Raw genomic sequence first — 53,967 nt, forward strand, 5'->3', positions numbered from 1 at the left:
GAAACCTACCTCTCCGCAATCGCGTTGGCCGCAACCGTCCTGTTTTGGCTGTGATCAAGAACGAGTCCTGACCCTAGCCTTTGATTCTGTGAAGTTAGCTACCGAGGTTGCGGATCAGGGCCTTATGCTGCGCCCCTGTATTTACCTAGACAAGATAAAAGCAAGTCGGGCCCGCGAGTTCTTGTGGAATGCTGTCCAAGATAAATCTGAGCCAGATGGATTGACGTTCTGTAGATCGGTTGTGAAGAAGTTCCTCCCGCTAGCGGCCACGTTCAAGCACGGGGGCTTCTCTGAAGAGCGCGAATGGCGGATACTTTCGCCGATATTGGACCTTGATGATCCTCGCATCATGACCAGAACCGGCCGTTCCGGGCCGATCCATTTCCTGACATACTCATTCCCTAAGTCGGGATCGACCAGCCTGGCCTCCCTGACCGCCGGTCCCGGCGAGGATGAAGATCAGGCAAAACGCGATGTCGCACGGATTTCAGGCTCTAGTGGCTGGGGTCATCTGTACATCAACGCGTCGGAAATCCCTTACAGGACGCCGCCGTCGGTATAAACATGGAGGCGCGGGAGCGAGCCTCATCTTCTTTACGAGTGGTACTAGATGACGCGCGAGTAGCCCACTCCAGAACCACTTTGCCAGAATCATGCCGGCCGCTGTAGCACGCACAAGTTTGTTGAAAGAGGCACGCAGTGCTCGAGTTCATTAAAGAGATCTTCCAAAGCGCTCGAGAACGCTACGCAACACCCCTGTTCGGCACTTACGCGTTCTTTCTGGTGGCCTTCAACTGGAAGGCATTTGCCATACTGCTTTTTCGGAGATCAGGAACTGCTTGAGCGATTAGCGTTGTTCGATCGTTTCGCTTTGTCCCTTGGTGTCAGGTACATCTACCCACTCGGAGCAACGATGACAGTGCTAATCTTGGGACCGTTCCTCAAGGCAGCCATTGCCCGCCTGACATCTGGAGCAACACGGAACCTAGAGCATATCGCACAGCGGCATGTCCATCACCGCAGGGAAGATCAGCTGGACTTTAAGATTGAGCTAGCAAAGAAAGAGGCTGATCTAGCGGAACAGGATGCTCGACGTGCGAGAGCTAGCGAAGAAACAACACGCGCCACAGCCTCATCAGACGAAAACATCCGTGCTATTGAGGATCCTGAGCTCAAAAAGGAAGCGCGAGACGCTGTCGTTCAATCTCTGGTAGACTCTGAGCCAGTGTTCAAGAGACCACGCGTGGGGCGCCTTGAAAGAATAATCCTGAAACTCCTAGCATACAGCGCCTACAGTCCAGAGGCGCTGGAAAATCGGATTCGATCTGAACTTCCCGAGTCTGCCGAAGTCCCAGATGCGGTGGTTAAGTCAGACATCAGAAGCGCGATAGATACGCTCACCCATAAGGGGATGATTGAGATGAGATCGCCGGGCATCATCTCCATCACGGAGGACAGTCTACCCTACGCGCCTTGACACGTCAGTCGTCGCTCTACCCTCTCCTCGATCATGGGCGACCACTGTTCGGCGCAGGCAGCGGCCACGCCGGGGAAGGTGGCGCTGCGCAGCTTCCAGCGATCGGGGCCGGGGCTGGCGCGGTGGATCTTCGACCAGGCGGCGTGCCGGACCGAGTCCTCGGCCTTGCGGGGCGGGGTCAGGCGGTTGGTTGGCGCCCGCTGCGGCAGGCCCCGCAGGTAGAAGCCGGTCGCCTTGAAGTAGGGTTCCCCGAACCACCACGGCTGGACGATCTGCGGACGGGGCAGGTCAGCCGGCATGAGGGCCTTGGCATGCTTGTGCATCACCGGGTTCTCGACGGCGATCCGTGGGACCGGCGCCCTCCAGCAGGCGGCGAACAGGTCAGCGGCCTCTGCAAGCTCTGCCCACATCTCCTTCAGAGTCCGTCCGCGAGGCGGGGCGGACAGCCACCGCACACCGGTGTTGCAGAGTCGGGTGCATGGCGGGTGCGCCACAACCAGCATATCCCAGCCGTCATTCAGGTGGTCCCGCACATCACCCATGATGTGGTGGTTGCTGCCGTCGTCGGCCGGCAGTAGGTCGCAGGACCACACTTCGTGCCCCCGCGCCGCAAAGGCCCGCCGCATGGTGCCGCTCGTCTCGCAGCCGATCAGGATCCGCATCGGGGTCATGCTCCACCTCCCGAAATCCCGGCCTCAACCGCCGCCACCCCTTCGCTGAGGGTCGCCAGTGTCCGCGCCGGATCGCTGCCCGTGCGCAGGTCGTGCTGGGCGTTCACTAGGTAGGCGAGGGCGGTGGCCAGCGCTGAGTAAGTCGAGGAACCATGGGGCGGAAGTTGTCTTTCGGGCATGTCTCGCTCCGTAGGATCTAGGGTGGCCCCGAGCCTTGAGCAGCGCGGGGACGAGACAATCGATGTTGAAAACGCTAGCCTAAGTTAAGATTGTGGATCTGGGGGGCCCCCGTTCGAGCCGGGGAGTCGGTACCACTAAAGCACCTCTCAGAGGGTGCCTTGCAAAGTGGCCGCTCCTCGGAGCGGCCTTTTTCTGTTTTAGGAACACGTGCCGACCCTCGTTATCACGATCCCAATCCGGGATGATCATACCGTTGGTGATCGCCATCTTGTGAATGTCGGGGCCCCCGAGGCCCCGAACCTTGCGTTTCGGCCGGAGGCCGTCAGCGCAGGATGGAGGTCGGCTGATCCTTCAGCCAGATGTCCATGTTGTGCCGCGCGATGTTGATGGCGTCCTTCTCCGTGCGGTACTTGTTGAACAGCTCGTTTTCTTCGGCAGTGCGTTGCTTGTTGTTCTTCAGCGTGTGGAACTGGTGGAAGACATGGCCCGCGCGCGCGCTGCGTTCGCGCGGCTTTTCCATCATCGCGTCCACGCCGTCCCAGCGGGTGAAATGGCGCAGGGTGGCATCCACATCCTCGGCGTAACGGGTGCCGTTCAGGTAGTGGGGTTGGTGGAAGTGCAGGATGTGTCCATCCTGACGGTCGGCGCGCCGGATTTCCTGCTCCACCTCTTGCGGCTTGTTGAGGTTGCGGGTCAGGGACAGGTTGAAGATCGGATCCAGAACATCCGCCGCCAGCCCCGAGCGCTGGATGGCCAGGGGCAGGGCGATCTGGTCCTGCCAGGGGCGCCGGTGGGGAATGTCATCATAGGCGTCCAGCGCCAGCGCCACGGCCATCCATTCCGCGGCAAAGGTGGAGTCGCTTGGAAAGCTGACCATGCCGGCATTGAAATAGGGGATGCTGGGCAGGGGCACCCGGCTCAGGCGCACGCGCTTCTCGGGGATGGGCATGTCGAACTTCTCGTACACGCGGTCCCACCAGGTCTGATCCTTGCCCCAGGTGAATTTTCCTTCCGGCACGACGCCCACCTGTCCTGCCTTGGCCAAAAGGTTGATGTCGAACGACCGGGCGATGGCGATGTCGGTGTCAAGGAAGATGGAGTGCTTCGACATGCGCGGCTGGCAGGCGGCCACGATCTTGTTGCCTTGCTTGTAATAGGGCTGGAACTCTCCGGCCGGCATGAAGCGAAGGTCGACGCCGGTGTGCCGGTAGAATTCAGTGATATACGCGGGGACGAGGTGCCGTTTCGTTTCGGGGCAGTAGGCGATCACTTCCGCTTGCGGAAAGTGCATCCGCAAGGTGCAGCTCAGGATAATGCTTTCAAGAAGAAGCGCGGGAGGATCAATGACATAGAAGAACGAAACGTCATGGTCGTTTAACATGGGGGAGGCGCTTCCGGATTGTTGGAACGGGCAGCCCAACTATCGCGAGAGGGTTCCGGCTTGGCAACCATCAAACGTCCATCCTGTGCGAGGGAGCGGGTCGGTCGCACGATCGGCTGAATATGAGCGTTCTTTGATGGTTTGCGTAGGCAGGACGGGCCCTTGGATCAAGCGCAACTGTGAGATGTAGGCTTTGATTCAACCACACGAGCCTACGCTAAAATTGTTGGTCATCTGGTTGGGACAAGAGGATGATTTTTTTCCGCTGCGACGGCAAGCGGGCGTCCTGCAGGACCTTGAAACGCTGCATCTCAACCGGCGTGGACCATGAAAACTTCGCTAACACTGCCGTCGCGGCAGACGACGAAGATGGGAGAGAAACTGCTTGTATCGCGGATTTTGACCGCCCATGAGGTCATTTGGTGACGACGCCAGAAGGGACCAGGGGTCCACATATGGTGTCGCTGCAACCCGACATCTTCGAGCTTTTCCTAAGCTTCGACCCTCATGGGCCATCGATGTCGCTCGGCGGCGGCAACATCCCGTACGATGCTCCGCCGCCTGCGGGCGTACCCCGGATGGACACCATCACGCTTTTGAAAGTCGGCGTCAACCGACTGGGACCGATGGATGCGGCACTAAAATCTGCATCAGGCGCAATAACAAACTATTACCGCTTCCATCAGGCTGAAAACATGCCTTGAACCGTCTGCTCGCCGAGGAGCCGGGAGATATTGCCCATCGGAAGATCGTTGTTGCAGACTTCGGCGTTGAAGCGTGATGTCCCCTTGCCCAGCTGGAACTCATCACGCGTTCGGTCTGGGCGGTGCCGAGGGCGCTGAAACGGTTCATGACTGCCACGCGGAGGTGGACTTCGGCCATTTGCCTGTCCGGATCTCGGGAGGCGATGTGCTCACCGAAGGACTTCAGGCCGCGCATTGTCGCCTTGATCCGGCTCCGGGCGTGATGGGTCGGACCCGTGCTTCCAGTTGGCCCGCCCAGGGCGTTTTCTGGTTCGAAAGATGTCGTTGCGGGTCCGGGCGGGCGGGCAGTTCTCTTTCCAGAAGCGTCCGTTCCTGCGGATCGGGATGATGGCCATGCCGCCCCGCCTTGAAGGCCAGCCACACCATCCAGCCAGATCAGCAGCGATCCGCGCCGCCTCAGGCCCTTGTTGTAGGAGAACCAGTTCGTCGTGCGGTAACGGGCAGCTTCGGCACCGGCTTGATCGACCGCGCCGTCGCTCCCATCGAGAAGAGCGGCGCCCGGCTTGGAGGGGCCATTCGCCCGATGGAAAGTATTGGCCCCCTGATGGACGCGATCGGCAAGGCCGACAGCCTGTTCGGGCTACCGAACTTTAAGAAGCCGCTGGACGATGCTGGCGGCAGCGCGGGCAAGGCGGCCAAGCAGATAGATGAAATGCAGGAGGCGGCTGATCGCTGGCGCGAGCACATCGAGCAGGTCGGTCTGCCGCTGGATAAATACAATACTGACATGGCCGAACTGGCGAAGCTCCAGAAGGCGGGCCTGCTGACCATGAGCGAAGTCGCTCGGGCGCAGCGCTTGGTGAACGACGAGTTTGCGGATGTCCCTAACCTGCCGTGAGGATCCTTAAGGTCGAAGTTCGGCACCAAGCATTCCGGGTGATCGCAGGGAAACACCAGGCATAGAGTTCGCCTCGGCGTACACGGCGAGGCTTCACCTCATGCTCTTGAAACCTTGCGGAACAGCGAAGAACACATTGTCAGGCACTCGTCGAAGCAGCTGGGCGATCACGATAGAAGACATCATCGTGGCAAGGAACATGATCGCAATGAACGCCTCGCCGCCTATACGACCGAGCAGGGGCAGCATGGAGAAGAAGGATATGGCGACAAAGAACTGGTGCAGCAGGAACAGCTCCAACGATCGACGACCGAGATATTCAAAGCCATGGCTCATCGCTGGGAGGTTGGTCAGAGCATACCGCAGGATATAGATTGCGGAGAAGGTGGCGGGAATAGACAAGAGCGGGCGGTAGAACAAGGTTTCTCCATCCACCTGCTTCAGCAGGTAAGCGCAGAACGCCCAGATCGTGAGAGAGATCAACACGCCGAGGGGCTGCCCGCTCGGCATGTTTATAAATGACTTTGCGAACACGAACCCGATCGTGAAGAAGAGGAAACCCCTCATCCCCAAGTTTCGGATGACCTGGTCAAAACCGGAAGGCAGGTTGCTGTAATAGACGAACAGCAATGCGGCGAGCGAGAGCACGGAGGCTATAAGCAGGAATGCTGTCTTGCTAAGGCCCCTGAAGGTCATGCCGAAGGCACCCAAGATTGCGACCGCGTAGATGAACCACATGTTCCCGATCGGCTCGACAAGAGCCACTTGCAAACCACGGACGGTGGGGTCGGAGCCGCCCCAAGGGTAGATCTGAAAGCCGAGGAGGGTGAGTCCGACCGTGATCCAGCCCCAAAGAGCCACCACCCAAACTGTCCACGCGATCCGCTTCGTCAGGAACCATTGCCAGCCTCGCGCTGCGGGTACAGCGAACAGGATACCAGAGCACAGAAAGAACGCCGGCATCCGCACAAGGGCGATGGCGCGGTCGATCGTATAGGCGGGGACAAGGAAGCTTTGGCCCAGTTCAGGCAAGGCGGTTGCTACGGAGAGGTAACAGTGGTGCAGAATGACCAGACAAATAGTGACGCCCCGAAGGCCATCCAGCCACGTTGTGCGATCAGAACTCATACCCACTAACCCATTCACTAGAACAACACACGGGTCATGTAGGATAATCACTTCTACTTGATCAACCACTAGATGCGGTGACGGTGAGGAGGGTTTTCAAGGAAACACCCGTTCACGCGGCAGCTGCGGAAGCGTACGGCCGGTGTCAGGATAGGGACTTGTCCTCGAGCACCCGGACCCGCATGTTGATCCTTCGCGGAGCCTGATAGAGCGGGCCGCGAAGAATCCGGTCACCCTTTCCGGGCGACTAAGAAGATGGAACCGCGCCCAGCTTCTCGATCATCTCGAGTTCCATCTTCTGCTCCCACCCTTCCCGCGGCAAACGCTCCTCTTTTGTCTCGCTGAGGAACGCTGCGACGGCAATGCCGAGAAGCACGCCAAAGGCCGCCACAGTTTCATTTACTTGGGTTGTCATCATGACCAGTCCGTCCGTCTTTTTCGTTGCAATAACGAAAGGCTTTAGCGAACTCACTTGCTAAAATAAGGCTGTGCGTACGCCGCGTATACCGCGCGGTGATGTGAGCAGAAGATGCGGTGACATCAGCGATGGTGAGGACGGATCGCGGGGGGGGGGGCAGTACAACGCCGATACCAACAGCGGCGACATGCTGATCCGCGATCTGGCCTATTACCCGAGAGGCGCGAAGCTGGTCTGAGGCCATCAGGGGCGCGGCTGATCAACGCGCAACTTGTAGAAGATTTTATCTTTACCCGGTCGCCCGGCGCGTGTTTCATTCTCTCGAATAAGGAACAGCATGAGGGGCATAGATGCCGATCTTCAAGGTCGCGGGGAAGCTCTGCTACTTCGCTCACGTCCCGAAATGCGCGGGTACCAGCGTCGAAGACTACCTGAGCGAGCGATTCGGGCAGCTTGCCTTCCTGAACCGGAAGTACAATGCGAACAAGGCTGGCGAGTTCAGAACCTCATCGCCGCAACACATCTTGGCATCGGATCTGGCCGGGTTCTTCCCAATGGGCTTCTTCGACCATTCGTTTGCTGTTGTTCGTCATCCCATCGATCGTGTGGTCAGCGCCTTTCACTACCATCGGGATCGTGAGCACAACATCAAATCGAAGGTCACCTTCAAAGACTGGGTGAAGCGCCTCGAGGACTTTGGCCCAAAGAGCCACCAGCAATTCGACAACCACTTTCGCCCGCAGACAGCCTTCATCCCCAAGAAGTGCCGCGTCTTCAAGATGGAGAACGGCTTGGACAAGGTTGAAGGTTGGTTGGACGAAATCGCCGGCGGCAAGCACATCGCTGGCATTCCGAACCATTTCTCGGGCAACTACAAGCCGCCGCGGATTGGGACAGAAACGCTGGAGCGGCTAGAGCGAATGTACGACAGCGACTTTGATATGCTGCGGTACAAACGCCGCGCCGAAAAGGCAGCGACCGCTGCTGCCTGATAGCCAGTTCACGAACCGCCGGGTGTTACCTATGCGTTCACCATGTCGGATCGTATCTCGTGTTCCGAACTCACCTGCGCCTGCGGGCATGGCGGCTACGTTGCCACTTCCCGCTGGCAAGACGAAATGCTGCGGCGCGCACGCTGCACCGTCTGCGGCAGGCGAGGGGCCAAGGATCTCGACTTCCATCTCCCACTCGGGAAGCAACTGGCCGTCTTCGCTGATGTCGTCGTTCCAGTGACCGGATTGCTGAAGGACGCGGGCTGCCACTCCAAAGCCGGGAGCATTCGCTAGCTCTTTCAGGTCGGGGTATGGGCCTTTCTGTGCCATCAGTTGTCCCTCCGCAGGTCGTTCTGGTGATCCGCCCAGTCCGCCTCGGCGTCTTGAGCGTCCAGCGCGGCTTGCTCGCCAATCTTGGCCTCCACCGCCTCGCAGCAGCGGTCGAACTCGGCATCCCCGACGATCAGCGCGAAGGTGTGGGGCGGGCAGGTCCAGCCACCCATCTGCACGTTGACCAGGTTGCCGGTCGCGGTGTCGAAGGTGGCCTCGAACTCGCTGTCACCGGCGCCGGGGAAATCCGGCTCAATGGTGACGGTGACGGTCGTGGGGGAGAAGCGGCTGCGGGCGGGGCGCACATCCTCGGGCGAGGCGAGGCGCCATGCATCGTAGAAGGCCGGGAGGTTGTGCAGGCCCATGATCAGCACCGCACTTCTTCGAGGGGCGACCACTGGCTGCGGTCGAGGTCGATCACGTCGGACGCGGGGTGCACAGGATACACCGGGTAGAAGGCGGGCGCTGCGGGCGCGTTGCGGAAGGTTGCAACGGCGAGGGCAGCGGTGAAGTTCGGCTGATGTTGCATCGGTTCATCTCCATCTCCACCGGCTCATTTGTCGCGGTGGGTATGAAATGAATATACACGCCAGAGCGTGCATTGCAACATCTAAAACACGCTAAAGCGTGTACACGCTCCGTGTGATCCCTTTTATTCGCATGGCCGAGGCGGGCGCGCCAGCATCGCGCAGGAACATCACGCAAACCGGTTGGTTGGTTTTCATACCGGTTGGTTGGTTTTCATAAAGGAGGAACCACTATGGCACATGCAGACCACAAGAAGTTCGGCGGACACGTTCAGGGCAAGGGTGACGGCACCGGCGCCATGTCCGAGGTCGAGCCGGAGGATATCGAGCAGAACCAGATCCTCTCAAATCGCGACAAGTCGCAGGACACCCGCGATCGCGGCCAGGACGGTCGGAACAACCAGACGGAGCAGATCGAGGATCACGTCGGCAACCGCATCCCTGAGGATGACAAGTGATGGCGAAGTATCCCGAGCAGCGCGATGACGAGGACCGGCGTCCAGATCCGGTTGGGAACGTCATCACTCCGATCACGCCGGAGATCATCCCTCAGGAGCCAGACGAGGTGATGCCGGAGAAAGAGCCCGATCCGCCTAAGGGGGCCTGATCGTTCCTGACCCACAAGAGGCCACGGTTGTCAGAGCGACGCCGTGGCTTCTTCATGCCCGAGTTGAGACTTGTGTGGCTCCGGCGCTGGCGGCATACCCCAACCATGAAGATCACGCACGACGCTAAAACCCGCACCTTCACGATCACCGGCCGCACATGGTCTGGCACATATCCTGTTGAGGAGCTGCCGGGGTGGCTGGTGTTCTAGCGGACGCTTCAGGCGGAGCACCTGAAGGCAAACGGTGCCTACTACGCGACGGTGTTTGGCCTTGAGACTCTGGCGAAGGAGCTGGGCGTCCAAGCATGAAAAAGCCCGCTGGTGAGAGCTATCAACTACAGGGGCACAAACCACATCGATGACGGCTCCTCTTGTCAACAGACCAGTCGCGGCGAATCAAATAAGTAAGGCGCCACCACTAAAGATGACGCCTTACTCTACATATTGATTTTTCTTGGTGGCTAACCACAATATGTTGTATTTACTCAGGGTTGCTCATAAGGAATCCTCTTACTGGACCTTATAGGTCATCACAGAGCATAGTCTCTCCAGCAATGATTTCAATCAGATTAAGCCATGGTTTGATCAACATCGAGTTTGTTTGGGTAGGACGGATGACGCCCCTCGTCTGAGTATCTCGTCCGTGCGAGAGCGCATTCCTGATTGCGCGCAGTCTATCCATCGTATTTCGGACGCCGTTAGTGGAAAAAGTCTCCAACGTGTCCTTCTCGCTGATCAGGGCTTTCACCTCATATCCGCCCTCAAAGCTCGTCGGATTCACAAACTTCGATTTATTCCTGCATATCTCCCGCCATATATCTACTAGATTGACGGTGGAAGTTACAAGGTGTTGAGCCTTTTGGATTTCATCGCTGGCTTTAGCGGTGGTGATTATTTGCACTACAGAAGATAATGTTTCCTCCGGCCTTGCTCTAGAATGGGGGGAGTTTAATATTTTCCTCACTTTGGCCCTGGCATCTATATCTATGTATCCAAATGCCACATATTCTATGATGCGATAGCAAAGTAGGTATCTCATAATCTCATTCTTGGTTTTGGTCATTTCGAGCCAAAACTCTAAGACGTTTAGATCTATGCGTCGCCCGTCTATCCTATCCGGAAACGCCCCATGAAGATACCTATCGCGCGGCTTATGATCATCGCTAGGTGTATCTTCGTGGATAAGAATGAATGGTGTTCTTGTATCATAATAGAGCATGTGAGCGTTCAGATGCTTTATCATATCGTCAATCTCATTGATTCCCAAGTCAGCGCAATCAACGAAAAACGACAGAGGCTTATCCACTCCATGTCCGCCACCAAAGTTATTGGCGTAGGCCACCAAAGAGGTGATGTTGCGGTAATTCGTATGGTTTGCCATGGCAACCGGACTGGTGCTACGGGCAATGGTTATCAAGCATGGTGTTGCTTCACCGAAGCAACACCAGTGAGCCTTACCGTCGAAGTTGAAGGTAAAGCCTCTGGAGCTAACCTCTTCAAGTACAGGGCTCAGCTTGAAAGCTGTCCAAATAACTTCCAGCGTATTATTAGCCCTATGAAAGACAGCGCTATATTTCGTTGGAAGAAGCACACTATTTAGGGATTCGAAAAGTTCTGCTGCTTCGGCGCCATCCTGCGGGACCGAAATTTGCAAGGTTTTGTCATTCCATGGAAGTGTGATAGCTGCTTCTTGGACACTAGATTGTCCTTCGATGTAATGCTCTTTGGATGTAAGCGTACATTCTGGATGGTTAGCAAGAAAATCTTCGAGCTTGGCTCTTACTACTTCTATTTCCATTAAGCCTGCCCTTTCGTAATCCACGTTGGATGCTACCTACTCGCGCATGGGCTGACTAGCGTCTGTTGATCCATCGCGGCTACTGCTCGTCAGCCACCCTCAGCAGCAGGTCGGCCACAGCACGCGATAGCCTCGGGATCGCCCCATCTGTGCCTCCCGCAGCCTCTGCGAAGCCTCGCGCCAGATCCTCCTTCGCCTCGGCCGTTGGAGCGATCGCATCCGCCATTCCCACGATGATCGTAAGCGCAGCTTCCAGCGTCTCGTCCAGCTCGCGCTCAAGCTGCTCGATGCGCTCAGCGTCTGTCATTTCTGCTCCATCATCTCAGCAGCTATCCGGAGTATATCCGCCCGCCGCAACTGCGACTGCTCCGTGGCCGCGCCGCTCATCTTACGCAGCTTTTCGGCCATCTCTGCGCAGTCTTCGGCAGTCTGGCACATAGCCCGCAAGATCGCCGAAATGGTGTCGGCGCCTGCATAAACTGCCGCCCGCACTTCACCCTCTAGCTGCTCGATACGTTCAGCGTCAGTCATCGCTCTGCCCTCAGGTAGGCCGTGCGGGGGGTAGCATTTTCTTCAGGGACAGGTTGTTTTTGGCGACGGAGGAAGTCTCTGAGCGCATCAGCGGTATCGCGCGTCGAGATTGCAGTATCCAGCATTGCGAAGCCCATTTGGGCAGAGGCGATGATAGCGAAACCGTTGACAGCCAGCAACACAGCGATCGGGTAGAGGGTAAATCCGCCCCCGATCGTCAGCTTCCAAGCCGCGACCCCCGCAGCTGCTACAATGGCCAAAATGCCCAAGCCCACCGTTACCCATAGAACTGTTCGCGCGGCGCCGTATCGGGGTGTGGCCATTCTGTGCGTTCCTCTCAGTTATCAAGAACTTTCAAAAGCTGCTCCGCAGGCACCCTCGCAGGTTGACCGACGCGCGCCGTTCCGCTTACAGTTGGAACATAAGGAGAACGGTTCGTGCGGTTGACGGAGGCTGAGATTGTGATGTTCATGATTTGGCAGGCTCTGCCGGATCATCTTCGGGCTGAGGCGCTTGCTGGGCTGCACGAGCTTGCAGGGCGCGGAACAGGGCGAGCGCTTCGTCACGAATATCAGGGGGCAGGGACGCCGAGAGACGCAACATCTCCAGATCTGCCGCGGTAGCTTCCACACCGGTGAGGACGAACAAAGAAGATTGCTCGCCCAGAACCTCAAGTAGGCGCGCAAGCTTATCCGCTCCTGGCTCCTTTCCGTCCCGCAGGAACTGTTGGATGTAGTTGGGGCCGAAGCCAGCGGCCAAGCTTATAGCTCGTGCGCTCCTGCCATCCTTTTGGATGGCAACCTGTAGGCGTGTGATCCACTCTTTGCTCATGCTAATTTTCTAGCACTAGGGCACACGCCACGCACGAACGTTATAGCGTGTATTGACTTACACGCTAAAGCGTGCACATTGGGTGCATGCGCCAGAAACTCATCACCGAAGTCGAAGCCTTCAAGAAGCGGACCGGTCTCTCGGATCATCGCGTGGGGTTTCTCCTTGCTAAGAATGGCCGGCTCCTTGACCGGCTCCGGGCCGAGCGCCCAATCGAGATCGACACGGTAGAGCGCATCCGCGCGAACCTCCGCGCCGAGACCGCCAAACGCTTCCCCAAAGAACAAGGGGCCGCGTGATGCACACGGCCCCCGTCCTTCCCTCTGCTGCTTCTGTTGCGCCTTCACACCCGCAACATAGGAACGGAGCCTCAGGTATGTCCTCCCGAAAGTTTTCCGAGCGCCACGCGGTGCTCAGCTACCGCCAGACCTTCGCGAAGGTATGGCAACGCTTCATCGTCCAGAACTTTGACAGCCGGCCCATGCCGCGCACGTCTTTCAGGTCGACCCGACCACCGCCGAGAACTGGTTTGAGGGCAAGAATGCCCCACAGGGCTGGGTCGTGGGGAAGGCCATCGCCAACCCACAGACACGAGACGCAGCCCTTCACCTTCTGACGGGAGCGCCCGCATGAAGCCAATCCTCTATACCCTTGCGCGCGCCGAATACTGGTGCGCCGTTCACCTCGGCGCTGCCGGGGAATGGTGGGCTGCTCGCGCAGCTCGTCGTTGCGGAAAGTTTTCCCCAGACAATTCCGAGGGCTTGTGAATGAGCCTGGGAGCCACGTCTGTCATTTCTGCGGCAGCGACCGCGCTTCGTTCGGCTATCGCCGCCCCGGTCGCTGGGCTGATCAGGTCCGCAAGGGCTACCTCTTCGTCTGCGCCGATCACCGCCCCGACGCCGAAGCCCGCATGCAAGCCGCTGTCGGAGTTGCTGGCGGAGCGCGCCGCCCTTCACCCGAACGACTCCCGCCGGGGCAAGCTCAACAGCGCGATCTATTCGGCTCGCCATGACATCCTGCGGAGGGGCCGATGACACGCGTCGAGCTTCCGTGGCCGTCGTCGGCGCTCTCGCCCAATGCCCGCGGTCACTGGTCCATCGTGGCCAAGGCCAAGGCCGCCTACCGCAAGGCCGCGTGGGCGATCTGCATCGCCAATGGTCTGGGCAAGCTGGACGTCTCCTCCCTCCACCTCACGCTGACGTTCTGCCCGCCCTGCAAGCGCCGCCGTGACGCCGACAACCTGCTGGCCTCCATGAAGGCCGGGATCGACGGCATCGCGGACGCAACGGGCATCGACGACAGCACCTACACCATCACCCTGGCGCGCGGCCCGGTCCGGAAGGGCGGGGCGGTGCTGGCTGACATCGAGGTAGCCCAATGAACAAAGGCTTCGTCTACATTCTTCAGAATGCCTCCATGCCGGGCATGGTGAAGATCGGAAAGACCACGCGAACAGCCGATCAGCGCTGTCAAGAGCTGTACATGACTGGCGTACCGATGCCGTTCTCTGTGGCTTGCTGCGTTGCCAGTCCTGACTGCCACGCACTTGAGCAGGCGATGCATAACCAGTTTGCCCAAGAGCGCGTAACTGCTGGTCGCGAATTCTTCAGGCTCTCGGTTGATGTCGCGCGGGATGCCTTAGAAAATCACCTCTTGGCTCAGGTGGAGGCTCTCGTCGATGAGTATCTGCCTCATTACCAAGTATCGGTGCGGGATGTGTGCGTCGATGAGGTGGCGATCTGCCGTATCGGTGAAAAGCTCGACGTGCATCCCTTCGATGTTGCCGCGTCTATGTCGAACCTCACGGCTGACGAGCTAGCGCCAGCTGTAGGCCGCTATCTTGAAACCGTGCGACTGCGTCGGGCCGCGATGCAGTCTGGAGAGCCGCTTCCTGAATTCTTCCGCGAGAGCGGGGTCACAATCCAATGACCCGCCACATTCCGTATTTCAGCTTCTACCCTGCTGACTTCATGAACGGGGTGCGAGGCCTGACCCCTCAAGAGGTCGGCGTCTACACCATGATCCTCTGCCGGATCTATGAAGAGAATGGCCCGATCGAAGCCAACACAATGCGTCTCGCGACCTACTGCGGGATGCGGGAGAAGACCTTTGCCGTCGTCATGCAGAAGCTGGTCGATCTGGGGAAGTTCTCGCTGATCGAGGGCATGGTTATCAATCGTCGCGCGCTAGAAGAAATTCAGAAGCGTTCGGACGGTTTGAAAAACAATTCCAAGGCCGGAAAAGCAAGTGCCGAAAAAAGGCAGCAAAAACAAGCGAAGCAGTCAACGCCTGTTCAACAACCGTTCAACCATACAGACACAGATACAGACACAGAGAAGTTAGGAGATACTGACGTATCTCCATGCTCGGTGGATCGAGGCCCGACCTTCGATCAATTCTGGTCATCCTGGCCCCTTCAAAAGCAAGGCAAGGAAAACGCCCGCAAGGCGTTCGCCAAGCTCTCAGCATCGCAGAAGACCGCTGCCACTGAGCAATGCGCCGCATGGTGCGGATCGTGGCGCATGGCCCATCCGCAGGCCAGCGACATCCACCCCGCGACGTACCTCAACAACAAACGCTGGGAGGACGAAGCGCCGACCCAGCCCCCTTTCAAAGTCATCCATGGACGCGCAAATGAACGCTCTCAGTTCGATACCGCCCACCGCGGATACACCCGTCGTCTCCGTGCGGGAGAAATCCACCGAGGCCCTGACCCAAGCGATCCATTCGCCGGGTGATGAGGCCTACGTCCTCGACCGCACCCGCGTCTGCCTCAAGGCTTTCTACGAGCCGGACATGAGCCACGAGGACCGCGCCGCCGTGATGGACGAGTTTGCTCGGGCGCTTCGTGGCTAACCCCGCTGGGCTGTCGCTCGCGGCTTCGACGCCTGGATGAAACAGGGCACCCGCCGCCCGTCGCCGGCCGAGATCGTGATCCACGCCGGCCGCGCGATGCAGGAAATCACGGACGAGTTGAAACGCCGAGACCGCATCCGGGAGCAGCAAGCCGAGGCCACCGCGCCGGAGCGGTGCAGCGCGGATATGTCGACGAAGCTGATGATGGACGCGGGCTTCACCGAACCATGACATTTAAAGCACGCGAATCAATGAGCCTCATTAACGATAACATGATTCCTCACTCTTCCTCGAACTGATTCGTTGGACATAAGAAAGTATGATGTTCTGGCTTATGTAGGTTCTCGGCATCGTGGCAGCGTAAAGACATCGCCCGGCCTGATCATTCAGGGCGGACAACCAGAGGTCAGTGATAGAGGGTACAACACAGACCCTTGGACGGGTCTAAGGTTTGGGGGCAGATTGGTAGGGGGCGGCCCCTACCGGGGGGCTGCTTTCTTGCCCGCCGCTTCGATCCGCTTGGTAGCGGCGACTATATCCATGCTCATGTATACCCCCCCATCCTTCACTGTTGGCGGACCTCGATCTGATCCAGGTCTGAACCACAACGCCGCGGAGGTCTGGCCTGTTTTGGAACCTTGCTTGAACACCGTTTGGAAACCCGAATGGAAACCGGTGGAAAACTAACCATAAATTAGCACGTTACGCAGATAATGGCGACCCCGGAAGGACTTGAACCCTCAACCCAGGACTTAGAAGGTCCTTGCTCTATCCAGTTGAGCTACGGGGCCACGCCGCTTTTTGCGTCACGTTGGCCTTGGACGCAAGGGATTACAGGGCCAAGGTCATAAATGTGCTGTAAGGATCAGGCTTGTAGGGCGGGAAGGCCTCGCATTCGACGAAGCCGCTTTGCAGATACAGGGCGCGGGCGGGGGCGAAGCTGTCCTGCGAGCCCGTCTCGAGGCTGAGCCGCTTGAACCCCGCAGACCGGGCGTGATCGACCAAGTGATCCAGAAGACGGCGTGCGTGGCCGCGGCCACGTTCCTCCGCCAGGATGTGCATCGATTTGATCTCGGCGTGGTCGGGCGTCAGGGCCTTCCACGCCCCCATGCCCACGGCGCGTGCGTCGTCCCGAAGAACGAAGAACCGTATGCCCGGCTCGGCCAGGCTTTCGGCGCTGAGCATGTGGATCGATTCGGGTGGGCTGTCTGCATGCATGGCCTGGTGGTGGCGTTCCATCAGCAGGGACAGATCAGGGTGAAGCGGGGATTCGGGAAGGATCGTCAGCATGACATCACGTTGTCGTGGCGCCCGCCCGCGATCAAGCCCCTTCAGCGGCGCGCGATGATCCAGACGGCGTGGACGATGCCCGGGATGTATCCCAGCAATGTCAGCAGGATGTTCAGCCAGAAGGCGCCCCGCAAGCCGACTTGCAGGAACACGCCCAGCGGCGGGAGGAGGATCGCGATGATGATACGAAAAATGTCAGCCATGGCAGGAAAATAGTCCGCGGCCGGCTCCCGTCAATGTCCGATTCGTGCCAGAAATGCCGTGATCGCCTCCGACAGCGCCTCCGGGGCGTCCAGCGCGGGAAGATGCCCCGATCGGCGAAGCAGCCGGAAGTCCGCCCCCGCGATCAGCTCCGCCGTTTCCCGCACAAGGTCGGGTGGCGTTATCGCGTCATCCGTGCCGGCCAGCACAAGGGTGGGCAGGGCAAGGGTCGCTGTCGTGGTGTAGAAGTCCGTCCCCTCGATCGCAGCCGCGCCCGCTGCATAGGCCGCCGGATCACAGGTAGAAAGCATCGCCCGCGCCTGATCCGCCGCCTCGGACCGGCGGGCAGCCGGGGCGAAGCTGCGGGCGATGATCGGCTCTACCAGCGGGGCCATCTCGGTGGCGCCGGTCTGCAGGGCCCGCCATGTCGCGGTTGCGGGGATCTTGGCGGCGGTGTTCATCAGGACCATGCCGCGCACCAGGTCCAGCCGCTTCACGGCAAGGCCTTGTGCGACCAAGCCGCCTAGCCCCGCGCCGATGAACACCGCGTCGCGCAGGCCCAGCGCATCCATCAGCGCCTCGGCGTCGCGGACAAGCGCGCCCATGGCCGCACCCCGCAAATCATAGGCCACGACCTGCACATGCTCGGGGAAGGTGACACGCTCCCAGATCCTCGACGAAAAACCCAGCGGGTGCGCCAGCACGACCGGCGCCCCCGCGCCACGGGTTTCATATCGGATCGCGCGGTCGGACAGCGGCAGCAGCGGCATCAGAGAGTCGCCAGCGCGCGGGCGAACATGCCGTGATCCACGTTTCCGCCCGACGCGGTGGCGATCACCGTCTCCGCCTTGATGTCGCGGAACAGGGCGGCGGCCAGCGCGACGGCGCCGCCCGGCTCGATCACGATCTTCAGGCGCTGGAAGGCCAATGCCATGGCGCGCAGAACCTCGTCATCGCTGACAACAAGGCCGGGGCCGCACAGGCGCTGGACGATGGGGAAGGTGATCTCGCCCGGGGCGGGGGTGACGATGGCATCGCAGATGGACGTCGCATCGCCGTTCCCCAGCCGCGTCCCCGCAACAAGGGACCGGGCGGTGTCGTCGAAATCCTCCGGCTCCACCGGATGAACGCGCAGCTTTGACCCTTCCAGCGCCAGTGCCACGCCGGCAGTGAAGCCGCCACCGCCGCAGCAGACCAGCAGGTCGGCCTCTGTCACACCCAGTTCGGCCGCCTGTTCGGCGATCTCCAGCCCGCAAGTGCCCTGGCCGGCGATCACCAAAGGCTCGTCATAGGGGCGGATCAGGGTCAGGTTGCGGTCGCGCGCCAGTTCTTCGCCGATGGCCTCTCGGCTTTCGGAATAGCGGTCGTAGAGGACCACCTCGGCGCCATAGGCCCGGGTGTTGGCGATCTTCAGGGCGGGCGCGTCCGCCGGCATCACGATGACCGAAGGCAGGCCGTGCATCCGCGCGGCCAGCGCCACCCCCTGCGCGTGGTTGCCCGACGAAAACGCGATGACGCCGGACGCGTCCTTCAGCGCCGAAAGGGCCGACCACGCCCCGCGGAACTTGAACGATCCCGTATGCTGCAGGCACTCTGCCTTGACCAGGATGCGGCGTCCGGCCAGTTCGTCCAGGAAGGAGGATCCCAGCAGCGGCGTCCGGCGCACATGGCCCTTCGCGCGGGCGGCGGCGGCTTCGATCATGTCGATGTTCATGGCGATCCCTTCGCGTTTCGGCCTTTGTTGGCATGGATGGGGCGGGGGTGGGAAGCCCCGATCACGCCCACGCGATGCGCCTTGCCCGTGGAAGGCGATGCGCCTAAACCCGCCCCGGACCAAGACAGGGGACGCAGATGGCCATACGGAACGACACGGACCGCGCTTCGTCGCGCAAGGTTGGCACGTTGCGGGCGCTGGTGCCCTTCCTGTGGCCCTATCGCGCCATGGTTGCGGGCACCTTGATCGCGCTGACGTTGACGGCGGGGGCCAGCCTGTCGCTGCCCATCGCGGTGCGCCGCGTCGTCGACGGCTTTGGCACTTCGACCGAGGCGCTGCTGGACGAATACTTCTTGGCCTTTCTGGGCATCGCCGGCCTCCTGGCCGTGGGGACGGGCACGCGCTACTACCTCGTGACCCGGCTGGGCGAGCGGGTGATCGCCGACATCCGCCGTGCGCTGTTCGACCGCGTCACCGCCATGAGCCCGGCCTTCTTCGAAAACATCATCACGGGCGAGGTCATCTCGCGCCTGACGGTGGACACCACGGTGATCCTGTCGGTGATCGGGTCGTCGGTGTCGGTTGCGCTGCGCAATCTCATGATGCTGGCGGGGGGGATGGTGTTGATGCTCTTCACTTCGGCCAAGCTGACGGGGCTGGTGCTGCTGCTGGTGCCGCTGGTGGTGATCCCGATCATCGTCATGGGCCGCCGCCTGCGCCACCACAGCCGGGAGAACCAGGACCTGATCGCCCGCACCTCGGGCAACGCGGCAGAGATATTGACCGCCACCCCCACCGTGCAGGCCTTCACCCAAGGGGCCGCCGTTCGCACCCGCTTTGCCGACCTGACCGAGGAGGCCTTCGCCTCGGCCCGCCGTCGCATACGCACGCGGGCGGTGATGACGATGATCGTCATCTTCCTCGTCTTCTCGGGCGTGGTGGGCATCCTTTGGGTCGGCGCGCGCGACGTGCGGGCCGACGGGATGACCACGGGCCAGCTGGTCCAGTTCGTGATCTACGCCGTTCTGGTGGCTGGCGCCGTCGGCGCCTTGTCCGAGATCTGGAGCGAGCTGCAACGCGCCGCCGGCGCGACCGAGCGGCTGGTGGAGCTGCTGGAAGCCGAGGACACCGTACAGGACCCCGAAGCGCCGATGCCGCTGGCCCGCCCGGTGCGCGGGGAGATCGTGTTCGACAACGTCCTGTTCCATTATCCCCAGCGCCCCGGCCAGTCGGCGCTGTCCGGCATCACGCTGCGCGTGGCGCCCGGCGAAACGGTGGCCCTGGTCGGCCCGTCCGGTGCAGGCAAGACGACGGTGCTGCAACTGCTGCTGCGCTTTTACGATCCTCAGTCGGGCGTCATCAGCATCGACGGGGTGGAACTGCCCACCATGGCCCGCGACGACTTCCGGCGCGAGGTGGCGCTGGTCCCGCAGGATCCGGTGATCTTCGCCGCCAGCGCCCGCGACAACATCCGCTTCGGCCGGCCCGAGGCGACGGATGCCGAGGTGGAGGCCGCCGCCCGCGCCGCCGCCGCGCATGACTTCCTGACCGCGCTGCCCGACGGGTACGAAACCTGGGTCGGCGAACGCGGCGTCATGCTGTCGGGCGGCCAGAAGCAGCGCATCGCCATCGCCAGGGCCATCCTGCGCGACGCGCGCATCCTGCTGCTGGACGAAGCGACCTCCGCCCTGGACGCGGAATCCGAAGCCGCGGTCCAGCAGGCAATGGAACGGCTGTCCGAAGGCCGTACCGTCATCGTCATCGCGCACCGTCTGGCGACGGTGAAGAAGGCGGACCGGATCGTGGTTCTGGATCACGGGCAAATCGTCGCGGAAGGCACGCATGAAAGCCTGATCGCCGACGGGGGGCTTTACGCGCGCCTTGCAAAGCTGCAATTCACGGATCAGTGAATTCAGACGGAGGGTCCTATGCCCTTTGCCACCCAAGCCGACCGGGACGTGATCGAGGCCGAGGGCCCTTGGTCGTCCCGGAACGTGCCGGCGACCATCCACCGGGCGCTGGCGGCGCGGGACCCTGCGGGGGCCGCGCTGTCCTTCCAGCTTCTGTCGGGTCCACGTTCCCGCTCCGTGACGTGGAGCTGGGAGGATCTGCATCGGCACGCCGTGCGGGCGGCGAACTTGTTCCGCTCTCTTGGCGTCGGTCCTGCGGACACGGTGGCCATCGTCCTGCCGAACGCGCCGGAAATGGCTGCGGCCATGCTGGGCGGGATGATCGCGGGCGTCGCGGCCCCCATCAACCCGCTGCTGGGGGCGGGGCAGATGGCCAGCCTGCTGCGCGATACCGGCGCGAAGGTGGTCGTGACGCTGAAGGCCTTCCCCTCCACCGACATCGCCGCGCGGGTGGCGGAGGCGCTGGTGCACGCCCCCGATGTGCGCGCGGTGCTGGAGGTGGATCTGCTGCCCTATCTTGCGCCGCCGAAACGTTGGGCCGTTCCGCTGATGCGGCCGCGCCACAAGATCCGCCACCGCGCGCGGGTGATGGATTTCGCGAAGGCCGCCGCCGAACAGCCTGACACCCTGACCTTCCCCGACCCGCCCGAGGATCGCGTCGCCGCCTGCTTCCACACCGGCGGCACGACCGGCATGCCGAAGCTGGCGCGTCACCGGGTGGGCGGGATGCTTTACAACGGTTGGGTCGGGCGGCGGCTTTTGTTCACGGACAGGGACGTGATCCTGTGCCCCTTGCCGCTGTTCCATGTCTTTTCGGCCTATCCGGTGATGATGTCGGCGTTGATGACGGGGGCGCATGTGGTGCTGCCCACGCCCGCAGGTTATCGCGGCGACGGCGTGTTCGATAACCTGTGGAAGCTGATCGAACGCTGGGGCGCCACCTATCTGGTGGCGGTGCCGACCGCACTGTCGGTGCTGATGCAGCGCAAGGTGGACGCGGATCTGAGCCGACTGCGCGTGGTCTTTTCCGGCTCCGCCCCCTTGCCGCGCGAGTTGTTCACCCGCTTTCGTGACGCGGCGGGGGTGCAGGTCATCGAAGGCTACGGCCTGACCGAAGCCACATGCCTGATCGCCGCCAATCCCCCGGACGGAGAGAAGAAGGTGGGGTCGGTCGGACTGGCGATGCCCTACGCCAAGGTCAGGATCGAGGGGGGCGAGATCGTGGTGAACAGCCCCGGCACCGACGGCTGGCTGCACACGGGCGATCTGGGGCGGATCGACGAGGAGGGCTACATCTTCATCACCGGCCGCGCGAAGGACCTGATTATCCGCGGCGGCCACAACATCGACCCCGCGGACATCGAGGAGGCGCTGATGGCGCATCCCGCCGTGGCGATGGTGGGCGCCATCGGCCAGCCCGACGACCACGCGGGCGAGGTGCCCTGCGCCTATGTCGAACTGGTGGCCGGCGCGCACGCCACCCCGGAGGAGTTGCGCGAGTTCGCCCGCGCCCGCATCAGCGAACGCGCCGCCGTGCCCCGCTACATCGAGATCCTGCCCGAGATGCCGAAGACGGCCGTGGGCAAGGTCTTCAAGCCGGAGTTGCGGCGGCGGGCGATCATCCGGGTGCTGGACGCGGCGCTGGAGGGAAGAGGCCGGGTCGTGGAAGTGATCGAGAACCGGGAGCGCGGGCTGGTCGCGCGTATCGAAGGCGACGCCTCGGCCCTTGGCCGGTTCCCGGTGGAGTGGGAGGCGGCAGGCTCCGCGTCCCCCTGATGGGGACACTCGCTGGCCGCCGCTGCCGCGGGTGGTGGTTCAGGGGGTAAGGAAACCGGGAAGGGGGCCGGCGTAGAGTTCCTCCGGCACGGCCTTGGCGAGACCCATGCCGTGCTCAGAGTAGAACGGGTTCCATGTGCAGTGATGCTCCGCACTCTCGCCAAAAAGCGAATTCAGCCCCCGTCCTCCCGTTCGGTCTTCTCCGGTTCACTCACCACGCGAACGGGCCGTCCCGTGACGGAGCTGACCTTCCGCCAATTCACATCACGTGGCCGATCCGCCGATCGTCAACCCGCCGATCATCAACGTGGGCTGGCCCACACCGACGGGCACCCATTGTCCAGCCTTGCCGCAATTGCCAATGCCGGCATCCAGCGCCATGTCGTTGCCTATGGCGCGGATGTTCTGAAGCGCGGTTGCGCCGTCGCCGATCAGGGTCGCGCCCTTGATCGGCTCCTGCACCTGACCGTTCCGGACACGGTAGGCTTCGGTGCAGGAAAACACGAACTTGCCGTTGGTGATGTCCACCTGACCGCCGCCGAAGCCCACGGCGTAGATGCCGTCCTTCAGGTCCGCGAGGATCGCCTTGGGGTCCGCATCACCGCCCAGCATGTAGGTGTTGGTCATGCGCGGCATGGGGATGTGCGCGTAGCTTTCGCGCCGGCCGTTGCCGGTGGGGGCCACGCCCATCAGGCGGGCGTTCTGGCGGTCCTGCATGTAGCCGATCAGGATGCCATCCTCGATCAACACGTTGCGCGCCGAAGGGGTGCCTTCGTCGTCGATGGTCAGCGATCCGCGGCGGTCGGGCAGGGTGCCGTCGTCCAGCACCGTGACGCCGGGGGCCGCGACGCGCTGGCCCAGAAGGCCCGCAAAGGCAGAGGTCTTCTTGCGGTTGAAGTCCCCTTCCAACCCGTGGCCCACGGCCTCGTGCAGCAGGATGCCGGGCCAGCCTGCGCCAAGGACGATGTCCATCACCCCCGCCGGGGCGGGCACGGCGTCCAGGTTCAGGGTGGCGATCCGCACAGCCTCGCGCACGACGGGCTGCCAGTGGGCAGGGTCCATCAGCTGCGCCAGCCCGTGACGGCCGCCGCCGCCCATGCCACCGGATTCGCGCCGCCCGTGCCGTTCCACGATGACCGAGATGTTGATGCGGGCCATGGGACGGATGTCGGTCAGGCGCAGACCCTCGGGGCGAAGGATCTCCACCTCCTGCACGCTGGCCGACAGGGTGGCCGATACCTGCACAACGCCGGGATGGAGGCTGCGGGCATAGGCGTCGATCTCGCGCAGCGTGTCGATCTTCAGGCCGAAGGCCGCGTCGGCGATGGGGTCGATGGCCGCGTAAAGATGGCGGTTCGTGCCGTGCGGGGGCGGGGCCAGCGTGCCGCCGCCGTCGCCCACGGCCAGACGCGCCGTTTCCGCCGCGCGCCGCAAGGACTGTTCCGAGATCTTGGTGGAATGGGCATAGCCCGCCACCTCTCCGCGCACGGCGCGCAGGCCGAAGCCTTCGGAGGCGTCGTAGCTGGCCGTCTTGATGCGCCCGTCGTCCAGCACGATCGCCTCGGACCGGCGGCGTTCCAGGAACAGTTCGCCGTCATCCGCGCCGGCCACAGCCTCGCGCAGGATGTTCAGGGCGGTGGCTTCGTCCAGAAGACTCTCGAAAGGGCGGAAGGGGCTGTCGGTCATCATGTCCTCTGGTCGCGGCGTTTGCCTGACGTATATGGTGCCGACGGGCAGGGGCACAACAAGCCTTGGGCGATATGTCCAATGGCCCGGCCCCTCGCGCGCAGCTAAGCCACGCCGGACACCCCCGGAGGAGCAGCATGAGCGACATCCGCAGTTTCGAGGAGAACGGACAGGCGGGCGACTGGTTCGCGCTGCTGAAGCCGCGCGTGATGACGCTGGTCGTCTTCACCGCGCTGGTGGGCCTGCTGGTGGCGCCGGTGGGCGTGAACCCGGTGATCGGCTTCGCCTCCATCCTGTTCATCGCCCTGGGCGGTGGCGCGTCGGGCGCGCTGAACATGTGGTGGGACGCCGACATCGACGCGATCATGAAGCGCACGCAGGGGCGGCCGATCCCGGCGGGGCGCATCGCACCGCAGGACGTGCTGTGGTTCGGGCTGGCGCTGTCGGTGCTGTCGGTCGTGATGCTGGGGCTGACGGCGAACTGGTTCGCGGGCGCATTCCTCGCGTTCACGATCTTCTTCTACGTCGTCATCTATTCGATGTGGCTGAAGCGGATCACCCCGCAGAACATCGTGATCGGCGGCGCGGCCGGGGCGTTTCCCCCCATGATCGGATGGGCCGTGGCGACGGGGGGCGTGTCGGTGGAAAGCGTGCTGATGTTCGCGCTGATCTTCATGTGGACGCCGCCGCATTTCTGGGCGCTCGCGCTGTTCATGAAAAGCGACTACCGCGACGCGGGCGTGCCGATGCTGACCGTGACGCATGGGCGCAAGTCGACGCGGGCGCACATCCTTGTCTACACGCTGCTGCTGGCGCCGGTGGCGATCGGGGCGGGCCTCACCTCCATCGGCGGGCCGGTCTACATGGGCGTGGCGGTGCTGGCGAACGCAATCTTCATCCTTGGCGCATGGCGCATCTGGCGGCGGGACGAGGTGGCGGCCGAGGCGGACGGCTACAAGCTGGAAAAGAAGGTCTTCGCCTTCTCCCTCATCTACCTTGCCGTGCACTTCGGCGCCTTCCTGGCCGAGGCGGCGCTGAAACCGTTCGGGATGGGGGGCTGGTGATGCGGCGTGACCGGGCGCTGGCCTGGGTGCTGGCCGGCTTCGCGCTCTTGGTGTTCGCGATCACGCTGGCCAAGCTGGCGTGACCTTGCCGTTTCCCTTGACGATCCCTAATGTGGTTCGACTGGGACGAGGGCGGATGTGACGCAGAACAGACGATGGACATGGGCCCCCGCGGCCCTTGGCGGCCTGGCTTTGGCCTGCCTTTTTGCCGGTGGCTGGCAGATCCGCGAACATCAGGCGGCCGAAGCGCACATCGCCGCGGCGGCGCCTGCAGTGGCCGGCATGCCCGAGGCCCTGCCGGACGCGCCCGACCCCGCGCAGGACCTGTTCCGCGCCGTCCGCATTGATGGAACGCTGGCGGGTGATCCGATCCTTCAGCCGATAGACCATCCGCAGATGGGACCGGGCTTCCGCGTGATCCAACCGATCGAGGTGGCGGGCCGCCGCATCCTGATCGACCGGGGTTTCATCTACGAGGCGTGGCGCAACGATCCGCTGACCGCCACCACGATCGAGGCGAATGGCAATCTGGACTGGCCGGACGACCTTGCCGTTGTCGCGCGGCAGGCCGGGGCCGCGCCGGTTCTGGTCGTGGCCACCACGCCCACCGGCGACGGGATCGTGCCGGTTCCGGTCGATCCCGCTGCCGCTCGCGACCCTCACTGGCGCAATGCGCTGATCGGCTTTGCGCTGGCGGCGCTGTTGACAGGGATGACAGTGCTGTCGCAGTGGCGTATCAAGCGGCGTGACGAAGGAAATGTGACGCAATGAAGTATATCTCGACCCGTGGAACCGCGCCCGTCCTGAGCTTTGGCGAGGCGATGATGACAGGCCTTGCCCGCGATGGCGGCCTGTATCTGCCCGAGACGATTCCGGCCTTCACGCCAGAGGAAATCGCTGCGCTGGCCGGTCTTTCCTATGAGGAGGTCGTGTTCCGCGTCATCCGCCCCTTTACCGGCGACACCTTTGAGGATGCGGAGCTGCGCGGCCTGATCGCCACCGCCTATGCCGGCTTCGCTCATGAGGCGCGGGCCCCGCTGGTGCAGTTGGCGCCGAACCACTTCTTGCTGGAACTGTTCCACGGCCCGACGCTGGCCTTCAAGGACTTCGCCATGCAACTGATCGGCCAGCTGATGCAGGCCGCGCTGGCAAAATCGGGGGAGCGGATCACCATCGTGGGCGCCACCTCGGGCGACACGGGGTCGGCCGCGATCGAAGCGTTCAAGGGCCTGTCGAACGTGGATGTCGTCATCCTGTTCCCGCATGGCCGCGTGTCGGACGTGCAGCGCCGCCAGATGACGACGCCGTCGGACTCCAACGTCCACGCCTTTGCAATGGACGGGGACTTCGACGATTGCCAGGCTCGCGTGAAGGACATGTTCAACGATTTCGCCTTCCGCGACGCGGTGGGGCTGGCGGGCGTGAACTCCATCAACTGGGCGCGGGTGCTGGCGCAGGTCGTGTACTACTTCACGGCCGCCACCTCGCTGGGCGCGCCGCACCGGCCGGTCAGCTTCACCGTGCCGACGGGGAACTTCGGTGATGTCTTCGCCGGTTACATCGCGCGCCGCATGGGCTTGCCGATCGAGAAGCTGGTGGTCGCGACCAACCAGAACGACATCCTGCACCGTGCGCTGAGCACGGGTGAATACAAGCCGGACGGGGTCGTGCCCTCCATCAGCCCGTCCATGGACATCCAGGTGTCCTCGAACTTCGAACGCGCGCTGTTCTATGCCTATGACGGCGACGGGGCGGCCGTGCGCCAGTTGATGGACGAGCTGAAGGCCGGCGGCTTCACGATCAGCCAGGGCGCGCTTCAGGCGCTGTCGGGCACCTTCGCCTCGGGCCGCGTGTCGGAGGAGGAAACGACCGCCACCATCCGCGAGGTTCTTGCGACGACCGGGGAGCTTCTGTGCCCGCATTCGGCCGTGGCCGTCGCGGTGGCGAAGCAGCATCTGGGCGCCACGCCGATGATCACGCTGGCGACCGCGCATCCGGCGAAGTTCCCCGATGCCGTGGAAGCCGCGGGGGCCGCGCGTCCCGAATTGCCGCCGCACATGGCCGATCTGTTCACCCGCGCCGAACGGGTGACGCGGGTGACGAACGATCTTGCGGCGCTACAAGCCCTTATCCTTGAAAGGACCGGCCGTTGAGCGTCCGTCTCACCACCCTTGCCAACGGCTTCCGCATCGTCACGGAACACATGCCGGGGTTGAAATCCGCCTCGGTCGGGATCTGGGTGACGGCCGGGGGGCGGCATGAACGGGTCGAACAGAACGGCATCGCGCACTTCCTGGAACACATGGCCTTCAAGGGCACCAAACGCCGCAGCGCCCTGCAGATCGCGGAGGAGATCGAGGATGTGGGCGGCTACATCAACGCCTATACCAGCCGCGAGATGACGGCCTATTACGCTCGCGTTCTGGAAAACGACGTTCCGCTGGCGCTGGACGTGATCGGCGACATCCTTCTGAACCCCGTCTTCGACACGCGCGAGATCGAGGTGGAGCGGGGCGTGATCCTGCAGGAGATCGGGCAGTCGCTGGACACGCCCGACGACATCATCTTCGATTGGCTGCACGAAGCGTCCTATCCCGACCAGCCCTTTGGCCGCACCATCCTCGGCCCCGAGGAACGTGTGTCCTCCTTCACGAGCGAGGATCTGCGCCGCTTCGTGTCCGAACATTACGGCCCCGACCAGATGATCCTGGCCGCCGCCGGTGCGGTGGATCATGAGGCGATCGTCGCGCAGGCGACGGAACAGTTCGGCGGGATGATCCGGCTGGGCCAGCCGGCCCTTGCGAAAGCCGCCTTCACGGGCGGGGAGCGCCGCGAGGTGAAGACGCTGGAACAGGCGCATTTCGCCTTGTCCTTCGCCGCGCCCGCCTATCGCGATCCCGACGTCTATGCCGCGCAGGTTTATGCGATGGCGATGGGCGGGGGCATGTCCTCACGCCTGTTCCAGAAGATCCGGGAGGAGCGGGGCCTGTGCTACACCATCTTCGCGCAGGCCGGCGCTTATGAGGATACGGGGCAGATGACCATCTACTCCGGCACCTCTGCCGCCGATCTGGGCGATCTGACCGGCCTGACCATCGACGAGCTGAAGCGCGCCGCCGACGACATGACGGAGGCCGAGGTGAACCGCGCCCGCGCCCAGATGAAGGCCGGAATGCTGATGGGGCTGGAAAGCCCGTCCTCTCGCTGCGAACGGATCGCGCGGCTTCTGGCGATCTGGGGCCATGTGCCCGCGGTGGAAGACGCGGTGGAACGGATCGACGCGGTGTCCACCGCCGATGTGCGCGATTACGGCGCACGTTTGTTGACCTCCCCCTCGGCGCTGGCGCTGTACGGGCAGGTGGGCAAGGCGCCGGATCTGGACGCCATCCGCCAAAGGCTGGCCGCCTGATGCTGGGGCTGCGGCGCTCCCCCAGGATCGAGACGGAGCGGCTGACGCTTCGTTTGCCGCAGCACAGCGACTATACCGGATGGGCCAGCCTGCGCGCCCGCAGCGCGGAGTTTCTTCAGCCTTGGGACCCGATCTGGTCACCGGACCACCTGACGCGCCGCGCGTTTTCGAACCGCGTGACATGGTCCGCCCGTTCCATCGCGGACGGATCGGCCATGCCCATGGTGCTCATCCGGCGGGAAGACCAGACGCTGGTGGGGGCCATCACGCTGGACAACATCCGGCGGGGACCGGCGCAGGCCGGAACGCTCGGCTACTGGATGGGGCAGCCGTTTGCACGGCAGGGCTACATGCGCGAGGGCCTTCTGGGGCTGACCCACTACGCCTTCAACAATCTGGATCTGAGCCGTCTTGAAGCGGCCTGCCTGCCGGAAAACGCCGCGTCGCGCGGGGTGCTGGAACGGTGCGGCTTCAAGTATGAGGGCGTGGCGCAAAGTTATCTTCAGATCGCCGGCCGCTGGCGGAACCATGTGCTTTATGCAGCGCTTCGGCATGACCGCCGGGGACGGACGGGGGCAGGGGCGGGATGATGCTGAACGCGGCAGATGCAGGGTTTCTGACACAACTGGAAGCGCAGCTTCCTTCCGACACGCTGCGCCCGGCCGAGCCGCGCCATCTGAGCGAGCCTCGCGGCCGTTATCCCGGCATTGGAACCGCCGTCGCCTTGCCGCGCAACACGGCCGAGGTGTCGACGATTCTGACCGCCTGCCAGGCGGCCCGCGTGGGCGTGGTGCCGATCGGAGGCGGGACGGGGCTGGTCAGCGGCCAGGTTATGACCTCGGGCCCCATGCCCTTGCTGCTGTCGCTGGAGCGGATGTCCACGATCCGCGCCATCTACCCTACGGAAAACGTGATCGTGGCCGAGGCTGGCGCCATTCTGGCCGATGTGCAGGCGGCGGCCGAAGGGGCAGGGCGCCTGTTCCCGCTGGCGCTCGCCTCCGAAGGGACGGCGCGGATCGGTGGGCTGCTGGGGACCAATGCGGGCGGGCTGAACGTGCTGCGCTATGGCACCGCGCGCGATCTGTGCCTGGGGGTGGAGGCGGTGCTAGCGGACGGTTCGATCCTGAACGGGCTGCGGCGGTTGCGCAAGAACAACACCGGTTATGACCTGCGGCATCTGCTGATCGGCTCCGAAGGGACGCTGGGCATCATCACGGCCGCCAGCTTGAAGCTGTTCCCGCGACCTGCGCATCATGCGACCGGCCTCTTCACCGTGTCGGACCCGCAGGCGGCGCTGGACCTTCTTCAGATCGCGCAGGCCCGCGCGCCGGGCATGGTGGACGCGTTCGAGCTGATTGCAGGGGAGGGGCTGCGTTTCCTGCGCGCCACGATGCCGGATGTCCGCCTGCCGGTGGCCGATGCCGAATGGATGGTCCTGATCGAACTGGGCCTGCCGCCCGATCTGGACCCGGAGGCGGCCCTGGAAGCCATCTTCACCGACGGCGCCGACGCCGCGCTGGTGTGGGACGGGCTGATCGCGCAGTCGGGCGCGCAGCGGCAGACGTTCTGGACCATGCGCGAAAGCATTCCCGAAGCGAACCGCCGGATCGGGGCCGTCGCCAGCCACGACGTCGCCCTGCCCATCTCGGCCATTCCCGCCTTCATCGAGGGTGCGAAGATCCTTCTGCATCCCTTCGACATCCGCATCAACTGCTTTGGCCATCTGGGCGACGGCAACCTGCATTTCAATCTTTTCCCCGCGGAAGGCCGCACCCGTCAGGACTATGCCGCGGACGCCGCCGAGATGACGGTGCTGGTGCATGATCTTGTGGCCGAGCATGAGGGCAGCTTCAGCGCCGAACACGGCGTGGGACGTCTGAAGGTGCCGGATCTGGAACGCTACGCCGATCCCGTGGCGCTGAACACCATGCGCGGCATCAAGCGGCAGATGGACCCGGAAGGCATTCTGAATCCCGGTGCCGTATTGCGGAATGCGGCGGTCGGAGGCGGCTGAGCCTGCCGATATACGTCGTTGTCACCAAGTTGAAACGTTTCGGACTGGGAAAAGTAGAAGTGTCGCGGGACGGTGGCCTAAGCGATGAGCCAGCCCCGGCCCGCTCTCTCGATAAGGGGCTATAGGGTTGAGGCCGGCGGCGCATGATAAAGGGTGGGGTTTCATGCCGAACGGCGGCTCCGGTGCCTTCGAGGTCAGGGCAGGGCGACTTCTCCTTCCATCAGCTTCTGCCTGAAGATTTCGGCAGGTGTTCGGTAGCCGAGGCGTGTGCGGGCGTGCTGTTGAGGCGCTGGCAGATGGCGTTGATTTGCCGCGCAATGAGGATTTTCGGGTCGATCTCGGGTGTCAGCCAGCGTCGGACACGTCCGTTGGTGTTCTCGACGGTGCCTTTCTGCCACGGGCTTTGAGGTTCGCAAAACCACGTCGCCACGCCAAGGCCTGCCTGAAGATAGGGCTAGGCGAGGAACTCCAGACCCAGGTCAAAGGTCATCGAGGTGCCTGCATGGGCAGGCAGTGGCGATAGGCTGTCGATCAGACCATCGATCACCGGACGCGGCCGACGGTCAGCGTTTTCATCAGCACGGTGAACCGGCTGACCCGCTCGACCAGTGACGTCAGGTTGGTGTTGCCGAATTCCTTAGGGAACTGGATCATATCACATTCTCACCCACCGAAAACCTCGCGTGCGGCTATTTCCACCGGGCGATGGCCGGATGGCAAGTTCATCAGCAAATCTGTGCAGTTGCGGCTTGCGGCCGCCCCGGCCGAGTCGCTTGCGGCGATGCTCTTGCAAGTGGCGCCAGAGGGAGATGGCATAGCCGTCTCTAGAAAGGGCGTTTGATAGATCGTCTCTTGACTGACCCGTTGCGGAGCGCGATCCAGACGCAACCGTCCAGCGATCTGCTCGGGTGTCCCGCCGGATTTCAGCTTGTCGATCACCGCCGTTCAAAGCGCTGGATGCGCACGAGCTTGCGCAGATTGGCGCGCCGTCCGGTATGTGCAGTCGCTGAATAGTACCCGGACAAATGATGAGGCTCGGCATCGATGAAGCGATTGCAGTTTAACTCGCGCAAGATCGTCAAGCGGTGATGGCCGAGCCTGTGTGCGATCTTCGCGCAGGCACTTTCCCCTCACGCCAGCGCTCGATCTTCTTGCGTTCCTCAATGCTCAACTACGAATATGCGACACCCATTCTGCAATCTTACCTTTGAGCAAGGCATTGTATTAAAACAGAAGTATCGGTTGGAACTAGCGCTTACCCCTTTGCAGACCTGTTGTCACCAAGTTAATATGTCGCGGGTTGGGCAAAGTAGAAGTGTCGCAGGAACAGTAGCCGAAGTGGGGAGCCAGCCCCGGCCCGCTCTTTCCATAAAGGGCCGTAGGGACGGGGTTGGCGGCGGTCGGGAAAGGGCGTGAAGTTCGCTCGTGGGGTAGAGCGGTTCAGATCGACGCTGCCGTTCCTTCTATCGACGCGGCTTTGCGCTTTGCAGTCCTTGCCGCCCCGGAACTCCAGCCATCATTGCGGCGGCCGGTCGGGGTGTAGACGGTCGCTTGCTTGCCAACCCGGAGCGGTTTGGGTGGCGTCTGCTGTAGTTCCATAACATGCGCCACGGCCGCGCTCAGGCGCTTCTTCTCGGTGATGGCGGCGTAGGTCAGTCGCTGCTGGTCCTTGTCGAAGATCCTGTAGGGCAGGGAGATGCCCTTCCAGCGCGGGTCGATCCGGCCGTCCGCAAAGGCGAAGGTCTCCAAGTATCTGCCCGCGGCGGCCCGCGCGAGGTCGCTGTCCTGAAGGATCAGCCGCTTGCACTCGTAGCAGACGACGAGTTGGGCGCTGAAGGCGCGTTCGTCCCGATGGCACAGGATGTCCTTGAGGCGGGAGGCCGGCTCATTGAGGGGGCGATGCAGGTTGTCCGGGCGAGCCGGGGACCGGGCGAAGCGGGCGTTGTGATCCGCCACGAAGCCCACAAGGAAAGCGTCGCCCCCTCCATGTCGCGGATGCCCGCAAGTCGCAACTCCTTGACCAGCCGATCCTGCAGGGTGCGGTTGGCACGTTCGACGCGGCCCTTGGCCTGGCTGGAGTTGGCGCACAGGATCTAGATGTTCAGCTCTGCCAGCGCGCGCCCGAACTGTGTCATGCCGTGGCCGGTCTTTGTGTTCTGCTTCGCCACGCGGAAGACGCTGTGCTTGTCGGAGTAGAAGGCCACCGGGCGGCCGTGATCGCGCAGGTAGCCGTCCAGCCCCCCGAAGTAGCTGAAGGTGCTCTCGGATAGCACGAACCGCATCTGCATCAGTGTGCCCGTGACATCGTCGATGAAGACCAAAAGCGTGCAGGGCGCGGCCCGATCCTCGAACCAGCGGTGGTCGGAGCCGTCGACCTGGATCAGCTAGCCATGAAAGCTGTGCCGGGTCTTGCGGTCGCGCCAAAGCCCATCCGCGATCAGCCATCTGCGCAGCGTCCCCCGCGAGACCTTCAGGCTATGCCGCTCGGCCAGCTTCTCCGCCGCCAGTGTCGGGCCGAAGTCAGCATAATGCTCACGCACCAGGTGCAGCGCCAGATCGCGCCGCCGCGGTTGATCCGGTTGTTGGAGGGCCTTCCGCGCAGCCCGTGCCGCACAGCACCGGCACCATCCTCGCGATAGCGCAGAAGGAGCCGCTGAACCTGACACGGGCTGATCGCCAGCACCGCCGCCGCCGTGATCGACCGCAGGCTGCCGTCCAGAACGCGCGACAGCACCTCGACGCGCTGAAGTTCATGTTCGCTCATCACAACAAGTCCCATCCGAGGCCGCCTCCAAGGAGATCAACGAGAGGCGACAGGTCAACTTTGCCAGATGGCGACACGTCTACTTTGCGCTTACATATGAAATAGGTATAACCTGTATTATGTAACCATCACCTGCTATGCGTATCGAAACGCACACCACAGAAGCAGCCCGCGCCGATGTATTTCGCTCAACCTCAGGCGCTCCTGCGGAACGTATTCGGGATGTTTTCGCGCCAGACGCAGCAAGGCATTCGTTTGCCATGCCGGCAAGATGGCCGGTCCTGTCGCCATGGATCGTCCCACGTTCAGCTTGTTCAGCCCTGTCCGGATCAGGGATGGCAGATCGTCTGTGGGCAGCGGCTGACGCCCCCGCGCGACAAGCCGGGGATATGCCTGAAGCATCGCCACCAGCCCCTGCGCCCAGGCCACGTTGCGAACCGCCGCTTCCGTCTTCGGATCCGCCCCCAAGGCCAGCGCCGACAACCACATGAGGTGACCGGCCGTCTGGTCGATATAGGTGGCGAAGGTCGCCTCGTCCGGGCGGTCGTCATAGATGTCGGCGCGCCGCGCCTCCACCATCTCGGCCAGAAGATGCGTCGGCAGTTTCTTGTCGCGGACCAGCGCGGCCAGCGGTGCCGCAACCTCGTGCGAGGGCGTGGTGCCGGTATCGATCTCCTCCACCACATCGGCCCACCATTGCAGCCGCATTTCCGCAATCATCGCCTCGGCCGAGGCCCAGGGCGCGCGCGCCACCTCCAGGTTGAAGGCGTAAAGCGGCAGAAGGTTGGCGCGTGCCGCCACCGGTGCCGCCATAAGGGCGGCAAACCGATCCGGATCGCCCTTGGCGACCAGCGCCGCGCAGGCGTCCAGGCTCACAGCAGCTCCCTCAGGCGGACGGCATCGAAGTCGGGGGCCAGCGTCCATTCCGCCCCGTCGGCCGTGTCCGTCACCAGCACGCCCGCCGCCACGAACCCGTCCCGCAGCCCGTCGGCGCGCGCGAAGTCGCGGGCCTTGCGGGCCGCGGCGCGGATCTGCAGCAAACGCTCCACCAACTCGGCCACATCCTGACCGGCACCGGCCACATGCGACCAAGCCCCCATATCGGGCAAGAGAAGACCGAGCAGCCGCGCGGATCCGAGCAGTGCCGCCGCCTGCCCCGCATTGGCCAGCCGGTGCAACTCGCCGATGGCCCCGGCGGTGTTCAGGTCGTCCGACAGCGCCGCGACGACGCCCGCATCCGGGGCATCTTCCTCGGCCCCTTCAACGATGTCGTGCCATTTGCGCAAGGTCGCCTCCGCTTGGCGGGCCTTCTCCTCGGTCCAGTCCATCGGGCGGGTGTAATGCGTCGACAGCAGCACGAAGCGGATCACCTCGCCCGGGACGCCCTTGTCCAGCAGGTCGCGCACGGTGAAGAAGTTGCCCAGCGACTTGGACATCTTCCGGCCTTCCACCAGCAGCATCTCGTTGTGCAGCCAGAAGCGGGCGAAGCCGCCTTCGGGATGGGCGCAGCAGCTTTGCGCGATCTCATTCTCATGATGCGGGAACTGCAGATCGATGCCGCCCGCATGGATGTCGAACGTGGCGCCCAAAAGGTCGAAGGCCATGGCGGAGCATTCGATGTGCCAGCCCGGCCGCCCCCTGCCCCACGGGCTGTCCCAGCCCGGCTGCGTGGCGTCGGACGGCTTCCACAGCACGAAGTCCATCGGATCGCGCTTGAACGGTGCCACCTCGACCCGCGCGCCGGCGATCATGTCATCCACAGAACGGCCGGAAAGCGCGCCGTATTCAGGATAGCTGCGCACGTCGAACAGGACATGCCCCTCGGCCGCATAGGCGTGCCCACGCTCCACCAGCGTCCCGATCATCGCGATCATCTGCGCGATGTAGTCGGTGGCCCGCGGCTCCTGCGTCGGGCGCAGGGCACCAAGGGCGTCCATGTCGGCGTGATACCAGCCGATCGTTTCGTCCGTGATGTCGCGGATGTCGCGGCCGGTGGCGGCGGCGCGGTCGTTGATCTTGTCGTCCACGTCCGTGAAGTTGCGGACATAGGTCACGTGGCCAAAGACATGACGCAGCAGCCGAAACAGCGTGTCGAACACCACTACGGGCCGCGCATTGCCCAGATGGGCGCGATCATAGACGGTTGGGCCGCACACGTACATCCGCACGTTCGACGGGTCGATCGGGGTGAAATCCTCTTTCACGCGGGTGCGGGTGTTGTACAGCTTCATGGCATCCCTCCGGCTTCTTCGCGCAGATAGCACGCGGCATCCGAATGAAAAAGGGCGCGGAGGTTTCCCTCCACGCCCCGCACTTCCAGTCCGAAGACCTTAGAAGTTGTAGGCCGCTTTCAGCTGCACAGCCGTCGGGTTGTAGCTGACGCCGGTGTCGTCGAAGTCGTCGAAGACATAGGTCGAGACTTCACCACCCACGGTCCAGTTCTGGTTCAGCTGGTAGTCGACACCCAGACCGGCGGTGTAGCCGTAGTCCGAAGCGCTGTCCTGGCCCAGGAAGTCGCCGTCGCCGTAAGCCACGCCGCCTTTGGCGTAGACCAGCGTGCGGCCCAGGTCATAGCCGACCTGACCGGTCAGCGTGGCCAGGTTGTCCAGCTTGATGGCGTCGTCATCGCTCGACACGTCGGACGAGTTGTAGGCGCCTTCGACGCCGAGGACCGTGCGGCCCAGATCCCAGCGGTAGCCGCCGTGGATGCCGCCGAGGGCGCCGTCGCCGTCAACGTCGCCACCGTCGGCATAGCCCAGTTGCGCACCCAGGTAGCCGCCGTTCCAGTCGCCCGTGACCGGAGCCACAACAACAGGAGCGGGAGCGGCCACGACGGGCTCTTCCACCGGAACGACCGGGCCGCCGGCGAAGGCGGTCGGAGCTGCGAGGATGGCGGCGGTGCCGAGGGCGAGTGCTGCGATACGTTTCATGATATTCTCCGTTTCTTCCGTCCGACGGACTTAGCCGGTCGGGACAGGACGGAAATTGGTCTTTCTGACGCCGAACGCCAGAGCGTCCGACGTCACGAAATTTTTACACGGTCGTGTCAGGAGGATGCCTTGTCTTCGAGCGCGAGCCACTCTTCCTCGGCGGCCGCCAAGGCGGTCTGACGCTCCTTCAGCATGTCGCTGGCCTTGCCGAACTTGACGGGTTCACGGGCGAACATGTCCGGCGTCGCCAGCAGGTCTTCCAGTTTACCAATCTCGCCCTCCAGCTTTGAAATCAAGGCTGGCAAAGCCTCCAGACGCTTGCGTTCGGTGAAGGTCAGACCCGCGGCCGCCGCCTTCGGGGCCGCCTTCGACGGGCCCGCGGACCGGGTCGCCGCAACCGGTTCCACGGCCGTTTCCACCGCCTGTTTCTGCGCCTGATAATCGCTCCAACCACCGGCATAGGCGGTGGCTTCTCCTTCACCTTCCAGTGCGATCGTCGTGTTTGCCACCCGGTCGATGAAGTCCCGATCGTGGCTTACAAGCAACACTGTCCCGTCATATTCGCCCAGAACATCCTGAAGAAGGTCCAGCGTCTCGACGTCCAGATCGTTGGTCGGTTCGTCCAGAACCAGAAGGTTGGACTCACGTGCCATGATCCGCGCCAACAGAAGGCGCGCCTTTTCGCCCCCGGACAGCGACCGCACCGGCGCGCGCATCTGCGCGTCGTCGAACAGGAAGTCCTTCAGGTAGCCCACGACATGACGCGGCGTGCCGCGCACCATCACCTGATCCGCCCGGCCCGACACGCCCAGAAGCGGATCGCCCGTCAGGTTCTCCCACAGGCTGGCATTGCCATCCAGCTGGGCACGCGTCTGGTCGAACACCGCCATTTGCAGGTTCGACCCAAGGGTGACGGTGCCGCTGTCGGGCGCCAGTTCCCCCGTCAGCATCTTCAGCAGCGTCGTCTTGCCGGCGCCGTTCGGACCGACGAAGGCCACCCGGTCGCCGCGCTGCACGCGGATGTCGAAGGGCTGAAGGATGACGCGGTCGCCGAAGGTCTTGCTGATTCCCTTCGCCTCGATCACCCGCTTGCCCGAGGTGGGTCCGCTTTCCAGCTCCATCGCGGCCGTGCCCTGACGGCGGATCTGGCTTGCGCGGTCGGCCTTCATGTCGGCCAGGGCGCGCAGGCGGCCTTGGTTGCGCTTGCGCCGCGCGCTGATGCCTTCGACGGCCCAGCGGGCTTCGGCCTTGATCTTGCGGTCCAGCTTGTGACGGGCCTCGTCCTCCTCGGCCCAGGTGGCTTCACGCCATTCCTCGAACCCGTCAAAGCCCTGCTCGCGCCGGCGCACCGCACCGCGGTCGATCCACAGCGTGGCCTTCGTCAGCGCCTTCAGGAAGGCCCGGTCGTGGCTGATCAGGATGTATCCGGCGCGGGTGGATTTCAGGTGATCCTCCAGCCACTCGATCGCCTGGATGTCCAGATGGTTGGTCGGTTCGTCCAGCAGCATCAGCTCCGGCTCGGCCGCCAGCAGCCGGGCCAGCGCCGCGCGCCGCTTTTCCCCGCCCGAAGCCGCGTCGACGCGCGTCTCCGGGTTCAGCTTCAGCCCCTCGGCCACCATGGCGACGCGATATTCCTCGCCGTCCGGCAGGCCCGAGGCCGCGAAGTCGCCCAGCGTCTCGAAGCCCGACAGGTCGGGGTCCTGCTCCATGTATCCGGTGGTGACGCCGGGCGCGAGCGTGCGGTCCCCCTTGTCGACCTCCACCAGCCCGGCCATCACCTTCATCAGCGTGGACTTGCCGGACCCGTTGCGGCCCACCAGCGCCACGCGGTCGCCCGGCTGCACGACCAGCGACAGCCCGTCGAAGATCGGATCGCCGCCCCAGGTCAGCGAGATTTCGTTCAATTGCAGAAGCGGTGTGCGCGCCATCTTATGCCTCCGGCTCCATGATCGTCACTTGTTCCCCATCCCGGATCGCGGTGTAGAAGCAGGACCGGCGGTTCGTGTGGCAGGCGGGACCCGTCTGGTCCACCAGCGCCAGAAGGCAGTCGCGATCGCAATCCACCCGCATCTCCACCAGCCTCTGCACGTGGCCAGAGCTTTCGCCCTTGGCCCAGAAGCTTTGCCGCGACCGCGACCAATAGGTCATCCGCCCCGTCTCCAGCGTCCGCACAAGCGCGTCCTTGTTCATCCATGCCATCATCAGCACCTCGCCAGAGGCGTGGTCCTGCGCGATCACCGGAATCAGTCCGTTCGCGTCGTAAGTCAGCGTGCTTGGGTCGAAAGACATGGCTTTTCCTAATGGGGGGTGCCGCCTATCTATGGGAAGGCACGCAGGAAGGAAACGATGTCCGCGCTCTATTCCACCGAACTTCTGGCGCTGGCCGCCAATATTCCGCATGCCGGCCGGCTGGAGGAGGCGGACGGCAGCGCCACGCTCCGCTCTCCGGTCTGCGGATCTAAGGTGACGGTGGATGTGCGGACGGATGGTGGCCGCGTCACCGCCTTCGCGCAGGAGGTGAATGCCTGCCTGATGGGCCAGGCCTCCGCCGCGCTGATGGGCCAGCGTTACGCCGAGGATCTGGTCGCGCTGCGGGCCTCGGTGGCGACGATGCTGGCGGGCGGCGCCGTTTGTCCCGGCTACGAACCCCTCGCCCCCGCGCGGGAAGTTCCGGCCCGGCATGCCGCGATCCTCCTCCCCCTCGATGCGGCCATCGCCGCGATTGAAAAAAGCCGCCAGCGCTGAGGGCTGGCGGCAGGTGGCGCGTCAGGCAGGACCGCGCTGTTCAGGAAACGACGTTCAAGCCGACAAAAAGGCCGGCGAACAGGACAACGACGCCAACGGCGTCGCCGATCAAGGTGGCATTCGGATGTTTCAGCATGTGGCGTGTCTGGTTCAGCATCTGGCAACTCCCTTCTGTGTTGCCTGATTGTTCTCATATATTCGAGAACGCGTAAAGAACTTTTTAAGAACCTTTAGCCAACTCTTAACAGCTTGATCGCCTCGTCCCGGCCCAGCAGCCACAAAAGGTCCCGCGCCGCCTGCCCCCGCGCACTGGTCAGGTCCGGGTCGCGCGTCAGAAGCGCCCGCGCGTCCGACTGCGCCAGCGCCATCAGCCCGGCCTGCCGTTCCAGATCCGCGATGCGGAATCGCGGCAGGCCGGATTGTGCCGTCCCGATCAGATCGCCCGCGCCGCGGATGGACAGATCCTCCTCGGCGATGCGGAACCCGTCCTCGGTTTCGCGCAGGATCAGCAGCCGGCGCTTCGCGGTTTCGGACAAGGGCGCCTGATACAGCAGCAGGCAGGTCGACTGTTCCGCCCCCCGCCCCACGCGGCCGCGCAGCTGGTGCAACTGGGCCAGCCCAAAACTCTCCGCCCGCTCGATCACCATGATGGAGGCGTTGGGCACGTTCACCCCCACCTCGATCACCGTGGTCGCCACAAGAACCCGCACCTCGCCCGAAGCGAAGCGGGCCATGACCGCGTCCTTCTCGGCCGGCGGCATCCGCGCGTGCACGAGGCCTACATCGTCCCCCATCACCGCGCGCAACGACGCGAACCGGCTTTCGGCCGAGGCGTAGTCGACGACCTCGCTGTCCTCCACCAAGGGGCAGACCCAGTAGGCCTGCCGCCCTTCGGCCACGCGCGTGGCCAGGGTGGCGATCACCTCCTCCAGCCGTTCGGTGGCCATCAGGGCCGTGGTGATCGGCTTCCGGCCTGGCGGCTTTTCGTCCAACACCGACACGTCCATGTCGCCATAGCTGGCCAGCGACAGGCTGCGCGGGATGGGCGTCGCGGTCATCACCAGAACATCCGCCACGCCCTTCGCCGCCAGCTGCATGCGCTGGGCCACGCCGAAACGGTGCTGTTCGTCCACGATGGCCAAGCGCAGGTCGCGGAACACCACGTCCGGCTGAAACACGGCATGGGTGCCCACAAGGATGTGCAGCGACCCGTCCGCCAGCGCCGCCAGCTTCGCCCGCCGTTCGCCGCCCTTGTCGCGGCCCGTCAGCACCTCAATGCGGACCCCCGCAGCCTCGGCCAACGGAGCAAGGCTTTCCAGATGCTGCCGCGCCAGAATCTCCGTTGGGGCCATCAGCACGCCCTGCCCGCCCGCCTCCACCGCCGTCAGCAGCGCAAGGAACCCCACCAGCGTCTTGCCCGCGCCCACATCACCCTGAAGCAGACGGTTCATCCGGTGCGGTTCGGCCATGTCTGCCGCAATCTCGGCGACGGCGCGGGTCTGCGCCCCCGTCGGACGATAGGGCAAGGAAGCGAGGACCTGTTCCGCCAGCCGCCCCGTACCCACCGTGGCCCGGCCTTCCACCCGGCGCCGGTCGGCCCGTGCCAATGCAAGGGTCAGCTGATGCGCAAACAGCTCGTCATAGGCCAGCCGCTGGCGGGCAGGACTGAACGGAGCGAGCGCCTCGGGCGTGTCGGGGTGGTGCAGGGCGTGCAAGGCGGTGGCCCAGTCCGGCCAACCTTCGCGCTTGACGACCGAAGGCTCGATCCACTCCCCCACCTGCGGGGCGCGGTCCAGGGTGCAGCGGACGGCCTTGGCGATGCCCTTCTGTGTCAGTCCCGCCACCAGCGGATAGACGGGTTCGCACATGGGCAGGTTCGCCGCCTCGCCCGGCAGAAGAACGTAGTCGGGATGCACCATCTGATACAGGCCGTCGAACAGCTCCACCTTGCCCGAGATCAACCGCCGCGACCCCTGAGGCATCAAACGCGTCAGGTAGTCGCCCTTGGCGTGAAACCACACGGCCTGCACGTCCTCCACTCCGTCGAACAGGTCAACGCGATATCGCCCTCCCTTGTTGCGGGGTGGATGGTGCTGGCCCACAGCCACCTCCACCGTGGCGACGGCAGGCGGCGTCACCTCTGCCACACTGTTGCGCCGGGTGCGGTCGATGGCGCTGTACGGCAGCAGGAACAGAAGATCGGCGGGCCGGCGCAGGCCCGCGCTTTCCATGATCTTGGCCGTTTTGGGGCCGACGCCGTCCAGCGTTTCCAGCCCCGCGAACATGGGGTTCAACCGGTCCGAACGGCTCATGCGTCGCCGATCAGGGCAAGCCACTCATCCTCGTCGATCATCTGCACGCCAAGCGCTTCGGCCTGCTTGGCCTTGCTGCCCGCGCCCGGCCCCGCGATCACCAGATCCGTTTTGGCCGAAACACTGCCCGCCACCTTGGCCCCCAGCGATTCCGCCCGCGCCTTCGCTTCGGCCCGCGACATCTTTTCCAGCGTGCCCGTGAAAACGACCGTCTTGCCCGCGACGGGACTGTTCACGGCGGCGCGCTGGCGCACCTCCTGCACGTCCAGATGGGCCACAAGGGCGTCGATGGCCTTCCGCTCCGCCTCGTTCGCGAAGGTGGTCACGACCGAGGCGGCAAGCACATCGCCCACCCCGTCGATGGAGGTCAACTCCGCCCATTCCGCGCCGCTTCCGACCTGCGCCGCCGTCATCGCCGCCTCGAACGCCTTCCACGTGACGTAATGGCGCGCCAGAAGCTGGGCCGAGGTTTCCCCCACATGCCGGATGCCAAGGGCGAAGATCAGGCGGTTCAGCTCGATCTTGCGGCGCGTCTGGATGGCGGCGAACAGCTTTTCGGCCGATTTCGGCCCCCAGCCTTCGCGGTTCTTCACCTGCTGCAGGCCCGACCCGTAGCGCGTCGGCAGCTCGAAGATGTCCGCGGGATTGGCGATCCAGCCGTCGGTGTAGAACGCTTCCACCTGCTTGGCGCCCAGACCTTCGATGTCGAACGCATCGCGGGCGACGAAATGCTTCAGCCGCTCCACCGCCTGCGCGGGGCAGATCAGCCCGCCTGAACAGCGGCGCACGGCGTCCCCTTCCTCACGCAGGGCGGGCGATCCGCATTGCGGGCAGTGATCGGGAAAACGAAAGGGCTGGGCACCTTCGGGCCGCTTCGATAGGTCCACGTCGGCGATCTTCGGGATCACGTCGCCGGCGCGATAGACCTGCACCCAGTCACCCACGCGAATGTCCTTGCCGCCGCGGATGACCTCTCCCTTCGAATCGCGCCCGGCGATGTAGTCCTCGTTGTGCAGGGTCGCGTTCTGCACGACCACGCCGCCCACCGTCACCGGATGAAGCCGCGCGACGGGCGACAGGGCGCCCGTCCGGCCCACCTGGATGTCGATCCCCTCCAGCCGCGTCCAAGCCAGCTGTGCGGGAAACTTGTGCGCGATGGCCCAACGCGGCGTCGCGGCGCGGAAGCCCAAGCGGCGCTGAAGACCCAGATCGTCCACCTTGTAGACGACGCCGTCGATGTCATAGCCCAGTGTGGCGCGTTGCTGTTCGATGGTGCGATACTGGGCCAGCATCTCCTCGACGCTGCGGCACAGCACCGTGAAGGGGTTCACCTCAAAGCCCATGCCGCGGAACCGCTCCATCACCTGGGACTGGGTGTCGGCCAACGGCACCGACACCTCCCCCCAGGCATAGGCAAAGAAGCGAAGGGGGCGGCTGGCGGTGATCGTGGAATCCAACTGGCGCAGGCTGCCTGCGGCCGCGTTGCGAGGGTTGGCGAAGGTCTTGCCGCCCCGTTCGGCCTGCCGGGCGTTTAGCGTCTCGAAATCCGCATGGGACATATAGACCTCGCCCCGCACTTCCAGCACGTCGGGCGCATCGGGCAGCCGGTGGGGAATGTCGCCGATGGTGCGGGCGTTGGCGGTCACGTCCTCGCCCACTTCCCCATCGCCACGCGTGGCGGCGCGCACCAGTTCGCCTTGTTCATACCGCAGTGACAACGACAGCCCGTCGATCTTCGGCTCCGCAGTGAAGGCCAGATCGCCCGCATGCCCCAGATACTTGCGGATTCGCGCCTCGAACTCGGCGATATCCTCATCCGCGAAGGCGTTCTCAAGGCTCAGCATCCGGACGCTGTGGCGCACCTTGCTGAACGCGTCCGACGGGGCCGCGCCCACATTCTCGGTCGGGCTGTCGGCGCGCTTCAGTTCCGGAAAGCGCGCTTCCAGCGCCAGGTTGCGGGCCTTCAGCGCGTCAAAGGCGGCGTCGTCCATCAGGGGCGCGTCGTCGCGGTGATAGGCGGTGTTCGCGGCCGCGATCTCTCCCGCCAGCCGCGACAGCTCGGCCTGCGCCTCTTCCAGTGTCAGATCGTCGACCGCCTTCACGCCATCCTCCGGTTCCGTTTCCCGCGCTGTCTAGAAAGACGCCGGGGAACAGTCCAGCGTCAGGCCGCGCCGACCTTCTGATTTTCCTGCGGGTCGCGCAGCACATAGCCGCGGCCCCAGACGGTTTCGATATAGTTGTCGCCGGCCGTGGCCTGGGCAAGTTTTTTGCGCAGCTTGCAGATGAAGACGTCGATGATCTTCAGTTCCGGTTCGTCCATGCCACCGTAAAGATGGTTCAGGAACATTTCTTTCGTCAGCGTCGTGCCCTTGCGCAGGCTGAGGAGTTCGAAGATCTGGTATTCCTTGGCCGTCAGGTTGACGATGCGGCCCTCGGCTTCCACCGTCTTCGCGTCCAGGTTCACGGTCACGGCACCGGTCTGGATCAGCGACTGCGCGTGGCCCTTGGACCGGCGGATGATCGCATGGATGCGCGCGACCAGCTCGTCCCGGTGGAAGGGCTTCGTCATGTAGTCGTCGGCCCCGAAGCCGAAACCCTTGATCTTGCTGTCCGTGTCGTCCGACCCCGACAGGATCAGGATCGGCGTGTTGATCCGCGCCAGCCGCAACTGGCGAAGCACGTCGTGCCCGCTCATGTCCGGCAGGTTCAGGTCCAGCAGGATCAGGTCATAGTCGTAGACCTTGGCAAGATCGATGCCGTCTTCGCCCATGTCCGTGCAATACACGTTCAGGTTGGCATGGGTCAGCATCAGCTCGATGCTGCGGGATGTGGCGGGATCGTCTTCGACCAATAAGATGCGCATGAGAATGTCCGTGACCAGTTCTTGAGGATACCTTGGAATCAAATGGTTAATGACCAGTTACTTTCATGTCTCTTTGGTTAAAGACATCCCTTCAGCGATATTTCTGCAAGGCTGTGACTTTCAGCGCCTTCTCTCCATGCCGTTCCACGGCACTCCGCCACAGCGCGAACTCCTCCTCGGACAGGTCGTAGCGGCTCAGCGCCTCGCTTTCCGAGATGAGATCGTGCATCACCGCGCGGACGACGATCGCCTTCCGGCTGGCCACCCATCGCCGCGTGTCGTTGGGCGGCAGATCCGCCCTTGTCAGGATCGTGCCGTCCGGCAACGTCACCTGGCGCGGTCCGGAAACTTTCTTCAAATACATGATCTTGCCCTCCTGTCGGGGGACATTGCGCCACGGAGACTTAAGCAAGTGTAAGCATCACCCTTGAGATTGCGTAGGATTTTCCTTATGTTGGCGGCCTTCCTGATCGAGGCTGCCATGCTGGACCATCCGCTCAACTCCCTGGGTTTCGCCAAGCCCCCCGCCGCCACGCGCGTGGTCGTCGCCATGTCCGGCGGCGTGGACAGTTCGGTGGTCGCGGCCCAGCTGAAAGAGGAAGGCTATGACGTCGTGGGCGTCACGCTTCAGCTTTACGATCACGGGGCGGCGCTGGCCAAGAAGGGCGCCTGCTGCGCCGGCCGCGACATCCACGACGCCCGCCGCGTGGCCGAGGCGATGGGCTTTCCCCATTACGTCCTCGATTACGAGAACACCTTCCGCGAGGCTGTGATCGACGAATTTGCCGACGCTTATCTGGCCGGTGCCACGCCCGTGCCCTGCATCCGCTGCAACGAACGGGTGAAGTTCAAGGACCTGCTGCAGACGGCGCGAGATCTGGACGCCGATTGCATGGCCACCGGCCATTACATCCAGCGCAAGATGGGCGACGCGGGCGCGGAACTGCACAGCGCCACCGACGCCAATCGCGATCAAAGCTACTTCCTGTTCTCCACCACGGCGGAGCAGTTGGACTACCTGCGCTTCCCCCTCGGCCATCTTGCCTCCAAGGCGGAAACGCGCGCCCTTGCCGCCCGCTATGGGCTGTCGGTCGCCGACAAGCCGGACAGCCAGGACATCTGCTTCGTGCCGAACGGCGACTACGCTTCCGTGATCGAAAAGCTGCGGCCGGGTGCGGCCGATCCCGGCGACATCGTGGACATGGACGGCAATGTGCTGGGCCAGCACCGCGGCGTCATCCACTACACGGTCGGCCAACGCCGCGGTCTTGGCATCGGCGGCCTTGGCGAACCGCTTTACGTCGTGCGGCTGGACCCGCAGGCCCGCCAGGTGATCGTCGGCCCGAAAGAGGCGCTGTCCACCCGCGTGATCCCCGTGCGCGAGATCAACTGGCTGGGCGACGCGCCCTTCGATTCGCAGCCCGAATGGCATGTGAACGTGAAGGTCCGCTCCACCCGCGCGCCGCGCCCGGCGATCCTGCGTCCCCTGTCGGCCACCACGGCCGAGGTGGAACTGCTGTCGCCCGAGGATGGCGTGTCGGTCGGTCAGGCCTGCGTCTTCTATGCCAATGAGGGTAGCCGCATCTTCGGCGGCGGCTGGATCTGGCGCGGCTACTGAAGGAAGTTCAGAACCGACCGCGCCGCCCGCAAACCGGGCGGTTCGCCGCCTTCGCCCAGACGCTGCATGGTCACTTCCATCGCCTGACGCTGGTGAATGGCGTTGCCTTCCCCCGCCAGCAGAGACAGCAAGGCCGGCGCGATCCGGTCCGCGCGACAGTCGGAGCCGAGATATTCCGGAATATGACGGGTATCCGACACGAGGTTCACCAGCGTCACCGTGTCGATCAGGGCCATCCGGCGCATCATCCACATGCTGACCTTGGCCATGTCATAGGCGATGACCATCGGCACCCGGTTGGCCGCCAGTTCCAGCGATACCGTACCGGAGGCCGCAATGGCCACATCCGCCGCCTTGAAGGCAACCCGCTTCTCCTCTGGATCCAGAATGATCCGGGGGGGCACGGGCCAGTTCGCGGTCAGGTCCCGCACAAGGTTTTCGATCGCGGGGATGGTCGGAAGCAGGACGCCGGCCTTGGGATGGACCTGCCGGATGCGTGCCATGACCTCGCCGATGACGGGGGCCAGACGGGTGACCTCGCTCCTCCGCGACCCGGGCAGCGCGAGGATGACGGGATCATGCCCCAACCCCTCGCGATAGGTCCACGCCTCGGCATCCGAAGCCACCGGCTCCGTCACGACGGGATGGCCCACGAAGTCGCAGGTCATGCCCACAGCGGTCATGTAAGGCGGCTCGAACGGCAGAAGGGCCAGAACATGGTCGATCCACTTCGCCATCTTCTCAGCCCGCTTCGGCCGCCACGCCCAGACCGAAGGCGCGACGTAATGCACCGTCTTCTGCCCCGGGCGGCGCATGCGGATCAACTGCGCGACCCGAAGGTTGAAGTCGGGCGAATCGATGGTGATGACGGCGGCCGGCTCCCCCTCGATCACCGCTTCGGCGCATTCGCGGATGCGGCGCTTCAGGGCGGCATAGCGCGGAAGCACTTCCGTGATGCCCATGACCGACAGTTCCTCCATCGGGAACAGGCTGTTCATCCCCTGCGCCTGCATCAGCGGACCGCCCACGCCGGCAAACTGCACATCGGGTACAAGCGTCTTCAGGCCGGCCATCAGCGCTGCGCCCAAGCGATCGCCCGACGGCTCTCCGGCGATCAGGAACAGCTTCATGATGCGCGGGCCCACAGGGTGATGCCCTGTTCCGCGGCCTCCGCCACAAGCGCGTCGCGGTCCAGCAGGATCACCCCGCCCGCTTCCCACGCCACGCAGGACAGGCCGGCCGCCACGGCGCGCCGGATGGTGGTGACGCCAAGCGTCGGAAGATCGATGCGGCGGTCCTGTTCGGGTTTCGGCGCCTTGAAGAACACGCCCCCCTTGCCCTGCCGCGTCGCCGCAACCCAGTCCAACATCGCATCCGTGCCAGGAAGCGTCTCCACCGCCAGACACAGCCCGTCCGCCACAACGGTGCCCTGCCCCACATCCACCGATCCGAGCGCACCCACGATCTGCGCGGCGCGGTCCGTGTCCAGCCGGTCCCGCTCGGTCAGGGCGCCCGCCAGAACGCCTTCGGGCGGCACCAGACCGGGCGCAAGGTCGGAAACGCCGACCACTTCGAAACCCGCCTCTTCGAACACGTCGACGACGGCCCGCAGAAGTCCGTCATCCCCACCCCGCATCGCGGCAAGGATCCGCGGCACCATGGCGGCCGTCTGCGGGTCGAACAGCGCGGGGTCCAGCGTCGGACGCCGCACGGCGCCCGCGAAGATGACCCGTTCCACATCGCGCGCGGCAAGTTCCCGCAGAAGCGGCGCCAACCGTTCCAGCCGGAACACGAGGTCCGGAACCAGGCCGTCCGGCAGAAAGCCGTCCATGGCCGCCACCACCGGATCGGTGACGGCCGCGGCCACGGCGGCCGGAAGGGCGCCGCTGCCCGCGATGATGGCGATCCGGCTCATTTCGGGGTCAGGAACGACCGGTCGGTCGCGGCCAGGATGAAGGCGGTCATCTCGCGCACATGGACGCTTTCCGTTTCGTCGTGCAGGCGACGGGCACGGTCCAGGAAGGTACCCTCCCCCTGGGCCAGCATCTGGTAACCGGCGCGCAGGGCGGTGATTTCCGACCGTTCCACGCCGCGGCGCTTCAACCCGACAAGGTTCAGCCCATCCAGCTCGCCCCGCGGGCCCTGCACGAGGCCGTGCGGCAGAACGTCGTTCGTCACCATGGTCACGGCGCCGATGATGGCCCCGCGACCCACGCGCACCCATTGGTGGATGCCGGACAGCCCCCCCACGATCACGTCATCGCCCAGAACGCAGTGGCCCGCCACCGCCGCCTGGTTCGCAAGGATCACGCGGTCTCCGATGATCGCGTCGTGGCCCACATGGCTGCCCGTCATGAACAGCCCGTCATCGCCCACGCGCGTTTCGCCGCCGCCGCCTTCGGTGCCCACGTTCATCGTGGCCCCTTCGCGGATGCGGTTGCGCTTGCCGATGACCAGACGCGTCCGCTCGCCACGGAACTTCAGGTCCTGCGGAACCTCACCCACCACGGCGAAGGGGAAGATGACCGTGTCATCGCCAACCTCCGTCCAGCCGGTTATGACCGCGTGGCTTTTCACCACGACGCGATCACCCAGCGTGACTTCCGGCCCGATGACGCAGAACGGCCCGATCTCGCAATCCTGGCCAAGCTTCGCGGCCGGATCGACGATGGCACTGGGATGGATCATGACGGCTCCTTCCGGAAGTCCATCATCGCGCTGAACTCGGCCTCGGCCGCCAGTTCGCCGTCCACCTCGGCCCGGGCATTGAACTTCCAGACCTTTCCGCCGCCGCGTTTGGTCGTCACGGTCATGACCAGCTGGTCGCCCGGAACCACCTTGCGGCGGAACTTGCACCCGTCGATCCCCATGAAATAGACCAGCATGTTCTTGTCGGCGAGGCCCATGGACACGCCCACCATCACCGCCGCCGTCTGCGCCATCGCCTCGACGATCTGCACGCCCGGGAAGATCGGCGCGCCTGGGAAATGGCCCGTGAACTGCGGCTCGTTGAAGGTCACGTTCTTGATGCCGACGGCCGACTGCATCGGAACGATGTCGCGCACCTTGTCCACCAGAAGAAACGGATACCGATGCGGGATGATCCGCTGGATCATCTGGATATCGGCCTCTTGGGGGATGGTCGCGTCGGTCATTCCAGCTCCTGAATGTCTTTGCCGAACCAGTTAACAAGGCAGGCCCGTCACCACAAGGCGTCACGGCGCCGGGTCGTTCCCGAACAGCTCCGCGCCGTCGCCCAAAGCCGTGTCCAGCCGCGCGATCGCCTCGGTCGTGACGTCGATCAGGTCGAAGGAAACAAAGACACTGCCGCGGTCCAGAATGGCCAGCGCGCCTTCGTCCTGCATCAGCTGGGCCAGCACCGGAAGGGCCGCCTTGAAGAAGGCTTGACGGTCCTCTTCCCGCATGCGGGTCAGGCGCCGGGATTTGGCGTCCTGCTCTGTCCGGGTCCGCTCGGCCTTCGCGTCGAACGCGTCGGCCAGCTTGCGGAATTCGGCCGGGGGCATGGTGTCGCGCTTGGCAGTCAGGTCGCGCTCTTCGGCTTCCAGCTCCGCCTCCATGCGGCGATTTTCCACCATCAGCGCGCGGGTCGCATCGTCCAGACGGGTCTGCGCCGCCTTGCCGGCCCGCGCCTCGTCGAAAAGCCTGTCCGGCACGACGGTCAGGATGGGGCTTTCGGCCGCCGCCTCGGGCGTCTGCGCCACGACCGTGGCAGGCCATAACGCAAGAACCAGAAGCAGCGCCCGCAGCATCAGAACTTCGTGTTGATGGTCAGGTCGAAGTTACGCTCCTCGTCGTAATCTTCCTTGGTCAACGCCTTGGTGAAGTTCAGGCGCAGCGGCCCGATTGGCGTTGTCCAGAAGATCGAGAAGCCGACGGAGGAGCGGAGGTTGAAGTCGTCATCCACCGCCACGCCGTTCGTTCCGATGTTGTCGTCCAGACCCCAGACCGACCCCGCATCCGCAAACAGGCCGCCCGTGATGCCGTATTCGGCCGGCAGACCCAGCGGGAACTCGCTTTCCAGACGGGCGACGGCGAAGTAGTTGCCGCCAAGCGCGTCTTCGTTCGACGCCTGAAGGTCGCGCGGGCCGATCCCGTTCGGATCGAAACCACGGATGGAGTTGCCGAAGTAGCGGTTCGGCACGGTGGACACCTGATCGTCCAGCATCGTCAGGGCGCCGCCTTCGAACACGGTCCGCAACGTCACTTCCTCGTTCCAGACACGGCGCTCGGCCAGGGCCGTGACGCTGGTCTTGATGTAGTTCACATCGCCGCCCACGCCCGCGAAGTCCTGCCCGAAGCGCAGCAGCACGCCGCCCAGCGGGTTGATGCCGCTGGTCCGGGTGTCATAGCTGTAGGTGTAGCCCACCGAACTGGTCACCAGCGCGCCAAGCTCTTCCTCGCGCTGCAGGATCTCGGACGAGCCGTTTTCGTCGTCCGTGCCGTCCCCGCGCTCCACGCCCGAAATCTCGTCCTGCGCGATGCGGTAGCGCAGTTCAAGACGGCCGTTCTCGCTGACCGGGAAGGTCAGCGACGGGCCAAGGCCGATGCGCTTGGTGTTGTAATCCGCGTTCTCGTTGTCCGTCTCGGTGTAGTTCGCGCTGAAGCCGAAGCGCAGGTCGCGCCCCAGGAAGGCGGGTTCGGCAAAGGTGAAGGTGGAGTTCACGCTGTCGCTGCCGGTCCCGATGTCGATCCCCAGATACTGGCCACGACCCAGGAAGTTCGATTCCGAGAAGCCGACGTTGAAGCCCACGCCCGACACGGCGCCATAGGCCACACCGAAGGACAGCGAGCCGGTCGGCTGTTCTTCCACGTCCACGTTCACCACGACCTGGTCAGGGCTGGACCCCTGCTGGCTTTCCACCTGCGCGTCCGAGAAGAAGCCGAGCGCGCGGATGCGTTCTGCCGCCTGACGGATTTCGCGCGGGTTGAAGGGGTCGCCTTCGACCGTGCGGAACTGACGGCGGATGACCTGGTCCTGCGTGGTCGTGTTGCCCTCGATGTCGATGCGTTCGACGAAGATCCGGGGCCCGCGCACCAGGGTGAAGGCGACGTTCAGCGTGCCCGCCGCCTCGTTTCGCGTGATCCGCGGTTCCACCCGGACGAAGTTCAGGCCTTCCTGAACGCCCACATTCTCCATCCGCGTGGTCACGTTGTCGATCGACGCAGGCGAATAGTAGCTGCCCGACTTGATCCACAGCTGGTCCTGGAAGGGCTTCAGGTCCACCCCCGGCACTTCGGAGGCAAGCGACACGCTGCCCATGCGGTAGCGCTGGCCTTCACGGATGTTGAAGGTCAGGAAATAGGATTTTCGGTCGCGCGTCAGTTCGGCCGAAGGGGAGGCAATCTGCACGTCGGCAAAGCCACGCGAACGGTAGAAGTCCAGCAGAAGCTGACGGTCCACTTGCACGCGTTCGGGAATGAACGTGTCGGCCGAGATCAGGCGGCGCAGGACGCCCGCCTGACGCGTTTCCAGAACCTGGCGCAGACGGCGGTCCGAGAAGGTGCGGTTGCCGGCGAACGCGATGCGCTCGACCTCGGTGATGCGGCCTTCGGTGATGGCGAAGACCAGGTCCACGCGGTTTTCCGAGCGGCGGATGATCTGCGGCGTCACCGTCACGGCCGTGCGGCCACTTTGCGAATAGGCCCGCGTGATCTCGGCGGCGTCCGCCTCGGCCTGCGAGGGTGAATAGGCGCGCAGCACCTGCGACTTCACCACCGTGGCCAGGTTCTCGTCCTTGAGGATGGAGTTCCCCTCGAACGCGATCTGCGCGATCACGGGATATTCCTGCACCTCGATCACGAGGGTGCTGCCCTGAGGCTGCAACGACACGGTCTGGAACAGGCCGGTGTCGGAAATGCGCTGATAGGCCTGGTTCAACTCGCCGGCCGACAGGGACTGACCCGCAGAGATGCCGGCAAAGGACAGGACGGTCGGAACGTCGACGCGTTCATTGCCACGAACGACCACGTTCGAGAAGCTGTAGCTTTGCGCCAGCGCGGGAATCACGGCCGCGCCGACGACCGCCGAGCCGAGGAAAACCGATACGACCGCAGGTCGCAGCCCGACCTTCGCTGCGCGACCTCTCATGCGTGCCATTTTCACTGCCCCGTTCTTGAACTTTGTTGCGTCCTGACTAGCGGCAATGCCGGGGCTTGTCAAAAGCCTGCGGAGGTCAGGGGCACAGAATATCGTTGCTCAGCGCGAACACCATCAGACCCAGGATCAGCGCAAGGCCCACGGTCATGAAGGCCTGCACCACACGCGGGTTGGGCGGGCGGCGCAGCACGGCCTCGGCGGCATAGAACACAAGGTGGCCGCCATCCAGCACGGGAATGGGAAAGAGGTTCATCAGCCCCACCGCCACCGACAGCACCGCAAGGAACCACACGAAGCTTTGCGCCCCGTCCGACGCCGCCGCACCAGAAGTTTCGGCAATCCCGATCGGACCTTGCAGATTGCAGGTGGAAATGGCGCCCGTCACCATGTGCCACATCCCCGAAAGGCTGGTCGTGACGATGGTCCAGCTTTGCCGCGCGCCCAGATGCAGCGCCTCCAGCGGGCCGGCGCGGCGGGTTTCGGGATCGAAGATCAGGCCGCCGGTGATGCCGATCAGCCACCGCGTCTCAAACCCGCCATCGGGCGTCGGGATGTCCTGACGTTTCGGCGTCAGGGACACCTCCCGCGGGGTGCCGTTCCAGACGGACAATGTGACCGGCTGGCCGTCCGTCGCGCCGATGCGGTCCCGCAACTCGGTGAAGCTGCGCACGGGCTGGCCGTCCACGGCGGTGATAACGTCACCGATCCGCAGCCCCGCCTCCTGCGCCGCCGAGGTGGGCGCGATGGAAGACGCGACGGGCGGGAAGGGGAACGGACCGTTCAGCGTGATCTTCTGGCCATCACGTTCCACCTCGTACCGCGTGGTGTCTGCGGGCGGCAGGTCCGACGCGATGGTGAAGGCGTCGGACAGCGTGGCCACGGGCCGTCCGTCCATCGACAGGATCAGGTCCCCCGTTTGCAGCGGGTCCACCTGCCCCGGCATCGCCCGAACCTCGCCCACCACCGCATCCTCGACCGCAACGCCGGTCGTGAAGGTCACCCCGGCAAAGACGAGGATCGCGAACAGGAAGTTGAAGACCGGACCCGCCGCGACCGTCGCCGCCCGTGCCCAAAGCGGCGCCCCGGTCAGCGTGCTGCGGCGTTCCGCGGGCGAAAGGTCGGCAATGGACGCGTCGGGTTGGGCGGACGCGGCGTCGGCGTCGCCCTTGAACCGCACATAGCCGCCCAAGGGAAGCAGTGCCAGTTGCCAGCGGGTGCCCCGCCGGTCCGTGCGCGCGAAGATCACCGGCCCGAAGCCGAGCGAGAACACCTCGGCATGGATGCCCGACCAGCGGCCGACGATGTAGTGGCCGTATTCGTGGATGGTCACGATGACCGACAAGGCGACCACGAAGGCCAGCAACGTCCAGATCAGGCCGCCGAATTGCGGGATCAGCTGCGCGATGTCCATGTCAGGCCTCTTCGGTGATCGCGGTGGCGATGCGGCGGGCCTCGGCGTCCACCTCCAGCACGTGATCCAAGGATGCAGGGGCGGTGCCCATGTCCGAACGCGTGGATATGCGGGACAGCGTCTCCTCCACCAGCAACGCCATGCGCGGGAATGCGATGCCGCCGGCGATGAAATGATCCAGCGCGATTTCCTTCGCCGCGTTGAAGGCCGCGCCATGCATGCCCCGCGCCTCCATCACCTCGCGCGCAAGGCGAAGGGCAGGAAAACGTGCTTCATCAGGGGCTTGGAAGGAAAGGTTCACGATCTTTGCCAGGTCCAGACGTTCAACGGGAACCGCCCCTCGATCCGGCCAGTGCAGCGCATAGCCGATGGCGTGACGCATGTCGGCCGGCCCCAGATGGGCCATGATGCCGCCATCGCAGAACCCGACCAGCGCGTGAACGATCGATTGCGGATGTACCAGAACCTCGATCCGCACTGGGTCGATATCGAAAAACTCTCGCGTTTCAATAAGTTCCAGGGCCTTATTGAACATGGAGGCACTGTCGATGGAGATGCGCTGACCCATCGCCCAGTTCGGATGCGCCACGGCCTCGGCCAGCGTGGCCTTCGCCATGCGATCCAGGCTCCAGTCACGGAACGGACCGCCGGACGCAGTGATGATGATCCTCTCGACGCAGGAGGGATCCTCCCCCGTCAGCGCCTGAAAGACGGCGGAATGTTCGCTGTCCACCGGCAGGATGGTGGCGCCATGCGCTTGCGCCGTGCGCATCAGCAGCGGCCCGGCCGTGACAAGGCTTTCCTTATTCGCCA

The 53,967-nt window shown here is 64.0% G+C and carries 59 protein-coding genes, 1 tRNA gene and 3 pseudogenes (1 of these 63 only partly in view); 24 read left to right on the forward strand and 39 right to left on the reverse strand.

Annotation, left to right across the window (positions count from 1 at the left end; translation table 11 throughout):
* On the forward strand, window positions 1–562 hold a 562-nt coding region (locus ACSHZY_RS07945; RefSeq protein ID WP_435167882.1), incomplete at its 5' end, for a hypothetical protein.
* 351 nt (window positions 563–913) lie between these two features.
* A complete protein-coding gene (locus tag ACSHZY_RS07950; protein ID WP_435167885.1) occupies window positions 914–1,477 on the forward strand; it encodes a hypothetical protein in 564 nt (187 codons plus the stop codon).
* Here the strand turns inward: ACSHZY_RS07950 and ACSHZY_RS07955 are convergent.
* From ACSHZY_RS07955 to ACSHZY_RS07965, 3 genes are all read right to left on the reverse strand, one after another.
* Window positions 1,465–2,148: a hypothetical protein gene (locus tag ACSHZY_RS07955; RefSeq protein ID WP_435167888.1), complete on the reverse strand. Its 684-nt coding sequence runs from the start codon at window positions 2,146–2,148 to the stop codon at window positions 1,465–1,467. The two genes, ACSHZY_RS07950 and ACSHZY_RS07955, sit on opposite strands and share 13 nt — an antisense overlap.
* Window positions 2,145–2,327 carry a hypothetical protein gene (locus tag ACSHZY_RS07960; protein WP_435167890.1) on the reverse strand — a complete coding sequence of 61 codons (183 nt, stop codon included), beginning with the start codon at window positions 2,325–2,327 and terminating at the stop codon, window positions 2,145–2,147. The genes ACSHZY_RS07955 and ACSHZY_RS07960 overlap by 4 nt, the downstream gene beginning before the upstream one ends.
* A gap of 323 nt (window positions 2,328–2,650) precedes the next feature.
* Window positions 2,651–3,619 carry a hypothetical protein gene (locus ACSHZY_RS07965; protein ID WP_435167893.1) on the reverse strand — a complete coding sequence of 323 codons (969 nt, stop codon included), beginning with the start codon at window positions 3,617–3,619 and terminating at the stop codon, window positions 2,651–2,653.
* 545 nt (window positions 3,620–4,164) lie between these two features.
* Between ACSHZY_RS07965 and ACSHZY_RS07970 the strand changes: the two genes are divergently transcribed.
* The gene (locus tag ACSHZY_RS07970; RefSeq protein ID WP_435167896.1) at window positions 4,165–4,413 is read left to right on the forward strand and encodes a hypothetical protein; all 249 of its coding nucleotides are present in this window, start codon (window positions 4,165–4,167) and stop codon (window positions 4,411–4,413) included.
* Window positions 4,414–4,516: 103 nt separating this feature from the next.
* On the opposite strand, the pseudogene ACSHZY_RS07975 reads toward ACSHZY_RS07970, so the two are convergent.
* Window positions 4,517–4,817 (reverse strand): annotated as a pseudogene (locus ACSHZY_RS07975) (IS5/IS1182 family transposase); the annotation flags it as partial.
* 2 nt (window positions 4,818–4,819) lie between these two features.
* Between ACSHZY_RS07975 and ACSHZY_RS07980 the strand changes: the two are divergent.
* Entirely contained in the window at window positions 4,820–5,311 is a 492-nt protein-coding gene (locus ACSHZY_RS07980) for a hypothetical protein (RefSeq protein ID WP_435167898.1), read from the forward strand.
* Between the two features lie 93 nt (window positions 5,312–5,404).
* Here the strand turns inward: ACSHZY_RS07980 and ACSHZY_RS07985 are convergent, their stop codons facing one another.
* Window positions 5,405–6,439: an acyltransferase family protein gene (locus ACSHZY_RS07985; RefSeq protein WP_435167901.1), complete on the reverse strand. Its 1,035-nt coding sequence runs from the start codon at window positions 6,437–6,439 to the stop codon at window positions 5,405–5,407.
* 247 nt (window positions 6,440–6,686) lie between these two features.
* A complete protein-coding gene (locus ACSHZY_RS07990) occupies window positions 6,687–6,857 on the reverse strand; it encodes a hypothetical protein (RefSeq protein ID WP_435167904.1) in 171 nt (56 codons plus the stop codon).
* A gap of 100 nt (window positions 6,858–6,957) precedes the next feature.
* Here ACSHZY_RS07990 and ACSHZY_RS07995 point away from each other — a divergent pair, with 100 nt between their 5' ends.
* From ACSHZY_RS07995 to ACSHZY_RS08005, 3 genes are all read left to right on the forward strand, one after another.
* Window positions 6,958–7,095 (forward strand): hypothetical protein, encoded by a 138-nt coding sequence (locus ACSHZY_RS07995; RefSeq protein WP_435167907.1) that lies wholly within the window; start codon window positions 6,958–6,960, stop codon window positions 7,093–7,095.
* 112 nt (window positions 7,096–7,207) lie between these two features.
* Complete coding sequence (locus ACSHZY_RS08000) at window positions 7,208–7,849, forward strand: sulfotransferase family 2 domain-containing protein (protein ID WP_435167910.1); 642 nt, start codon at window positions 7,208–7,210, stop codon at window positions 7,847–7,849.
* A 42-nt stretch (window positions 7,850–7,891) separates the two neighbouring features.
* On the forward strand, window positions 7,892–8,143 hold the full coding sequence (locus ACSHZY_RS08005) for a hypothetical protein (RefSeq protein ID WP_435167913.1): 252 nt from the start codon (window positions 7,892–7,894) through the stop codon (window positions 8,141–8,143).
* 35 nt (window positions 8,144–8,178) lie between these two features.
* Here the strand turns inward: ACSHZY_RS08005 and ACSHZY_RS08010 are convergent, their stop codons facing one another.
* Both ACSHZY_RS08010 and ACSHZY_RS08015 read right to left on the reverse strand, forming a co-directional pair.
* Window positions 8,179–8,553 carry a hypothetical protein gene (locus tag ACSHZY_RS08010; RefSeq protein ID WP_435167916.1) on the reverse strand — a complete coding sequence of 125 codons (375 nt, stop codon included), beginning with the start codon at window positions 8,551–8,553 and terminating at the stop codon, window positions 8,179–8,181.
* Window positions 8,547–8,708 carry a hypothetical protein gene (locus ACSHZY_RS08015; RefSeq protein WP_435167919.1) on the reverse strand — a complete coding sequence of 54 codons (162 nt, stop codon included), beginning with the start codon at window positions 8,706–8,708 and terminating at the stop codon, window positions 8,547–8,549. The genes ACSHZY_RS08010 and ACSHZY_RS08015 overlap by 7 nt, the downstream gene beginning before the upstream one ends.
* A gap of 231 nt (window positions 8,709–8,939) precedes the next feature.
* Here ACSHZY_RS08015 and ACSHZY_RS08020 point away from each other — a divergent pair, with 231 nt between their 5' ends.
* Window positions 8,940–9,164 (forward strand): hypothetical protein, encoded by a 225-nt coding sequence (locus tag ACSHZY_RS08020; RefSeq protein WP_435167922.1) that lies wholly within the window; start codon window positions 8,940–8,942, stop codon window positions 9,162–9,164.
* A complete protein-coding gene (locus ACSHZY_RS08025) occupies window positions 9,164–9,313 on the forward strand; it encodes a hypothetical protein (RefSeq protein ID WP_435167925.1) in 150 nt (49 codons plus the stop codon). Before ACSHZY_RS08020 ends, ACSHZY_RS08025 begins: the two co-directional genes overlap by 1 nt.
* Before the next feature lie 520 nt (window positions 9,314–9,833).
* On the opposite strand, the gene ACSHZY_RS08030 is transcribed toward ACSHZY_RS08025, so the two are convergent.
* From ACSHZY_RS08030 to ACSHZY_RS08055, 6 genes are read right to left on the reverse strand one after another with little or no spacing between them, the layout of a single operon-like run.
* Window positions 9,834–11,135, reverse strand: a complete 1,302-nt coding sequence (locus ACSHZY_RS08030; RefSeq protein WP_435167928.1) for a hypothetical protein — start codon at window positions 11,133–11,135, stop codon at window positions 9,834–9,836.
* 55 nt (window positions 11,136–11,190) lie between these two features.
* A complete protein-coding gene (locus tag ACSHZY_RS08035; RefSeq protein ID WP_435167931.1) occupies window positions 11,191–11,418 on the reverse strand; it encodes a hypothetical protein in 228 nt (75 codons plus the stop codon).
* The gene (locus ACSHZY_RS08040; RefSeq protein ID WP_435167934.1) at window positions 11,415–11,642 is read right to left on the reverse strand and encodes a hypothetical protein; all 228 of its coding nucleotides are present in this window, start codon (window positions 11,640–11,642) and stop codon (window positions 11,415–11,417) included. Before ACSHZY_RS08040 ends, ACSHZY_RS08035 begins: the two co-directional genes overlap by 4 nt.
* Window positions 11,639–11,965 carry a hypothetical protein gene (locus ACSHZY_RS08045; protein WP_435167936.1) on the reverse strand — a complete coding sequence of 109 codons (327 nt, stop codon included), beginning with the start codon at window positions 11,963–11,965 and terminating at the stop codon, window positions 11,639–11,641. The genes ACSHZY_RS08040 and ACSHZY_RS08045 overlap by 4 nt, the downstream gene beginning before the upstream one ends.
* Window positions 11,966–11,979: 14 nt before the next feature.
* Window positions 11,980–12,114 (reverse strand): hypothetical protein, encoded by a 135-nt coding sequence (locus ACSHZY_RS08050; RefSeq protein ID WP_435167939.1) that lies wholly within the window; start codon window positions 12,112–12,114, stop codon window positions 11,980–11,982.
* Window positions 12,111–12,401, reverse strand: coding sequence for a hypothetical protein (locus ACSHZY_RS08055; protein WP_435167941.1), 291 nt, complete (start codon window positions 12,399–12,401; stop codon window positions 12,111–12,113). Before ACSHZY_RS08055 ends, ACSHZY_RS08050 begins: the two co-directional genes overlap by 4 nt.
* A 158-nt stretch (window positions 12,402–12,559) precedes the next feature.
* Here ACSHZY_RS08055 and ACSHZY_RS08060 point away from each other — a divergent pair, with 158 nt between their 5' ends.
* From ACSHZY_RS08060 to ACSHZY_RS08080, 5 genes are all read left to right on the forward strand, one after another.
* Window positions 12,560–12,772 carry a hypothetical protein gene (locus tag ACSHZY_RS08060; protein ID WP_435167943.1) on the forward strand — a complete coding sequence of 71 codons (213 nt, stop codon included), beginning with the start codon at window positions 12,560–12,562 and terminating at the stop codon, window positions 12,770–12,772.
* 731 nt (window positions 12,773–13,503) lie between these two features.
* A complete protein-coding gene (locus tag ACSHZY_RS08065) occupies window positions 13,504–13,854 on the forward strand; it encodes a hypothetical protein (protein ID WP_435167946.1) in 351 nt (116 codons plus the stop codon).
* The gene (locus tag ACSHZY_RS08070; RefSeq protein ID WP_435167949.1) at window positions 13,851–14,402 is read left to right on the forward strand and encodes a GIY-YIG nuclease family protein; all 552 of its coding nucleotides are present in this window, start codon (window positions 13,851–13,853) and stop codon (window positions 14,400–14,402) included. Before ACSHZY_RS08065 ends, ACSHZY_RS08070 begins: the two co-directional genes overlap by 4 nt.
* Window positions 14,399–15,211, forward strand: coding sequence for a DUF1376 domain-containing protein (locus ACSHZY_RS08075; RefSeq protein WP_435167952.1), 813 nt, complete (start codon window positions 14,399–14,401; stop codon window positions 15,209–15,211). The genes ACSHZY_RS08070 and ACSHZY_RS08075 overlap by 4 nt, the downstream gene beginning before the upstream one ends.
* Window positions 15,212–15,365: 154 nt before the next feature.
* Window positions 15,366–15,560, forward strand: a complete 195-nt coding sequence (locus tag ACSHZY_RS08080; protein WP_435167955.1) for a hypothetical protein — start codon at window positions 15,366–15,368, stop codon at window positions 15,558–15,560.
* A 483-nt stretch (window positions 15,561–16,043) separates the two neighbouring features.
* On the opposite strand, the gene ACSHZY_RS08085 is transcribed toward ACSHZY_RS08080, so the two are convergent.
* The 5 genes from ACSHZY_RS08085 to ACSHZY_RS08105 all read right to left on the reverse strand — a co-directional run bounded on the left by ACSHZY_RS08085 (window position 16,044) and on the right by ACSHZY_RS08105 (window position 18,534).
* Window positions 16,044–16,120: transfer RNA gene (locus tag ACSHZY_RS08085), tRNA-Arg, on the reverse strand.
* A 40-nt stretch (window positions 16,121–16,160) separates the two neighbouring features.
* A complete protein-coding gene (locus ACSHZY_RS08090; protein WP_435167958.1) occupies window positions 16,161–16,619 on the reverse strand; it encodes a GNAT family N-acetyltransferase in 459 nt (152 codons plus the stop codon).
* Between the two features lie 41 nt (window positions 16,620–16,660).
* Window positions 16,661–16,822: a YqaE/Pmp3 family membrane protein gene (locus tag ACSHZY_RS08095; RefSeq protein ID WP_271973889.1), complete on the reverse strand. Its 162-nt coding sequence runs from the start codon at window positions 16,820–16,822 to the stop codon at window positions 16,661–16,663.
* A gap of 30 nt (window positions 16,823–16,852) precedes the next feature.
* Window positions 16,853–17,590, reverse strand: coding sequence for an alpha/beta fold hydrolase (locus tag ACSHZY_RS08100; RefSeq protein WP_435167962.1), 738 nt, complete (start codon window positions 17,588–17,590; stop codon window positions 16,853–16,855).
* Window positions 17,590–18,534, reverse strand: coding sequence for a threonine ammonia-lyase (locus tag ACSHZY_RS08105; protein WP_435167965.1), 945 nt, complete (start codon window positions 18,532–18,534; stop codon window positions 17,590–17,592). Before ACSHZY_RS08105 ends, ACSHZY_RS08100 begins: the two co-directional genes overlap by 1 nt.
* A 137-nt stretch (window positions 18,535–18,671) precedes the next feature.
* On the opposite strand from ACSHZY_RS08105, the gene ACSHZY_RS08110 reads away from it, so the two are divergent.
* Window positions 18,672–20,444 (forward strand): ABC transporter transmembrane domain-containing protein, encoded by a 1,773-nt coding sequence (locus ACSHZY_RS08110; protein ID WP_435167968.1) that lies wholly within the window; start codon window positions 18,672–18,674, stop codon window positions 20,442–20,444.
* 18 nt (window positions 20,445–20,462) lie between these two features.
* Window positions 20,463–22,220 carry an AMP-binding protein gene (locus tag ACSHZY_RS08115; RefSeq protein WP_435167970.1) on the forward strand — a complete coding sequence of 586 codons (1,758 nt, stop codon included), beginning with the start codon at window positions 20,463–20,465 and terminating at the stop codon, window positions 22,218–22,220.
* A 264-nt stretch (window positions 22,221–22,484) separates the two neighbouring features.
* Here the strand turns inward: ACSHZY_RS08115 and tldD are convergent, their stop codons facing one another.
* Window positions 22,485–23,906, reverse strand: a complete 1,422-nt coding sequence (tldD, locus tag ACSHZY_RS08120; protein WP_435167972.1) for a metalloprotease TldD — start codon at window positions 23,904–23,906, stop codon at window positions 22,485–22,487.
* Window positions 23,907–24,043: 137 nt separating this feature from the next.
* Here tldD and cyoE point away from each other — a divergent pair, with 137 nt between their 5' ends.
* From cyoE to ACSHZY_RS08150, 6 genes are all read left to right on the forward strand, one after another.
* Window positions 24,044–24,970, forward strand: coding sequence for a heme o synthase (gene cyoE / locus ACSHZY_RS08125; RefSeq protein WP_435167975.1), 927 nt, complete (start codon window positions 24,044–24,046; stop codon window positions 24,968–24,970).
* Window positions 24,971–25,108: 138 nt separating this feature from the next.
* Window positions 25,109–25,741 (forward strand): SURF1 family cytochrome oxidase biogenesis protein, encoded by a 633-nt coding sequence (locus tag ACSHZY_RS08130; RefSeq protein ID WP_435167978.1) that lies wholly within the window; start codon window positions 25,109–25,111, stop codon window positions 25,739–25,741.
* Window positions 25,738–27,123, forward strand: coding sequence for a threonine synthase (gene thrC / locus ACSHZY_RS08135; protein ID WP_435167981.1), 1,386 nt, complete (start codon window positions 25,738–25,740; stop codon window positions 27,121–27,123). The genes ACSHZY_RS08130 and thrC overlap by 4 nt, the downstream gene beginning before the upstream one ends.
* Window positions 27,120–28,379: a M16 family metallopeptidase gene (locus tag ACSHZY_RS08140; RefSeq protein ID WP_435167984.1), complete on the forward strand. Its 1,260-nt coding sequence runs from the start codon at window positions 27,120–27,122 to the stop codon at window positions 28,377–28,379. The genes thrC and ACSHZY_RS08140 overlap by 4 nt, the downstream gene beginning before the upstream one ends.
* Window positions 28,379–28,969: a GNAT family N-acetyltransferase gene (locus tag ACSHZY_RS08145; protein WP_435167986.1), complete on the forward strand. Its 591-nt coding sequence runs from the start codon at window positions 28,379–28,381 to the stop codon at window positions 28,967–28,969. Before ACSHZY_RS08140 ends, ACSHZY_RS08145 begins: the two co-directional genes overlap by 1 nt.
* Window positions 28,969–30,393 (forward strand): FAD-binding oxidoreductase, encoded by a 1,425-nt coding sequence (locus ACSHZY_RS08150; RefSeq protein ID WP_435167989.1) that lies wholly within the window; start codon window positions 28,969–28,971, stop codon window positions 30,391–30,393. Before ACSHZY_RS08145 ends, ACSHZY_RS08150 begins: the two co-directional genes overlap by 1 nt.
* Before the next feature lie 194 nt (window positions 30,394–30,587).
* Here ACSHZY_RS08150 and ACSHZY_RS08155 read toward each other — a convergent pair.
* The 7 genes and pseudogenes from ACSHZY_RS08155 to hisI all read right to left on the reverse strand — a co-directional run bounded on the left by ACSHZY_RS08155 (window position 30,588) and on the right by hisI (window position 38,376).
* Window positions 30,588–31,564, reverse strand: a pseudogene (locus ACSHZY_RS08155) (IS30 family transposase).
* Window positions 31,565–31,833: 269 nt separating this feature from the next.
* A pseudogene (locus tag ACSHZY_RS08160) lies at window positions 31,834–33,172 on the reverse strand (ISNCY family transposase).
* Between the two features lie 120 nt (window positions 33,173–33,292).
* The gene (locus tag ACSHZY_RS08165; RefSeq protein ID WP_435167992.1) at window positions 33,293–34,033 is read right to left on the reverse strand and encodes a squalene/phytoene synthase family protein; all 741 of its coding nucleotides are present in this window, start codon (window positions 34,031–34,033) and stop codon (window positions 33,293–33,295) included.
* Entirely contained in the window at window positions 34,030–35,388 is a 1,359-nt protein-coding gene (gene cysS / locus ACSHZY_RS08170) for a cysteine--tRNA ligase (RefSeq protein WP_435167995.1), read from the reverse strand. Before cysS ends, ACSHZY_RS08165 begins: the two co-directional genes overlap by 4 nt.
* A gap of 99 nt (window positions 35,389–35,487) precedes the next feature.
* Complete coding sequence (locus tag ACSHZY_RS08175; protein WP_435167997.1) at window positions 35,488–36,087, reverse strand: outer membrane beta-barrel protein; 600 nt, start codon at window positions 36,085–36,087, stop codon at window positions 35,488–35,490.
* A 116-nt stretch (window positions 36,088–36,203) separates the two neighbouring features.
* Window positions 36,204–38,015, reverse strand: coding sequence for an ABC-F family ATP-binding cassette domain-containing protein (locus tag ACSHZY_RS08180; RefSeq protein ID WP_435168000.1), 1,812 nt, complete (start codon window positions 38,013–38,015; stop codon window positions 36,204–36,206).
* A gap of 1 nt (window position 38,016) precedes the next feature.
* Window positions 38,017–38,376 carry a phosphoribosyl-AMP cyclohydrolase gene (gene hisI / locus ACSHZY_RS08185; protein WP_435168003.1) on the reverse strand — a complete coding sequence of 120 codons (360 nt, stop codon included), beginning with the start codon at window positions 38,374–38,376 and terminating at the stop codon, window positions 38,017–38,019.
* A gap of 57 nt (window positions 38,377–38,433) precedes the next feature.
* Between hisI and ACSHZY_RS08190 the strand changes: the two genes are divergently transcribed.
* Entirely contained in the window at window positions 38,434–38,832 is a 399-nt protein-coding gene (locus ACSHZY_RS08190; RefSeq protein ID WP_435168006.1) for an iron-sulfur cluster assembly scaffold protein, read from the forward strand.
* Window positions 38,833–39,062: 230 nt separating this feature from the next.
* Here the strand turns inward: ACSHZY_RS08190 and recG are convergent, their stop codons facing one another.
* From recG to ACSHZY_RS08210, 4 genes are all read right to left on the reverse strand, one after another.
* Window positions 39,063–41,144: an ATP-dependent DNA helicase RecG gene (gene recG, locus ACSHZY_RS08195; protein ID WP_435168009.1), complete on the reverse strand. Its 2,082-nt coding sequence runs from the start codon at window positions 41,142–41,144 to the stop codon at window positions 39,063–39,065.
* Window positions 41,141–43,246, reverse strand: coding sequence for an NAD-dependent DNA ligase LigA (gene ligA / locus ACSHZY_RS08200; RefSeq protein WP_435168012.1), 2,106 nt, complete (start codon window positions 43,244–43,246; stop codon window positions 41,141–41,143). The genes recG and ligA overlap by 4 nt, the downstream gene beginning before the upstream one ends.
* A gap of 59 nt (window positions 43,247–43,305) precedes the next feature.
* On the reverse strand, window positions 43,306–44,007 hold the full coding sequence (gene ctrA, locus ACSHZY_RS08205; RefSeq protein ID WP_435168015.1) for a response regulator transcription factor CtrA: 702 nt from the start codon (window positions 44,005–44,007) through the stop codon (window positions 43,306–43,308).
* Window positions 44,008–44,098: 91 nt separating this feature from the next.
* Window positions 44,099–44,371 carry a DUF1153 domain-containing protein gene (locus ACSHZY_RS08210; RefSeq protein ID WP_435168018.1) on the reverse strand — a complete coding sequence of 91 codons (273 nt, stop codon included), beginning with the start codon at window positions 44,369–44,371 and terminating at the stop codon, window positions 44,099–44,101.
* 117 nt (window positions 44,372–44,488) lie between these two features.
* Between ACSHZY_RS08210 and mnmA the strand changes: the two genes are divergently transcribed.
* Window positions 44,489–45,625, forward strand: coding sequence for a tRNA 2-thiouridine(34) synthase MnmA (gene mnmA, locus ACSHZY_RS08215; RefSeq protein ID WP_435168421.1), 1,137 nt, complete (start codon window positions 44,489–44,491; stop codon window positions 45,623–45,625).
* On the opposite strand, the gene lpxB is transcribed toward mnmA, so the two are convergent.
* The 8 genes from lpxB to dxr form a co-directional block, all read right to left on the reverse strand.
* Window positions 45,619–46,755 (reverse strand): lipid-A-disaccharide synthase, encoded by a 1,137-nt coding sequence (gene lpxB, locus ACSHZY_RS08220; protein ID WP_435168422.1) that lies wholly within the window; start codon window positions 46,753–46,755, stop codon window positions 45,619–45,621. The two genes, mnmA and lpxB, sit on opposite strands and share 7 nt — an antisense overlap.
* Window positions 46,752–47,540, reverse strand: coding sequence for an LpxI family protein (locus ACSHZY_RS08225; protein ID WP_435168021.1), 789 nt, complete (start codon window positions 47,538–47,540; stop codon window positions 46,752–46,754). The genes lpxB and ACSHZY_RS08225 overlap by 4 nt, the downstream gene beginning before the upstream one ends.
* Window positions 47,537–48,313, reverse strand: a complete 777-nt coding sequence (lpxA, locus tag ACSHZY_RS08230; RefSeq protein WP_435168024.1) for an acyl-ACP--UDP-N-acetylglucosamine O-acyltransferase — start codon at window positions 48,311–48,313, stop codon at window positions 47,537–47,539. Before lpxA ends, ACSHZY_RS08225 begins: the two co-directional genes overlap by 4 nt.
* Window positions 48,310–48,780, reverse strand: a complete 471-nt coding sequence (gene fabZ / locus ACSHZY_RS08235; protein WP_435168027.1) for a 3-hydroxyacyl-ACP dehydratase FabZ — start codon at window positions 48,778–48,780, stop codon at window positions 48,310–48,312. The genes lpxA and fabZ overlap by 4 nt, the downstream gene beginning before the upstream one ends.
* A 60-nt stretch (window positions 48,781–48,840) precedes the next feature.
* The gene (locus ACSHZY_RS08240; protein ID WP_435168030.1) at window positions 48,841–49,395 is read right to left on the reverse strand and encodes an OmpH family outer membrane protein; all 555 of its coding nucleotides are present in this window, start codon (window positions 49,393–49,395) and stop codon (window positions 48,841–48,843) included.
* Complete coding sequence (bamA, locus tag ACSHZY_RS08245; RefSeq protein WP_435168033.1) at window positions 49,395–51,743, reverse strand: outer membrane protein assembly factor BamA; 2,349 nt, start codon at window positions 51,741–51,743, stop codon at window positions 49,395–49,397. Before bamA ends, ACSHZY_RS08240 begins: the two co-directional genes overlap by 1 nt.
* A 76-nt stretch (window positions 51,744–51,819) precedes the next feature.
* Entirely contained in the window at window positions 51,820–53,154 is a 1,335-nt protein-coding gene (rseP, locus tag ACSHZY_RS08250) for an RIP metalloprotease RseP (RefSeq protein WP_435168036.1), read from the reverse strand.
* A gap of 1 nt (window position 53,155) precedes the next feature.
* Window positions 53,156–53,967, reverse strand: partial view of a 1-deoxy-D-xylulose-5-phosphate reductoisomerase gene (dxr, locus tag ACSHZY_RS08255; RefSeq protein WP_435168039.1) — the 3' portion only. It continues 358 nt past the right edge of the window; only the last 812 of its 1,170 coding nucleotides appear in the window; the start codon falls outside the window, past its right edge — the gene reads right to left on this strand; it ends in the stop codon at window positions 53,156–53,158.

The organism is Falsirhodobacter sp. 1013 (assembly GCF_051195255.1).
Taxonomy (GTDB): Bacteria; Pseudomonadota; Alphaproteobacteria; order Rhodobacterales; family Rhodobacteraceae; genus Falsirhodobacter.

Excerpts from the sequence above, each read along its gene's own strand:
- ACSHZY_RS07950 (WP_435167885.1), top strand. The coding sequence starts at position 914 with ATGACAGTGCTAATCTTGGGACCGTTCCTCAAGGCAGCCATTGCCCGC.
- ACSHZY_RS07955 (WP_435167888.1), bottom strand. The coding sequence starts at position 2,148 with ATGACCCCGATGCGGATCCTGATCGGCTGCGAGACGAGCGGCACCATG.
- ACSHZY_RS07960 (WP_435167890.1), bottom strand. The coding sequence starts at position 2,327 with ATGCCCGAAAGACAACTTCCGCCCCATGGTTCCTCGACTTACTCAGCG.
- ACSHZY_RS07965 (WP_435167893.1), bottom strand. The coding sequence starts at position 3,619 with ATGCACTTTCCGCAAGCGGAAGTGATCGCCTACTGCCCCGAAACGAAA.
- ACSHZY_RS07970 (WP_435167896.1), top strand. The coding sequence starts at position 4,165 with ATGGTGTCGCTGCAACCCGACATCTTCGAGCTTTTCCTAAGCTTCGAC.
- ACSHZY_RS07985 (WP_435167901.1), bottom strand. The coding sequence starts at position 6,439 with ATGAGTTCTGATCGCACAACGTGGCTGGATGGCCTTCGGGGCGTCACT.
- ACSHZY_RS07990 (WP_435167904.1), bottom strand. The coding sequence starts at position 6,857 with ATGATGACAACCCAAGTAAATGAAACTGTGGCGGCCTTTGGCGTGCTT.
- ACSHZY_RS08000 (WP_435167910.1), top strand. The coding sequence starts at position 7,208 with ATGCCGATCTTCAAGGTCGCGGGGAAGCTCTGCTACTTCGCTCACGTC.
- ACSHZY_RS08005 (WP_435167913.1), top strand. The coding sequence starts at position 7,892 with ATGTCGGATCGTATCTCGTGTTCCGAACTCACCTGCGCCTGCGGGCAT.
- ACSHZY_RS08015 (WP_435167919.1), bottom strand. The coding sequence starts at position 8,708 with ATGCAACATCAGCCGAACTTCACCGCTGCCCTCGCCGTTGCAACCTTC.
- ACSHZY_RS08020 (WP_435167922.1), top strand. The coding sequence starts at position 8,940 with ATGGCACATGCAGACCACAAGAAGTTCGGCGGACACGTTCAGGGCAAG.
- ACSHZY_RS08025 (WP_435167925.1), top strand. The coding sequence starts at position 9,164 with ATGGCGAAGTATCCCGAGCAGCGCGATGACGAGGACCGGCGTCCAGAT.
- ACSHZY_RS08035 (WP_435167931.1), bottom strand. The coding sequence starts at position 11,418 with ATGACAGACGCTGAGCGCATCGAGCAGCTTGAGCGCGAGCTGGACGAG.
- ACSHZY_RS08040 (WP_435167934.1), bottom strand. The coding sequence starts at position 11,642 with ATGACTGACGCTGAACGTATCGAGCAGCTAGAGGGTGAAGTGCGGGCG.
- ACSHZY_RS08045 (WP_435167936.1), bottom strand. The coding sequence starts at position 11,965 with ATGGCCACACCCCGATACGGCGCCGCGCGAACAGTTCTATGGGTAACG.
- ACSHZY_RS08050 (WP_435167939.1), bottom strand. The coding sequence starts at position 12,114 with ATGAACATCACAATCTCAGCCTCCGTCAACCGCACGAACCGTTCTCCT.
- ACSHZY_RS08060 (WP_435167943.1), top strand. The coding sequence starts at position 12,560 with ATGCGCCAGAAACTCATCACCGAAGTCGAAGCCTTCAAGAAGCGGACC.
- ACSHZY_RS08065 (WP_435167946.1), top strand. The coding sequence starts at position 13,504 with ATGACACGCGTCGAGCTTCCGTGGCCGTCGTCGGCGCTCTCGCCCAAT.
- ACSHZY_RS08070 (WP_435167949.1), top strand. The coding sequence starts at position 13,851 with ATGAACAAAGGCTTCGTCTACATTCTTCAGAATGCCTCCATGCCGGGC.
- ACSHZY_RS08075 (WP_435167952.1), top strand. The coding sequence starts at position 14,399 with ATGACCCGCCACATTCCGTATTTCAGCTTCTACCCTGCTGACTTCATG.
- ACSHZY_RS08080 (WP_435167955.1), top strand. The coding sequence starts at position 15,366 with ATGAAACAGGGCACCCGCCGCCCGTCGCCGGCCGAGATCGTGATCCAC.
- ACSHZY_RS08090 (WP_435167958.1), bottom strand. The coding sequence starts at position 16,619 with ATGCTGACGATCCTTCCCGAATCCCCGCTTCACCCTGATCTGTCCCTG.
- ACSHZY_RS08095 (WP_271973889.1), bottom strand. The coding sequence starts at position 16,822 with ATGGCTGACATTTTTCGTATCATCATCGCGATCCTCCTCCCGCCGCTG.
- ACSHZY_RS08100 (WP_435167962.1), bottom strand. The coding sequence starts at position 17,590 with ATGCCGCTGCTGCCGCTGTCCGACCGCGCGATCCGATATGAAACCCGT.
- ACSHZY_RS08105 (WP_435167965.1), bottom strand. The coding sequence starts at position 18,534 with ATGAACATCGACATGATCGAAGCCGCCGCCGCCCGCGCGAAGGGCCAT.
- ACSHZY_RS08110 (WP_435167968.1), top strand. The coding sequence starts at position 18,672 with ATGGCCATACGGAACGACACGGACCGCGCTTCGTCGCGCAAGGTTGGC.
- ACSHZY_RS08115 (WP_435167970.1), top strand. The coding sequence starts at position 20,463 with ATGCCCTTTGCCACCCAAGCCGACCGGGACGTGATCGAGGCCGAGGGC.
- tldD (WP_435167972.1), bottom strand. The coding sequence starts at position 23,906 with ATGACCGACAGCCCCTTCCGCCCTTTCGAGAGTCTTCTGGACGAAGCC.
- cyoE (WP_435167975.1), top strand. The coding sequence starts at position 24,044 with ATGAGCGACATCCGCAGTTTCGAGGAGAACGGACAGGCGGGCGACTGG.
- thrC (WP_435167981.1), top strand. The coding sequence starts at position 25,738 with ATGAAGTATATCTCGACCCGTGGAACCGCGCCCGTCCTGAGCTTTGGC.
- ACSHZY_RS08145 (WP_435167986.1), top strand. The coding sequence starts at position 28,379 with ATGCTGGGGCTGCGGCGCTCCCCCAGGATCGAGACGGAGCGGCTGACG.
- ACSHZY_RS08150 (WP_435167989.1), top strand. The coding sequence starts at position 28,969 with ATGCTGAACGCGGCAGATGCAGGGTTTCTGACACAACTGGAAGCGCAG.
- cysS (WP_435167995.1), bottom strand. The coding sequence starts at position 35,388 with ATGAAGCTGTACAACACCCGCACCCGCGTGAAAGAGGATTTCACCCCG.
- ACSHZY_RS08175 (WP_435167997.1), bottom strand. The coding sequence starts at position 36,087 with ATGAAACGTATCGCAGCACTCGCCCTCGGCACCGCCGCCATCCTCGCA.
- ACSHZY_RS08180 (WP_435168000.1), bottom strand. The coding sequence starts at position 38,015 with ATGGCGCGCACACCGCTTCTGCAATTGAACGAAATCTCGCTGACCTGG.
- hisI (WP_435168003.1), bottom strand. The coding sequence starts at position 38,376 with ATGTCTTTCGACCCAAGCACGCTGACTTACGACGCGAACGGACTGATT.
- ACSHZY_RS08190 (WP_435168006.1), top strand. The coding sequence starts at position 38,434 with ATGTCCGCGCTCTATTCCACCGAACTTCTGGCGCTGGCCGCCAATATT.
- recG (WP_435168009.1), bottom strand. The coding sequence starts at position 41,144 with ATGAGCCGTTCGGACCGGTTGAACCCCATGTTCGCGGGGCTGGAAACG.
- ctrA (WP_435168015.1), bottom strand. The coding sequence starts at position 44,007 with ATGCGCATCTTATTGGTCGAAGACGATCCCGCCACATCCCGCAGCATC.
- ACSHZY_RS08210 (WP_435168018.1), bottom strand. The coding sequence starts at position 44,371 with ATGTATTTGAAGAAAGTTTCCGGACCGCGCCAGGTGACGTTGCCGGAC.
- mnmA (WP_435168421.1), top strand. The coding sequence starts at position 44,489 with ATGCTGGACCATCCGCTCAACTCCCTGGGTTTCGCCAAGCCCCCCGCC.
- lpxB (WP_435168422.1), bottom strand. The coding sequence starts at position 46,755 with ATGAAGCTGTTCCTGATCGCCGGAGAGCCGTCGGGCGATCGCTTGGGC.
- ACSHZY_RS08225 (WP_435168021.1), bottom strand. The coding sequence starts at position 47,540 with ATGAGCCGGATCGCCATCATCGCGGGCAGCGGCGCCCTTCCGGCCGCC.
- lpxA (WP_435168024.1), bottom strand. The coding sequence starts at position 48,313 with ATGATCCATCCCAGTGCCATCGTCGATCCGGCCGCGAAGCTTGGCCAG.
- fabZ (WP_435168027.1), bottom strand. The coding sequence starts at position 48,780 with ATGACCGACGCGACCATCCCCCAAGAGGCCGATATCCAGATGATCCAG.
- ACSHZY_RS08240 (WP_435168030.1), bottom strand. The coding sequence starts at position 49,395 with ATGCTGCGGGCGCTGCTTCTGGTTCTTGCGTTATGGCCTGCCACGGTC.
- bamA (WP_435168033.1), bottom strand. The coding sequence starts at position 51,743 with ATGGCACGCATGAGAGGTCGCGCAGCGAAGGTCGGGCTGCGACCTGCG.
- rseP (WP_435168036.1), bottom strand. The coding sequence starts at position 53,154 with ATGGACATCGCGCAGCTGATCCCGCAATTCGGCGGCCTGATCTGGACG.